The organism is Streptomyces sp. LE64, assembly GCF_052606915.1.
On sequence record NZ_CP199708.1, the window covers coordinates 851,533 to 905,879 of the forward strand.

Genomic DNA, 54,347 nt, shown 5'->3' on the forward strand with positions numbered 1-54,347 from the left:
GCCCGGGCGCGCCCCCGCGGTACCGGACCGGGCAGGTCCCGCCCCGTGCCGGTGGAAGCACTGCGGAAACGGTTCGTGCAGCCGGTGTGCCGGTTCGCCGTGCCGGGTGTCACGGGGCGTTGACCGGGGCAGTGTCCGTTCACTCCCCCGTGCAAGGGCCCTGCGGTGGGGTGCTCCGATGGCCGTAAGGTTGGGGCGTACGCAAGGGCTTGTCGGAAGGAGGCGCTGGGTGATCGAGCTCGACGGGGTACCCGAGCTGATCGACCCGGTCATGGTGGCCGCGTTCGAGGGCTGGAACGATGCCGGTGACGCCGCCTCCACCGCGGTGGCGCACCTGGACAAGGAGTGGAAGGGCGAGGTCTTCGCCGCGCTCGACGCGGAGGACTACTACGACTTCCAGGTCAATCGTCCCACGGTGTGGTTGGACGGCGGCGTACGGAAGATCACCTGGCCGACGACCCGGCTCTCCGTGGTGCGGATCGGCGGGGACAAGCCGCGGGACCTGGTCCTGGTCCGGGGGATCGAACCCTCGATGCGGTGGCGGTCCTTCTGCAACGAACTGCTGGGATTCGCGCATGAGTTGGGCGTGGAGCTGGTGGTGATCCTGGGCGCCCTGCTCGGTGACACCCCGCACACCCGGCCGGTGCCGGTCAGCGGGGTCACCTCCGATCCGGACCTGGCCCGCACCATGGACCTGGAGGAGACCAAGTACGAGGGCCCGACCGGGATCGTCGGCATCCTCCAGGAGGCGTGCACCCACGCGGGGGTCCCCGCGGTGTCCCTGTGGGCGGCCGTCCCACACTACGTCTCGCAGCCCCCGAACCCGAAGGCGACCCTGGCCCTGCTGAACCGGCTGGAGGACCTGATCGACCTGCGCATCCCGCTCGGGGAGCTGCCGGAGGACGCCCGGGCCTGGCAGCTCGGGGTGGACCAGCTCGCCGCCGAGGACTCCGAGGTGGCGGAGTACGTCCAGACCCTGGAGGAGGCCAAGGACACCGCGGAACTGCCGGAGGCGTCCGGCGAGGCCATCGCCCGCGAGTTCGAGCGCTATCTGCGGCGCCGGGACGGCGGCGGCGGTTCCGCGGCCACCGCACCGGGTCTCGCGACCGAGGGCGAAGCCGGCGCGTACCTGCGGGAGACGCCTGGCGAGCGCACCCGTCCGCCCCGACCGCAACGGGCGGCCGAGGGGAGCGAGCCCGCGGAGCCGGTGGAGCCCGGCAACGAGGAGCAGCCCCCGGCCCAGGACCAGCCGAAGGACGGCGGCGGGGACGCCCCGTCCGGCTCGGAGGACGGCCCGGACGGCCCGGACCCGACGCCGGAGGACTGAGCCCGGCCCGGTCGTCCTCCGGGTCCGGAAGAATTTCCCGGCGGGGTTGTCGATCCGGTGGGGTCCCGTTCGTCGTAAGGGTGTACGGCGGGTCGGCCGCCGGACACCATGACGACGGGAGACCGACCGTGAAGTACATGCTGCTGATCCAGGCGGGCGCCGAGGGAACGACGGACGGTGCCGCCGCCGACCCCGGATGCGAGGTCGCGGAGTGGATCGCCTACACCGAGGCCGTCCGGGACGCGGGGATCTACGTGTCGGGCGAGGCCCTCGCGGACCTCGTCACCGCCACCACCGTGCGGGTCGACGCCGCGGGCGGGCGGAGCGTGACCGACGGGCCGTTCGCGGAGAGCCGCGAGGTCCTCGGTGGCTTCTACGTCATCGACGTGCCCGACCTGGACACCGCGCTGGACTGGGCCGCCCGCTGTCCCGGGGCCCGCGGCGACGGTGCCGTCGTGGTCCGGCCGGTGGCCGGCGACGGCGACTTCGGTGACTGAGGGGACGACGACCGCGGCGGGCACGGACCGGAGCGCCGCCGACCGGGCGGTGGAGAAGGTGTTCCGCGAGGAGCACGGACGGCTGTTGGCCTCCCTCGTCAGCCGGTTCGGGGACCTCGACCTGGCCGAAGAGGTCGCCGCCGAGGCCGTCGAAGCGGCCCTGCGGCACTGGCCCGTGGACGGGGTCCCCCGCCGGCCGGGCGCCTGGCTGCTGACCACGGCCCGGCGCCGTGCCGTGGACCGGCTGCGGCGGGACCGGACGTACGCGGCCCGGCTCGCGGTCCTGGGGGTCGACGCCGACCGGTCCGCCCCGGCCCCGCCGGCCGACGCGGACCGGGACCTGCCCGACGAGCGGTTGCAGCTGTTCTTCACCTGCACCCATCCGGCGCTGCCCGCGGACGCCCGGGGCGCCCTGGTCCTGCGCTGCCTCGCCGGGTTGACCACCCCGGAGGTGGCCCGGGCCCAGCTCGCGTCGGAGACGACGACGGCCCAGCGGATCGTCCGGGCCAAGAAGAAGATCCGCGAGGCCCGCATCCCGTTCCGGGTGCCGGGCCCCGACGAACTGCCGCAACGGCTGCCCGGAGTGCTCCAGGTGCTCTACTCCCTCTTCACCGAGGGGTACGCGGCCAGCGGCGGGCCACGGTTGCAGAGGTCGGACCTCGCCGAGGAGGCGATCAGGCTGACCCGGCTGCTGCGCGGACTGCTCCCCGGGGAACGGGAGGTCACGGGGTTGCTGGCGCTGATGTTGCTGGTGCACGCACGGCGGGCGGCGCGCACCGGCCCGGACGGCGCCCTGGTTCTGATGGCGGACCAGGACCGTGGGCGCTGGGACCGGCCGATGATCGAGGAAGGGCTCGCCCTGGTGCCCCCGGCGCTCGTCCCGGGCCCGCCCGGACCCTACGCCGTGCAGGCCGCGATCGCCGCACTGCACGACGAGGCGCCCGACGTGCCGGGCACCGACTGGCCGCAGATCGTGGCCCTGTACGACGTGCTGTCGGCGCTCGCCCCGTCCCCGGTCGTCGCGCTGAACCGGGCGGTGGCGGTGGCCATGCGGGACGGCCCCGGAGCCGGGCTCGAACTGTTGGACGCCCTCGCCGAGGAACCCCGGTTGCGCCGCCACCACCCCTACCCCGCAGCCCGTGCGGAACTGCTGGCACGGCTCGGCCGACGCGCCGAGGCCGCCGCGGCCTACCGCGCGGCCCTCGCCCTCGCCGGCACCGAGCCGGAACGGGACCACCTGCGGCGACGGCTGCGGGAGGTGGGGGGCTGAGCCCGGCCGGGCCCGCTCCATGGAGCGGGCCCGGCCGGTCGGGTGCCACGCCGGACGGTTACAGGGCGACGCCCAGCAGGGCGTCGACGGCGCGGGAGACCACCCCGGGCGCGCCCTCGTCGGTGCCGCCGTGCTCGGCCTGCACCGCGGCCCAGCGGTCGACGGCGACCAGGGCGGCGGGGGCGTCCAGGTCCTCGGACAGGGCCGCCCTGACCTCCTCGACCAGGGCCTCGGCCGGCGGCCCGTCGGGACGGGACACCGCGGCGCGCCAGCGTCCGAGGCGGGCCACCGCCTCCCGGAGGACCTCGTCGGTCCACTCCCAGTCGGCCCGGTAGTGGTGGGCGAGCAGGGCGAGCCGGATCGCGGCCGGGTCGACGCCCTCGCGGCGCAGGGTGGAGACGAAGACCAGGTTGCCCCGGGACTTCGACATCTTCTCGCCGTCCAGGGCGACCATCCCGGCGTGCACGTACGCCCGGGCGAAGGGGTGCTCGCCGGTGAGCGCCTGGGCGTGCGAGGCGCCCATCTCGTGGTGCGGGAAGACCAGGTCGGAGCCGCCGCCCTGGACGTCGAAGCCCATGCCGAGGTGGTCCAGGGCGATGGCCACGCACTCGATGTGCCAGCCGGGCCGTCCGGGGCCGAGGGAACCGCCGTCCCAGTGGGGTTCGCCCTTGCGGGCGGCCATCCACAGCATCGGGTCGAGCGGGTTCTTCTTGCCGGAGCGGTCGGGGTCGCCGCCGCGTTCGGCGGAGAGCAGGCGCATGGCGGCGGCATCGAGGTGCGACACCTCGCCGAAGTGCGGGTCGGACTCGACGGAGAAGTAGACGTCGCCGTCGAGTTCGTAGGCGGCGCCGGCGTCCCGGAGGCGTTCCACCAGGGGGACGATGCCCGGTATGGCCTCGACGGCGCCTATGTAGTGCTGCGGGGGGAGCATCCGCAGGGCGGTCATGTCCTCGCGGAAGAGGGTGGTCTCGCGGTCGGCGAGCGCCTCCCAGTCGACGCCGTCGCGTTCGGCCCGCTCCAGCAGCGGGTCGTCGATGTCGGTGACGTTCTGGACGTAGTGGACCTGGCGCTTGGTGTCGAGCCACACGCGCTGGACGAGGTCGAACGCGTTGTAGGTCGCCGCGTGACCCAGGTGGGTCGCGTCGTACGGGGTGATCCCGCAGACGTAGATGCGGGCGACGGGACCGGGGGCGACGGTGACGAGGCCGCCGGTCGCGGTGTCGTGTATCCGGAGGTCGCGGCCCCGACCGGGCAGGGCGGGGACCTCTGAAGCGGGCCAGGCATGCATGACATGAGCGTAACCGGACGGTGCGTCCGCTACACCGGGCGGCCGGGGGTTTACACCGGCGGCCACGGGATCGCGGGCCACTGGCCGCCGGGCACGGGGTGGGTGCCGGACGCCAGCAGGGCGGCCACCCTGGCCCGGGTGGCCTCGATCTCCGGCCCCGCGAGCAGCGCCCCCAGCCGTGTGGCCAGGGGCTCGCCGGGCTCCAGTGCGGCGGCGAGGGCGGTGAGCGCCGCCACGGCCTCCCCGGTCAGCGGCTCCCCCGCCCAGCCCCACAGCAGGGTGCGCAGCTTGTCGTCCGTGTGGAAGGTCACTCCGTGGTCGATGCCGTAGAGGTGCCCGTCCGCAGCGGGCAGCAGGTGGCCGCCCTTGCGGTCGGAGTTGTTGATCACGGCGTCCAGGACGGCGAGCCGGCGCAGCCGGGCGTCGTCGGCGTGCACCAGCAGCGCGGTGCGGCCACCGCCGACGTCGGCACGGCCGATCGCCTTCCAGCCGGGCTCCGGCTCGTCCGCGTCGACGAGGGCCAGCAGCTCCTCCCCCGTCGCCCCGGGGGCGCCGTCGACCCACAACTGGCACATGCCCTCGCCGTACGGGCCCCCGCGCAGCACGGTGGGCGGCACCAGGTCCCAGCCGAGGGCCTCGGACACCGCGTAGGAGGCCACCTCCCGCTGGGCGAGGGTGCCCTCGGGGAAGTCCCAGAGCGGGCGCTCCCCCGCGACGGGCTTGTAGATGCAGGCGGCCCGCTCTCCGTCGTGTTCGACCGTGCAGTACAGGGCGGCGTTGGACGCCTCCTGGATGCGTCCGCGGACCGTCAGCTCGCCCCGGGCGAGCAGCTCGGTGACGGTCATGCCCGGCGACGGTATCCGTTCTGGCGGGGGCACACGTGTCCCTCGGGGTCGAGCGGCAGGCTGCACAGCGGGCAGGGCGGACGGCCCGCGTTGACGACCTCCAGGGCCCGCTTGGCGAAGGCCCGGGCCTGGGCGCCGGAGAGCCGGACGCGGAGCATCGGGGGCCCGTTCTCCTCGTCCTGGAGGAGGCGTTCCTCGGCCTCCGCGAGGTCCTCCTCGGACTCCGCGTCGAGTTCGACCAGCGCCTGCGCCTCGACCACCATCCGCTGTTCCTCGCCGTCCCAGGCCAGGGCCATGGTGCCGACCCGGAACTCCTCCTCGACGGGGGCGTCGAGGGGGGCGGTGTCGGAGACCTCGGCGGGCGCCACGGCGGGCACCGGCGCGCTGCCGCCGCTGCGCCGCACGACCTCGTCCAGCAGTTCGTCCATGCGTTCCGCGAGGGCGGCGACCTGGGTCTTCTCCAGGGCGACGCTGGTGACCCGGGAGCCGGACGACGCCTGGAGGAAGAAGGTGCGGCGCCCTGGCAGACCGACCGTGCCGGCCACGAAGCGCTCCGGCGGGTCGTAGAGGAACACCTGACGGGACACGTCCTGTCTCCCTTGGGGTCTCGACGGGCCGATCAGGGGATCGACCGGGGGTGGCTGCGTTGCTCCGACCGCTTCACCCTACTGCGGCCGGCGATCACGGCGCGCCCGCGCCTCCCCCCACCTCCGCGGTGCTGTCGGTGCCGGCGGCCGGGGGGTGCGGGTGGTCGCGGGGTTTGAGCGAGGCGAAGTCCCCGGTGTCCCCGAGCCGGACCAGGAAGGGGCGCAGGGGGGTGTAGCGGATCACGGTCACGGAGCAGGGCTCCACGGACACCCGCTGGAAGAGGTCGAGGTGGAGGCCGAGGGCGTCGGCGACCAGCGCCTTGATGATGTCGCCGTGCGAGCACACCAGGTAGGTGGCGTCGGCGCCGTGCTCCTCGACGATCCGCACGTTCCACTCCCGGACGGCCTCGGCGGCCCGGGTGGCCATGGCCCGCATCGACTCGCCGCCGGGGAAGGCGACGGAAGAGGGGTGCTGCTGGACGGCGGCCATCAGCGGCTCGTCGTTGAGCTCGGCCAGCTTGCGGCCGGTCCAGTCGCCGTAGTGGGCCTCGCCGAGGCGGTCGTCGACGTGCTCGACCAGGCCGGGGCGGGCGGCGAGGAGCGGTGCCGCGGTCTGCCGGCAGCGTTCGAGGGGGCTGCTGACGACGGCGGCGAGGGGGACGCCGTCGAGCCGCTCGGGCAGGCCGGCGGCCTGGGCGGTGCCGTGTTCGTCGAGGGTCACACCGGGGGTCCAGCCCGCGAGCAGGGCCGCGGCGTTGGCGGTGGAGCGTCCGTGCCGGACGAGGATCAGCGTGGGCATGCCGACAGCCTAGGTCGACGGGGCCCGGTGGGGTCAGGCGAACTCGGTGGCGGGGCCGCCGAGGGCGTCGCGGCGTTCCGGCATGCTGAGGGAGACCATCCGTCGCCAACCCACCGCGCGCTCGTAGGCGTACACGGCGTGGATGCCGGCGGCGAGGGCCGCGGCCTTGGCCCGGGACCAGCCGAGGATGCGTCCCATGTGGGCCATGACGGCGAGGCTGACGTCGCGGTAGACGAGGATCTCGGCCCGGGCGCACTCCCGCAGGGTCCGCTGGATGTTCCGGCCGTGTCCGGCGCGGGCGAAGCGGAGCAGTTCCTCGTGGCAGTAGGCGAGGTGGTTGTCCTCGTCGTGGGAGATCATCCGGACCGCGCGGCCGAGGTCGGGGTGGTCGCCGAAGAGCCGCAGCAGCAGTTCCATCTGTTCGGAGGCGCGCTGCTCGGTGACGCGGCTGTGGGAGAGGTAGGTGACGACGTCCTGGACTGTCAGGGGTTCGTCCCGGTGGAGCTTGTCGTGGGCGAGGCCGATGCCGCGGCCCTCCAGCAGCATCGTGTAGTCGGTCTCCCGGGGCACGTCGACGGGGGTGAGGCCGCGCTTCTTCAGCAGGGCGTTGAAGATGCGCCCGTGCTTGTCCTCGTCGGCGCCGTGCCGCACCACCTTGGGGGCGAGGTCGCGTTCGGCGGCGGGGATGAGGGCGGCGATGCGGGCGTTCTCCCAACCGCCCTGGGATTCGCCGCTGGCCGCGATGGAACAGAACAGCCGGAACGACTCGTCGTTGTCGAGGATCTCCTGGAACAGGCTTCTGGCCGAGAGCATGACTGCCACCTCCGTGCAGGGTTCCGCGCAGAACGAGTCAAATGCGGGCGGCCTCGGACGGCAACAGGTGTGGGTGCGCACTCGGCCGAACGGGGGACGGGTGCGGGCGGCGCGGTGAGTAACCGTGCGGGTGGTGGCGCGTTGTGCTGGGTGACGGCCGTGGCGGGGAAGACCCCCGAGCCCCCACCACGGCCGCGGGACCTCCTCGCACGCCCCGCCCTTGCCGGTCCGCGCGGACCGGCAAGGGCGGGGCGCTGCCACGGGCGGGTTCAGCCGAGTCCGGCCCGCTCCAGCGCCCGCGCCCCGGTGCGCAGGGCGGTCAGCCGCTCGTCGAGGGTGCGTCCGGCGGGGGCCAGGGTGAGGGTGGTGACCCCGGCGGCGGCGTAGGCGTGCATCCGGTCGGCGATGCGGTCCGTCGAACCCAGCAGGGTGGTGGAGTCGATCAGTTCGTGCGGTACGGCCGCGGCCGCCCCGTCCTTGTCGCCGGACAGATAGCGGTCCTGGATCTCGGTGGCCTCCCGCTCGTAGCCCATGCGCCGGGCGAGCCGGTTGTAGAAGTTCTGCCGGCGACTGCCCATGCCGCCGACGTAGAGCGCGGTGTGGGGGCGGAAGGCGTCGGCGAGCGCGGTGAGTTCGCGGTCCCCGCCGACCGCGAGGGGCAGCGTGGGGCAGACGTCGAAGCCGTCCAGGGTCAGTCCGGCCTTCTCGCGCCCGGCCCGCACGTGTCGGATCACGGTCTCCTCCAGGTGCTCGGCGGAGGCGAGGACCAGGAGGGCGCCGTCGGCGATCTCACCGGTCTGTTCCAGGTTCTTCGGGCCGATCGCGGCGATGTAGAGCGGGATGTGCGGCCGCTCGGGGTGCACGGTCAGCTTGAGCGGCTTGCCGGGGCCGTCGGGCAGCGGCAGCGTCCAGTGCCGGCCCCGGTGGGTCAGGCGTTCGCGGCTCATCGCCCGGCGGACGATGTCGACGTACTCGCGGGTGCGCGCCAGCGGCTCGTCGAACTTCACCCCGTACCAGCCCTCGGAGACCTGGGGGCCCGACACCCCGAGGCCGAGCCGGAACCGACCGCCGGACAGCGCGTCGAGGGTGGCGGCGGTCATCGCGGTCATCGTCGGCTGACGGGCCGGGATCTGGAGGATCGCCGAGCCGACGTCGATCCGCTCGGTGTGGGCGGCGACCCAGGACAGCACGGTCGGCGCGTCCGAGCCGTACGCCTCGGCGGCCCAGCACACGGCGTAGCCGAGTCGGTCCGCCTCCCGGGCCACCGCGAGGTTGTCCCCGTCCGCTCCCGCGCCCCAGTAGCCGAGGTTGATGCCGAGTTGCATGACCGATGCTCCTTACTGGCGAGTAACGTCGTGTCCGGGGAACCCTAGCGCGCCCCGCCCCGCCCGTCAGGACGGTGGCGACGACGGGCGCCGGAGGGAGCGCGGCACCGCTCGGTCCCGTTGTCATCGGTTATCCACAGGTCTGGGCGACCGTGGATGTCCGGCGAGTAATGTCCACGCCCATGGAGCAGAGGTATCTCGGCCGTACCGGCCTGCGCGTGTCCCGCATCGGGCTCGGCACCCTGACCTGGGGCCGCGACACCGACGAGGGAGATGCCGCCGACCTGTTGAAGACCTTCTGGGAGGCGGGCGGCACCCTGGTCGACACCGCGGACGTGTACGGCGGCGGGGAGGCCGAGTACCTGCTCGGACGGCTGATAGACCACCTGGTGCCGCGCCGGGACCTGGTGATCGCGACCAAGGCGGGCAGCGTCCTCGACCCGGACCGGCGCTTCGACGGCTCCCGCGGGCACCTGCTGAGCGCGCTGGACGCCTCGCTGGCCCGCCTCGGCACCGACCACGTGGACCTGTGGCAACTGCACGCCTTCGACCCCACCACCCCGTTGGAGGAGACGCTCCAGGCCGTCGACATCGCCGTGAGCAGCGGTCGCGCCCGCTACGCGGGGGTGTCCAACTTCTGCGGCTGGCAACTCGCCAAGGCCGCCACCTGGCAGCTCGCCGCACCCGGCGCCCGGGCCCGACTGGCCAGCACGCAGATGGAGTACTCCCTGCTCCAACGCGGGGTCGAGCGCGAGGTGCTGCCCGCCGCCGTGGACCTCGGGCTGGGGCTGCTGCCCTCCTCCCCCCTCGGCCGCGGCGTCCTGACCGGCAAGTACCGGCGGGCGACTCCCCCGGACTCACGGGGCGCCTCCGCCCATCTGTTGCCGTTCGTGGAGCCCTACCTGGACGAGGAGGCCGGCCGGATCGTCGACGCGCTGGTGACCGCGGCGGACGGCCTCGCCGTCACCCCGCTCCAGGTCGCCCTGGCCTGGGTGCGGGACCGCCCCGGAGTGACCGCCCCGGTCATCGGCCCGCGCAACGCGCAGCAGCTCGACGCCGCCCTGTCAGTGGAGACGCTTAGTCTTCCTGACGAGATCTGCCGGGCCCTCGACGACGTGTCGGCGCCCGTCCACCGCTACCCCGACCAGGACTGGAGCACGTTGTGAGCACGCACGCCGAGGCCGAGGGCTCCAGCGCGCAGGACGCCCCGACGCCCGCCGACGACGACGCTCCGACCGCACCCGACCGCACCGCGGAGGAGGACGCCCCCGCGGACCGGACGACGGACGGCGGGGAGGCCGCGGAGTCAGCGACCGCCGAGGGGTCGGAGGCCGCGGCCGAGATCGCGGCCCAGCGGGAGGTGCGGGAACGCATCGAGCGGCGCAAGGCCGAGAAGGACGGCCCCGTCGACAGCGGCGCCAAGCTCAGCGGTACCGCTGCCGAGTTGCTCGCCGCCGTCCGGGCGGTGGAGAGCGGCGAACGCCCGGCCAGGAGCTTCACCGCGCCCACCCCGCCCCCGCCGGCCCCCGGACCCACCGCCCCGCCCCGCACGGGCCCGGCGGCAGCGCCCGCCGAGACAGCCCCGCCGCCCGCGGCGGTGGACGCGGTGCGCGCCGTGCTGGCAGCGGGCGGCGCTCCGCAGTCCCTGGCCGCACCGGTCGCCGCGGACCTGGGCGAGAACGCCGCGGACCGGCTGCGCGAGGACCCGTGGCACCTGCTCCGGGTGCCGGGGGTGCTCCCCGAACAGGCGGACGGATTCGCGCGGGCCCTGCTGGGCCCCGACTGCCGCCCGGACGACGCCCGTCGGGGTCGCGCCCTCACGGTCTGGCTGCTGGAGCGGGCGGCCCTCGCGGGACACACCGCGCTGGAGGTCCCCGCCCTGCGGACGGCCCTCGCCGGACGGTCCGTGCCGGAGCCCGACGAGGCCCTCCAGAGCGCCGTCGCCGAAGGCGAGGTCCTGGTGTTCCAGGACGCCCTGGAGCCCGCCGGCACGAACGGCTCCGGGGGGACCGGACCCGGCGCCGCCGACGACGGAGCCGAAGCGGAGCGACCGGTGCGGGTGCTGGTCGGGCTGGAGCGGCTCGCCCTGGCCGAGGAGAGCCTCGCGGACGGCCTCGCCCGACTGCTGAACGCCCCGGCGGAGAGCGGCTCGCCCGCGCAGCCGACGGGTGGGCCGGCGGCCGAACTGCTCGCGGCCACCGCCGCCAGCGCCCTGGTACTGCACACCGGCGGCGAGGCCGCCCGCACCGAACTCGCCGCCCTCGTCACCGCGGCGCTGGCGACGGGCCGGCGGGTGGTGGCCGCCGCGCACACGGCGGACGGCCGGGACCGGTTCGCCGCCCTGCTGGCCGCGTCGGACGGCACGGTTCCCGAGGGCGTGGCGGTGACGGTCCCGGGACTCCTGTCGGCAGCCGAGGGACCGGGGCGGGACGCCGAAGGGGCGCTCGCCGCCGACCTGCTCGTGGTGCTCGACACGCCCCACCTCGACGTGGAGGGCGCGGCGCTGCTGGTCGAGCTCCTGGCCGACGGGGCCCGACTGGTGCTCGGCGGCGACCCGGCGACCCTGTGGTCGGTCGGCCCCGGCCGGGTCTTCGCGGACCTGCTCGCCTCCCGCACGTGCCCGCACGTCGCCTCGCGCACCCCGGACCCGGGCCCGCTCGGCGAGTTGACCAGCGGCATCGCCTTCGGCGAGCTCACCCGGGTGGAGGCCCCGGGCAAGGAGGTCGTGATCGTTCCGGTGCAGGACCCGGCGGAAGCGGTCCACCGCGCCGTCCAACTGGTCGTCGACTCGGTGCCGCGGGCCCTCGGCATCCCGTCCGAGCAGACCCGGGTGATCACCCCCGGCCACGGAGGAGGAGCGGGCACCCGGGCGCTGAACGCCGCCCTCAAGGAACGGCTCAACCCCGGCCCCGGCCGCTTCGGCGGCTTCGATCCGGGCGATTGCGTCGTGTGGTCTCCCGCCCCGGGACGGACGGTGCCGGGCCTGGTGGCCGGGGCCGACGCCGAGGGCCTGCGCTTGACGAGCGCCGAAGGCCCGGTGCTCGTCCCCCGGGAGCACGTCGAGCGGACCGTGCGGCACGGGTGGGCGCTGACCGCGCACCAGACCGTCGGACACCGCTGGCCGGCCGTGGTGGTGGTCCTGCCCCCGGACGCCGCCGGGGCCCTGGACCGCGCCTGGGTGTACACCGCGTTCAGCCGCGGGGAACGGCACCTCTCCGTGGTTCACGGCGTGGAACAGGCGCTGCCGCAGGCGGTGGCGGCGGGCGCGCCGCGTCCGCGCACCACACGGCTGCCGCTGCTGCTCCGCGGCCAGGGTCCGGCCGCCTCCGCCGAGGCGGGGTGACGGGGTCGGTTCGACGGTGCGGCCCGCTCCCCCCGCGGGGCGGGCGGGCCGCGCTGCGCGGTCAGCGGTGCCCGGCACCGCCTTCGTCGGCGTCCTCGACGAGTCCTTCGTCGTCCTCGTCCCCGCCGGTGAGGTACTCGTCGTCGTCGAAGACGGAGCTGACGTCGAAGCGGCAGACCACCCGCTGGGGGTCGGTCTGGTCGAAGGGCGCCTCCAGCCACTCCCCCGGGTCTGCGGGTTCCTCCGCGGCGGTCACCCAGAGGGTGGAGTCGCCTTCCTCCAGCCCGAACTCCTTGTGCCGGGAGGCGATCTCGTCCGGTTCGAACTCGCCGAAGAGGACGCCGAGCGCGCCGTGCACCGTACGGCCCGGCGAGTCGGCGAGGGGCGTGCCGTCCGCCTCGGCCGCCTCGACCCGTTGGGCCTGGGCCATCAGGCGCTGCGGTTCCACCACCGCGTAGTCACGGCGGATCAGCACGCTGAGCGCGTTCGGCTCCTCGGGCCCCACGTACGGCGGAAGGGCGTCCTCCGCACCGGGGATCTCGAAGGGGGTGACCTCGTCGTAGCGGTCGTAGAGGAGTTCGTCGTACTCCTCGGCCGCCACCGCCAGCTCGTTGAACGCTTCGTAGACGGCCGGGTCGTCCTCCCCCGACCTGCTCTCGACCGCCGCAAGGTGACGGTCCAGAGCGGCCTTCACCGCCTCGGCGGCGGCGCGTACCTCGGCAACCGTGGGCTGCGCAGCATCAGACATAGTGCAGACGCTATCCGTACCGGGCCGGTGCCCGCACAATAGATGGCGATGCCGGAATACGAATTCGTCGACGTGTACGTGCCGCGCGGGGTGACCCGCAAGGACACCACCCGCCTCCTGACCGACCACGCAGAGTACGGACACTGGGAGTTGGAACGGCTCCGCCTCAATCCCGACGGCAGTCGCCGCGTGCGGCTGCGGCGGCGCATCATCCGCCAGTTGCGCGCCACCTGGTGACGTCCCGTAGCCCGGGTGACCGGGCCCACGGGAGTCCGTCCCGGTGACGCTCGGTCGCGTTCCCAGGGCCCCGACCCAGCGCCGGGCCCCGTCCGCCCGTTTCCCCCGCGGCCGTGCGGAACGACCGTTTGTGGCGGTCCGGTGGCCGAAAGGCGTGGTGGCGGTCCGGGTTGCGCCGGGCGGGTGGGCGGAAGCGGAAGGAAGCAGGACCGACGACGGCCCCGGAGCGCGGGCGTCGCGCTCCGGGGCCGGTACCTCAGCGCCTGGGAAGGGCGTGGCGTCAGCCGTTGATGCAGGTGTTGCCGAACGCGGGGTTCAGCAGCCCGATCACGTTCACGGTGTTGCCGCAGACGTTGATCGGCACGTGGACGGGCACCTGGACGACGTTGCCGGACAGCACGCCGGGCGACCCCACGGCAGCGCCCTGGGCACCGGCGTCGGCGGTGGCCAGACCGGCTCCGGCCAGCACCAGGCCACCGGTGGCGGCCGCAACGGCGACGACCTTCTTGATCATGGTTCCTCCTCGGTTGGGCAGTGCGGCCCCGACTTCGGGTCGCATGACCAGTAACGAGGGGGAGGCAATCGAGCTACGAGCGTATCTTCGCATTCACCCGTTCTCAGTCGCCCTCGTACGTCGCGTTCGAATCCGGCGACCGGGACGGGCGTTCAGGACGCGTCGATGAACCGGTCGAGCACCCGCACGCCGAAGCGGAGGCCGTCCACCGGAACCCGCTCGTCCACCCCGTGGAACATGCCCGCGAAGTCCAGCTCCGGGGGGAGCTTCAGCGGGGCGAAGCCGAAGCAGCGGATGCCCAGGTCGTCGAAGGACTTGGCGTCGGTGCCCCCGGAGAGCATGTACGGGACGGCCCGGGCGATGGGGTCCTCGGCGCGCAGCGCGGTCTGCATGGCGTCCACCAGGTCGCCGTCGAAGCTGGTCTCCAGCGCCTTGTCCCCGTGCACGTCCTCCCTGCGCACCCGCGGGCCCAGGATGCGGTCCAGGTCGGCCAGGAACTCCTCCTCGTACCCCGGCAGGAACCGTCCGTCGACGTGCGCGGTCGCCTCGCCGGGGATGACGTTCACCTTGTACCCGGCGCCGAGCATGGTGGGCGCGGCCGAGTTGCGCAGGGTCGCGCCGACCATCTTGGCGATGCCGCCGAGCTTGGCGAGGGTGGCGTCCATGTCCTCGGGGTCCAACGGGGTGCCGAGCGCGTCGGACAGTTCGTCGAGGAAGGAGCGCACCGTCTTGGTGACCCGGACCGGCCACTGGTGGCGGCCGAGCCGGCCGACCGCCTCGCACAGTTCCGTGATGGCGTTGTCGTCGTTGGTCATGGAGCCGTGGCCCGCCGTGCCCTCGACGGTGAGCCGCATCCAGTGCATGCCCTTCTGGGCGGTCTCCACCAGGTACAGCCGGAGCTTCTCGTTGACCGTGAAGGAGAATCCGCCGACCTCGCCGATGGCCTCGGTGACCCCTTCGAAGAGTTCGGGGTGCCGGTCGACCAGGTACCGGGCGCCGTACGTGCCTCCCGCCTCCTCGTCCGCCAGGAAGGCCAGCACGATGTCCCGGGGCGGCTTGCGCCCGCTGCGCAGTCGGTCGCGGACCACCGCCAGGGTCATCGCGTCCATGTCCTTCATGTCGACGGCGCCCCGGCCCCACACGCACCCGTCGGCGATCTCGCCGGAGAAGGGGTCGTGCGTCCAGTCGGCCGCGTTCGCCGGCACCACGTCGGTGTGCCCGTGGATCAGCAACGCGGGACGGGACGGGTCCTCGCCCTCGATGCGGGCGACGGTGGACGCCCGCCCCGGATGGGACTCGAAGATCCGGGGTTCCAGCCCCACCTCGGCGAGCTTCTCGGCGACGTACTCGGCGGCCCTGCGCTCGCCGGGGCCCGAGTGGTCGCCGTAGTTGCTCGTGTCGATCCGGATGAGGTCGCGACAGAGGTCGACGACCTCGTCCTCCCCGGTCAGGGCTCGGGGTCCGGCGGTCCCGTTCGGCTCGCTCACGACGTTCCTCCCACGGTCGCTGCCTGCGGTTGCGTCCCCCATCCTCCCCCGGCACCCGGGCGCCGCCCAAGGGCGGCCCCCGCCCGACACGCGCCGTTCACGCGCGCTCCCCACGAGCCCGCACGGGGTGGGCGACGGGCGTGATCGACGGTGCCGAATCTTTGCTATGGTTTCCCACGTCGCCGCGGGAAACCGCGACAGACCACCGGTCCGGGTGGCGGAATGGCAGACGCGCTAGCTTGAGGTGCTAGTGCCCTTTATCGGGCGTGGGGGTTCAAGTCCCCCCTCGGACACCAGCAGAGACCCCAGTTGATCTGGGGTCTTCTTCGTTGTGCGGGTTGCCTCCCGACCCGCACCGGCGACGTACGGACGGCGCCGGGCGCCGCGCTGAGCGTGCGGAAGCAGCCGGGCTCAAGGTGACCCACGACAAGAACCGACACCGGTGGGGCTGGGTGGTGTGCTGCCCCTGCAACGATGCCCCCTGTCTCTCCAGGAGAAGCTGACGCCGGAGCAAGCGGACACGGTCGACGGACTCGACGGCTTCTGCGACGGCCGCATCAGACGGGTGGAGAGTCCGGGGCGCACCCGGTTCGGTTGTCTCTTCGAGGTCGAGACCCTGACCGCAGCCGTCGCGGACGCGCTCAGCCGTTTCGAGGACTTCCCCGGTGTGCTCGTCCGCAGCGTGGAACTTGACGCGATCGCCCTGGACGAGAACGGGATGGCGACCCCGGCCGTGGTTCCCGCGCCGCCGCCGCTCACCGGCGCCCCCGGAGGCGGCGCCGCAGCCGCCCGGCACAATGGCGGTCATGGCCCGACGCACGCACCGCACCGCCCGCCCGTCCCGTTCCCCTCAGACGCGCCGGACGGCCGCCGTCCCGGTGGGTTGCCCGTGCGGGTCGGGGGCGGGGTACGGCGGGTGCTGCGGGCGGTTCCACCGGGGGGAGGCGTCCGCGCCGACCGCCGAGGCGTTGATGCGGTCGCGGTACGCGGCGTACGCGGTGGGGGACGCCGGCCATCTGCTGCGGACCTGGGACCCGGCGACCCGGCCGGCGGTGCTGGACCTCGACGACGGGCCGCGCTGGACGGGTCTGGAAATCCTCGACACCACGGAGGGCTCGGCGTTCCACCAGCGGGGGACCGTGACCTTCCGGGCCTCGTACGCGGAGGCGGGACGACCCGGGGCGCTGGTCGAGCGCAGCACCTTCCGGCGGGTGGACGGCGCCTGGGTGTACGTGGACGGGACCTTCCCCGAGGACGCCGGCGACGGGGGTCGGTGACGGGGCGGTCAGGGCACCAGGACGTCGAGTTCCTTGAGCGCCCCGACGGCGATCTGCCGGGTCAGCTCCTCCGCCCGGACCGCGTCGGAGGTGCGGACGGCCTCGGCGACCTGGACGTGCAGGGTGACCGCCGCGGGGTCCGGGTCCTCGAACATGACCTGGTGGTGGGTGCGGCCGGTGAGGACTTCGGCGACCACGTCGCCGAGGCGGGCGAACATCTCGTTGCCGGACGCGTTGAGGATCACGCGGTGGAAGGCGATGTCGTGGACGAGGTACGCCTCCAGTTGCCGGCCCCGGGAGGTGGCGACCATGCCGAGGGCGCAGTCGGTCAGCTCCGCGCACTGCTCGGGGGTCGCGTGGAGCGCGGCGAGCCCCGCGGCGACCGGCTCCACGGCGGACCTCAGGACGGTGAGGGAACGGAGCTGGCGGGGCCGGTCGGCGCCGGCGAGCCGCCAGCGGATGACCTGCGGGTCGTAGACGTTCCACTCCGCGAGGGGCCGGACGGTCACCCCGACCCGGCGCCGTGACTCCACCAGGCGCATCGACTCCAGGACCCGCACCGCCTCCCGCATCACCGAGCGGGACACTTCGAAGCGCCCGGCCAGTTCCTCGGTGCGCAGCACGCTGCCCGGCGGGTACTCGCCCGCAGTGATCGCCGGGCCGAGGGTGTCGAGGACGTGCGCGTGCAGGCCGCGGCCCGATGAGGTCATGGCCCTCAGCCTACGAGTTGCCGGACCCCGCCTCGAACTCGAAAAGTCAGACTTTTACATCACAGAGACTTGAATTCATCTGACCTAATGGGTTTCAGTGGCGTCCGGTGTCGTGACGTCCGAGGTCTCGGCACCGCCCTGACGGCGTCCCGCATCCCGGGGCGCCGAGCCGACGGGACGCCCCCCGCAGCGGGACGCGCCCCCGGACCCGAGGACTCCAGAACGTGACGAACACACCTCCGACGCCCCATGTCATCGTGGTCATGGGTGTGGCGGGGACCGGCAAGACGACGATCGGTCCGCTGCTCGCGGACCGGCTCGGTGTTCCCTACGCCGAGGGCGACGACTTCCACCCGGCAGCCAACATCGCCAAGATGACCGCAGGCACCCCGCTCACCGACGAGGACCGTTGGCCCTGGCTGGACGCCATCGGCGCCTGGGCGCACGAACGCGGCGGGCTCGGCGGTGTGGTCAGCAGTTCCGCATTGAAGCGGAGCTATCGCGACCGGTTGCGGTCCGCCGCGCCGGGGCTGGTGTTCCTGCACCTGACGGGGGACCGGGCCCTCATCGAGGAGCGGATGTCCCACCGTCAGGGGCACTTCATGCCGACCGCCCTGTTGGACTCCCAGTTCGCGACCCTGCAACCGCTCCAGCCGGACGAGGCGGGCGTGTCCGTCGACGTGGCGGGCGGCCCGGAGGACATCGCCGACCGGGCCGCCCGGGCGCTCGCCGCACCGGACGGCGTCCGCTCCGCGGACCCGGCGCCCACCGGCTGAACCGACCCCGCCACAACCCCCCACGACCCGTCCCCCGTCGCACCCCGTACGTCCCGTACGACCTAGTCCCCCAAGGAAACCGACCGTGACCAGACTCAGCGTCGAGATGCTGGCAGCGGGTACCGCCGAGCCGATCACCTCCGCGGGCCACGCCCAGCTCGGGATCGCCGTGCTCGCCGGCATCGCCGTCATCGTCCTGCTCATCACCAAGTTCAAGGTCCATGCGTTCCTCTCGCTGACCATCGGCTCGCTCGCCCTCGGCGCCTTCGCCGGGGCGCCGTTGGACAAGGTGATCCCGAGCTTCACCACCGGTCTGGGCAGCACGGTCGCTGGCGTGGGCGTCCTGATCGCGCTGGGCGCGATCCTCGGCAAGCTGCTCGCGGACTCCGGCGGCGCCGACCAGATCGTGGACACGATCCTGGCCAGGGCCGGTGGCCGGGCCATGCCCTGGGCCATGGTGCTGATCGCCTCGGTGATCGGTCTGCCGCTGTTCTTCGAGGTCGGCATCGTGCTGTTGATACCCGTGGTGCTGATGGTCGCCAAGCGCGGCAACTACTCCCTGATGCGGATCGGCATCCCCGCACTGGCCGGTCTCTCCGTCATGCACGGGCTGATCCCACCGCATCCCGGCCCGCTGGTCGCCATCGACGCCGTCCAGGCCAACCTGGGGTTGACCCTGGCGCTCGGCGTCCTGGTCTCCATCCCCACCGTGATCATCGCGGGTCCGGTGTTCGCCCGGTACGCCGCCCGTTGGGTGGACGTCCCGGTACCCGAGGACATGATCCCGGCGCGGCCCTCGGAGGAGTTGGAGAAGCGTCCCGGCTTCGGGGCCACCGTGTTCACCGTGCTGCTGCCGGTGGTGCTGATGCTCGGCAGCGCACTGGTCGAGATCGTCGTGGACGACCCCACCAACACGGTGCAGCGGGTGTTCGACGTGATCGGCTCGCCGCTGATGGCGCTGCTCGCGGCGGTCATCGTCGGCATGTTCACGCTGGGCCGGGCCGCCGGCTTCACCAAGGGCCGGCTGTCGACGACCGTCGAGAAGTCCCTGGGCCCGATCGCCGGCGTGCTGCTGATCGTCGGAGCCGGTGGCGGTTTCAAGCAGACGCTGATCGACTCCGGGGTGGGCCAGATGGTCCTGGAGATCTCCGAGGACTGGTCGATCCCGGCGCTGCTGCTCGCCTGGCTGATCGCGGTGGTGATCCGGCTCGCCACCGGTTCGGCCACGGTGGCGACGGTGTCCGCCGCGGGTCTGGTCGCCCCGCTGGCCGCGGACATGTCCAGCACCCACCTGGCACTGCTGGTGCTGGCGATCGGGGCCGGCTCCCTCTTCTTCAGCCATGTGAACGACGCCGGGTTCTGGCTGGTGAAGGAGTACTTCGGGATGAACGTGGGCCAGACGATCAAGACCTGGTCGTTGATGGAGACGGTGATCTCGGTGGTCGCGGGGGCCGTGGTCCTGCTGTTGTCCCTGGTGATCTAGCTCCTCCCCCTCACCGCGCGGGGCGGTCCGTCGGAGGACGGACCGCCCCGTCGGCGCGCCTACCGCGGGTCGGGCGCGCCCTCGGCGGCCTTCTCCAGCTGGAACGCCTCGTTGCCGAGGCCGATGCGCGCGTGCGCCTCGGGGTTGCGGGCCTTGAGCACCGCGCCCACGGCCAGCCCCACCGCACCGGCGAGGACGATGATCCCGGGCAGGGCCCAGCGCAGCAGCGATTCCGAGTCGGCCCCGACCAGGACGTGGAAGTCCTTGACCGTGTAGACCGCGATCACCAGCAGGGCGACGCCCGCGATCCCGGAGGCGATCAGCCGCCACAGCTGGGCGCGGACCGCACCCCTGCGGGCGAAGAAGACGATCACCGCGAGGGAGGCGGTGGTCATCAGCAGCGTGACGCCGAAGGCGCCGATGTTGCCCATCCAGGTGAACAGCCGCAGGATCGGCGCTGTGGGGTCGCCGATCGGCTTGTCGTCGGTCACCGCGAAGAGCAGCAGCACGACCAGGGTGACGCCGCTCTGGAGGAGGGCGCCGGTGCCCGGGGCGCCGCTGGCGCGGTTGGTGCGGCCGAAGGCGGCGGGCAGCAGCCCTTCGCGTCCCATGGCGAAGGCGTAGCGGGACACCACGTTGTGGAAGCTGAGCGTCGCGGCGAACACGCCGGTCACCAGCAGCACGTGCATGAGGTCCGCGAAGGTCTCCCCCAGTCGGCTCTCGGTCAGGTGGAACAGCAGCCCCGCGGAGTGCTCCTGCGCGGCCGGGACGATGCCGTCGGGGCCGGCGGCGACGGTCAGCGCCCAGGAGCTGAAGGCGAAGAACAGGGCGACGAAGCTGACCGCGAGGAGCATCACCCGGGCGACGACGACCTGGGGACGGCTGGTCTCCTCGGCGTAGACGGGCGCCTGCTCGAAGCCGGTGAAGGCCGCGATGCAGAAGCACAGGGCGGTGCCGATGCCCGCTCCGGTCAGGATGTCGGGGTTGAATGCCTCCAGGGACACCCCCTGCTTGGAGGGCTCGCTGAGGGCGGCCACGTTGAAGATGACGACGAGGGCCACCTCGATGAGCAGCAGGACGCCCAGGACCCTGGCGTTGACGTCGATCTTCATCAGGGCGAGGAAGCCGACGAGCAGCGCACAGGCCAGGGACGGGATCCACCAGGCCAGGTCGACGTCGAAGTGCTCGTTGACGAGCAGGGAGACCTCGAAGCCGAAGAGGCCGTAGAGGCCGACCTGGAGGGCGCTGTAGGCGACCAGGGCCACCAGGGCGGCGCCCGCGCCGGCGGTCCCGCCCAGTCCTCGGGAGATGTACGCGTAGAAGGCGCCCGCGTTGTGCACGTGACGGCTCATCTCGGCGTACCCGAACGAGAAGAGGATCAGGACGACGCCCAACAGGACGAAGAGCAGGGGCTGTCCGACGATGCCCATGACGCCGAAGGTGGTCGGCATGACGCCGGCGACGACCATGAGCGGCCCGGTCGCCGCCAGCACGGACAGCAGGAGTCCGGCCGTGCCCAGTCGGTCGGCGCGCAGCGCCCGGTCGTGGCCCTTGAAGGTGTTGATCCCCCCGGACGTGCCGTGGGTGCTGCCGGCCGGTCCGGCGGATCTGGATTCACTCGGATGCGAACTGCCCGTCGTCATCGCGGGGTCGGTCCTTTCACGTCAAACTTCGAAACCTGGTGCGGGCCTTGCTGGTGCGGCTCGGGCGCAGACCGTGTTCCGCCGTTCCGCCGTGACGTGCGGGCGAACCCGGCAGGGTGCGCGTCCCGAGCCAAGGACACCGTACGCGTGTACGGTGCACTGATGTTCGGCCCGGGGGTGCGGTGGTGCCGTCGTGCGGGTGGTGCGGTGGTGCGACGACACCTCGGTGGTGCCGGTGGTGCGGATGGTGCCTCCGCGCCGACCGCCGTCGGAGCGCGGGAGTGTGACGGTTCGTCAGGTCGTCCCGAGGGCCGCGCCGCGCGCTTCCCGGAACGCCTCGAACGGATCCCGGTCCGGGTAGGACCAGGGGTCGGGGGTGACGTGGTTGCCGATGCGGTGGAAGAGGGCGGCCGCCTCGGCCCCCCGACCTCCGCAATACTTGGCGTGCGCCAGGAAGTTGAGGTCGACGCGGTTGCGGGGGTGGTCCTCCCGCTCCCACTCCAACCACCAGTCGAAGGCGGCCTTCATCACCTGGCGCGCACGGCGCCCGACCCAGTGCCCGGAGGAGAGCGGGTCGACGGGCTCGGTCCCGGCCGCGGCGAGGACGCGGTAGCGCTCGGCGTGCGCGACGACCGGTAGGATCGCCAACGGGGAGTCGGACGGGGCCTGTTCGGCGGCCCAGGACGCGAAGTCGTAGACCTCGTGCATGGGATCCTGACCGGCGTTCGCACGACGCTCGGCGAGCCGGGCGATCATCAGGTGATGGGCGTGGTGGTGCTCCGGATGGCGGTGCCGGACCTCGTCGAAGAGCCGGACCACGTCGTCCTCGGTGCCCAGCGCCCGCTCCAGCATCAGCAGCCCCAGCCAGGGCGTGGGGTCGTCGGGGAGGAGCCCGGCGGCGGCATGACAGGCGGCCCGCGCGGCATCGGGCCGCGCCTTGCCCCGCAGGGCCCGCTGCACGGTGGCGAGCCCGGCCAGCACGACCGCGTCGACGGACTCCGGTTCGGCGATCCGCCAGTCCTGGGCCCAGGCGAGCGTGGTGCTCTCCTGGGCGAGGACCGCGATGCGGTGCCCTCGGCGGTCCCAGTCGTCGCCGGTGTCGACCAACAGGCCACGGGCGACGGACCAACGTCCCTGTGCGAGCGCGGTGCGCGCGGCGGCGAGGGGGGCGTCGTCCAGCGCCGCGTCGAAGGCGTGCGCGGTGCGTTTGCGTGAACGGCCCAGAGGCGGTGGGGGTGGCGTCACCGCGGGACTTCCTCCCCGACACGGTCTGTTGAGCGAATGATCACGGACAGCAAACCGGTATCGAGTGCTCCACGTCAAGAGCCCGCAGGTCACTTACCCGTGCCAAGTGACGTTCCCGCAGGATGAGTTGTCCGCACTCCTCCCCTTCCGCCCGACTCGTCGAGGACGGGGCACGGTCCCGGGAACCGTCCCCCGGTCGGTCCCGGGCGGGCCCGCGCGCGAGGTCGAGCTGGGGCGACGCGCGAGGGGAGCGGTACCGAGGGCCGGCGCGGATGCCGGTTTCCGGACCCGGTGCCCGTTCCCGTCCCCGGCGCCCCGCCGGACGCACGGCCCTTCCGGTGCGGATGGGACAGGGGGGAATCGCGGGGCCCGTGGGACGGTGATTGGATGACGGCATGGAAGACGATGACCGCCGGGCCGCGGACGAGGTGCTCGACGTCGTGGACGAGCAGGACCGGGTGGTGGGACGGGCCACCCGGGGTGAGGTGTACGCCCGCGGGCTGACGCACCGGTGCGTGTTCGTCTTCGTCCGGGATGCGCAGGACCGGGTGTTCGTCCACCGCCGCACCGCCACCAAGCTGACGTTCCCCTCGCTCCACGACATGTTCGTGGGCGGGGTGGTGGGTGCCGGGGAGAGCTATGCGCAGGCCGCGCTGCGGGAGGCCGAGGAGGAGTTGGGGGTGAGCGCGCTCCCCGACCCCGTGCCCCTCTTCACCTTCCTCTACCGGGACGGCGCCGGAGGCGGCGCTTGGTGGTCCGCGGTGTACGAGGTGCGCTGGGCCGGGCCCGTGCGGCCCCAGGCGTCGGAGGTCGCCTGGCACGCCTTCCTGTCCGAGTCGGAGGTGGCGGCCCGCCTGGACAGCTGGGAGTGGGTGCCGGACGGAGTGGAGGCGTACCGACGGCTCCTGGCCCACCGGGAGACGACGAGATGAGCGACGGGCGGGCCACCGGTGTCGGCGGAGCCGTGCGCCTCTGGTTCGCGCCCCGACGGATCGCCGAGGACGGCGAGACCCCCGACTACCGGTTCTCGCTCGCCAACGAGCGGACCTTCCTGGCCTGGCTGCGGACCGCCCTGGCCCTGATCGGCGGGGGCTTCGCCGTCGACCAGTTCCTGCCCGACCTGAACACGGGCTGGCGGATCGGGCTCGCCCTCGCACTGCTCGTGGCGGGGGTGCTGTGCGCCCTGCGGGCGGTGAACCACTGGGTGCGCTGCGAACGCGCCATGCGGCGGGGCGAGGACCTGCCGGTGTCCCGGTTCCCGGCGCTGCTGAGCCTGGCCGTGGCGGTCGTGGCCCTGGTCATGGTGGTGATCGTGCTCGGGGGCTGGGCCCGGTGACCGGGGCCGTCCGCGACCCGGGGCTGCAACCCGAGCGCACCCGGCTGGCCTGGCGCCGCACCACCCTGACCGCGACGGTGGTGGTCGTCCTGGCGATGCGGTCCCTGGCCGAGGGCCGGGCGCCCGGGTTCCGGGCCGCGGCGGCCGGGCTGTGCGTGCTGGCGTGGCTGGGGTTCCTCGCCGTGGCCCACCGCCGGCTGCGGCAACTGACCGCGGGTGCGCCGCCGCCCCCGCTCCCGCCCCGGTGGGCGACCGCCACGGCGTGGTGCGCGATCGTGCTCGCCGGGTGCGCGGGCGTGGTGGTCGGCTAGGCCGTCCGATCAGGGCCGCAGGGCGCGCAGCAGCAGGTCGGCGAGGTGGTCGGCGACCTGCCGCGGGGTCAACGGGTGGTCGGCCCGGTACCAGCTGGGCAGGTGGTGCACGGAGCCGAAGTGGTGGTCGACGACGAGGTCGGCCGGCGTCTCCCGGGTGAACGCCCCGCTGTGCTGCCCCTCCTCGACCAGGGCGCGGAACCGCTCCCTGAGGTGGCGCCGTTCGGCATCGATCCGGCCGGACTTCTGCGGGCCGAGCTGGTGCAGGGAGCGCTGGACGATGGCGGCGCCGTCCAGGTGCTCGATGGTGGTGAGGGCGATGCCGGCGGCGACGGCGCGCAACCGGTGGTCGACGGGCGCGTCCGTCGCCGCGGCGGCGTCGAGGTGGGCCTGCTGGAGTGCGAGCGTCCGGGAGTGGATCTCCTGGAGCAGGTCCTCCTTGGAGCCGAAGTAGTGGTAGAGCGCGCCCTTGGTGACCCCCGCGGCGGCCACGATCTCCTGGACGGAGGTGCGGTCGTAGCCCTGGTCGGCGAAGAGGCGGGTGGCCGCCGCCATGAGCCGGCTGGGGACGGGCGCCCCGTCGCCGTCCGTCGTCCTGGGCACCTGCGCACCCGCCTTCCTGTGTCGTGGGCCGGGCCCCGGTGGTCGCCGTGCGACGGTGGGACGGCTTGGACCCTACCCCCGCGGGGGACGCACCGGCACCGGCAGCGGCCGGCGACTGGCGCGTATCCCCCGTGTCGGCGGCGTTCCGCGGTGACCGGTGTCCCGCTAGCGTGCGCGATCACGACTGCTTCCTCTTGACGAAAGGTCGGAAGATGACGGTTTCCGTTCGGCCGGGGCGCATGAGCACGAGGACGGAGGTCGGCCCGTGAGATGGTCCCGGCGCGGCCTGTTGACCGCCACCGGTGGTGCCGCCGTGGCCGCGGGCGCCGGGAGCGTTCCGCCGGCCGCCGCGGCCGGGGCACGCCGGCGGACGGCGACCGGGTTCGCCCGGCTGGCGGCCGAGGGGTACGCGCGGTTGGCGGGCGAACGCGTCGGCGTGGTCACCAACCCGACCGGGGTCACCCACGACCTGCGGCACGTCGTGGACGTGATGCACGCCGACGACCGGGTGGACCTGGTGGCGGTCTTCGGGCCGGAGCACGGGTTCCGGGGCACGGCGCAGGCGGGCGGTTCGGAGGGCCGCCACGACGACCCGGCGACCGGTCTGCCCGTCTACGACACCTACCGGCTGCGCGGCGAGGCGTTGGGCCGGGTGTTCCGGACCGCCGGGGTGGACACCGTGGTCTTCGACATCCAGGACGTGGGCGCACGCTTCTACACCTACGTCTGGACCTTGTACGACTGCATGGAGGCCGCCGAACTCGCCGGCAAACGGGTGGTGGTGCTCGACCGGCCGAACCCGATCTCGGGTCGGGGCGCCTACGGACCGGTGCTGCACGAGGAGTTCGCGACCTTCGTGGGCCGCAAGCCCCTCGCCCAGGCGCACGGGATGACGGTCGCCGAGTTGGCCCGGCTGTTCAACCGGGAGTACCTCGAACGGCCGGTGGAGTTGGACACCGTCCTGATGTCCGGTTGGCGGCGGGCCGACTTCCACGGGGCGACGGGGCTGCCGTGGGTGCCCCCGAGCCCCAACATGCCGACCCCGGACACCGCGCTCGTCTACGCGGGCACCTGCCTGTTCGAGGGGACCAACCTCTCCGAGGGGCGCGGCACCACCCGCCCGTTCGAACTGCTGGGCGCCCAGGGCCTGGACGGCCGCTGGGCCGCCGCCGCCAACGGAACGGGCCTGCCCGGGCTGCGTTTGCGCGAGGCGTACTTCGTCCCGGCGTTCGGCAAGTTCGCGAACACGACCGTGGGCGGGGTCCAGTTGCACGTCCACGATCGGACGGCGTTCGACCCGGTCCGTACCGGGATCGGCTTGCTGATCACCGCCAAGCAGACCTGGCGCGACTTCCGTTGGCGCTTCGACCCGGGGCCCGGCACCTTCTGGATCGACCACCTCACGGGGTCGCCGCTGGTCCGCACGGCGATCGACGGGGGCGCGGAGCTGGACGAGGTCGTCACGGCCTGGCGTGCGGAACTGTCCGGGTTCCGGGCGGTGCGCCGGCGGTACCTCTCCTACGACTGACGGCACCCCCCGCACGCGCTCCCGGACGGCCCGGGCCGGTCGCTCCGGCGGTGGACATCCGTCAAGTTCGTCCGGTGTTCAGGGACGCGACCGGCCCCGATGCGCGAAAAACCAGTGGTTTTCAGCCAGGTACGCGTCTCCCGGCGAAGAGTGAGGGAGCCAATCCGGTTCCTCATTCGTCTACTCGACAACGCTCGAACGACGTCCGACGAGCGTGTTCGCACACGTGATGGAGGTGCACGACAATGGCCGGATTTCGAAGCCTCGCGAGACAGGTGCGGGATCCCCGCAACGATCTGGCGCTTCGGAGGTACTCCCTGCGCAAGTGCCTGGAGCGGTTCGCCCCCTACGGGCACCGGGCGACCTGGGACCACCTGTCCTCGCGGGCCGGCTTCGGCCCCGAGGACCGGTCCCCGGACCCGGCCCGGCTGGTGGCGGCGCTCGACGAGTTGGAGGACGCGCGCGCGGTGTGGCTCGCGTACGAGGAGGAGTTCGCGGAGCGCCGGCGCCGGGAGAAGCAGGACGGCCTGCGGCGGCCCGGACGCGTCGACGACTGGCACCGGCTGACCTGGGGCGGTTTCGGGGTGGCGTGGTGCGATGATCCCGAGGTGCACCCTCGGGCTCCGCTGGGGGACGTGCTGCGGCGGTTGATCGCCGCGCTGGAGCGGGAGGCGGGGGACGGGTGCCCCGTCTGCGGGAACGAAGAGTTGCTGTGGCAGCACGACCTGGCGCACGCCCCGTCGTCCGGTGCGGTGTGCCAGCGGTGCGGGATCGTCGTACCGGGACCCGTGCTGACGGCGCGCGCCGTGACCCGGGCCCGGCGGGCCCGGGCGCTGGTGGGCGTGTAGGTCGCCCCGGGGCCGGGACGGGGGGCACGGGGGCGGCCCCGGTGGTCGGGCACCGTCAGCGGGGGATCACGCCGCGGGACCCTCGGCCGGACCGCACGCCGGATCGCACACGACGGTGTCGGCGGTGTCCTGGGACTCGGGACCGCGGGCGGCCGAGCCGCCGGACCGGGCCGGAGCGGACGGTCGGGTCCGGGACGGCAGCAGCCGCGAACCCGCGTGCTCCTGGCCGAAGGCGTCGTCCGGGTTGGACAGGACGCAGGTCTCCAACGACAGGCAGCCGCAGCCGATGCAGTCGGTCAAGTGGTCCCGCAACCGGCTGAGTTGTTTGATGCGCTCGTCCAACTCCGACCGCCACGCGCGGGAGAGCCGGGCCCAGTCCTCCCGGGTGGGGGTGCGTTCCTCGGGGAGCTCGGCCAGGGCGTCCCGGATGGTGGCGAGCGGGATGCCCACCCGTTGGGCGGCCCGGACGAAGGCCACCCGGCGCAGCGCGTCCCGGTGGTAGCGGCGTTGGTTGCCCGAGGTGCGCCGACTGCTGATGAGCCCCTTGGCCTCGTAGAAGTGCAGGGCGGACACGGACACTCCGCTACGGGCGGCGAGTTGGCCGACCGAGAGTTCATTGACCTTCACCGGGATCTGGGGCACCCTTCGCAGCCTACCCATCCCGTGCCGTGCGCGGAGGGGTCGTCCACCGGCCCGGTCGGCGGCGGCTGCGCTAACCGGTGCGGTGTCCGACCATGCGCAGCACGAGGTCCGCGTAGAGCGCACCGACCTCGTCGGGGGTGCGGCGGCCGGCCGCGTTGAACCAACGGGCCACGTCGGTGCAGAGCGAGAGCACGGCGACGGTGGTGCCCGGGACGTCGTCCACCCGGAACTCGCCCGCGCGCACGCCCTCCTCGATCAGCGTGCGGACCACCGCGTCGGTGCGTCGACGCAGTGCGACGACCTCGGCCCGCGCCGTCTCGCCGAGGGCGTCGAGTTCGTACTGGACGACCCGGGCCGTGGTGTGCTGGGCCGCGTGCCAACGGACGAAGGAGCGCACGGCGCCGGCGAGCCGGTGGGTGGCGGTGCCGGGCCCGGCAGCGGCCCGTTCCAGGATCTCCAGGGCCCTGAGGTGCCCGATCCGGCTGATCCGGAGCAGGAGTTCCTCCTTGGTCCGGTAGTGGATGTAGAGCGCGGCGGGGCTCATCCCGGCCCGACCCGCGATGTCCCGGGTGGTGGTGGCGTGGTAGCCACGGTCGGCGAACGCATCCACGGCGGCCACCAGCAGCCGGCGGGCCGCGTCCGGTGTGACCTCGCCCCAGGGCGTGGTGCCGTCGCCGGTGTCGTCCACCGCGGTCATGGCGCGCTCCTCGTTCCGTCCTCACCGGTGGGGTCACGATACCCGGGCGGATGAGCGAGCGCTTAGGGCCTGTCCTGCCAGCCCGCGGTGTCGGGGTCGATGCCGTGGGCCCGTGCACTGGCGTCGACGACGCGGCGGAACCACGCCGCGAGGCCGGGGCGGACGGCGTCGTAGTGGGCGGCGAAGGCCGGCTCCGCCTCGTACCTGCGGGCGAGGCAGACCTGCATCTGCCGGGTGAGGGGGAAGTACGAGGCGAAGACCTCCCGGTGCCGTTCGACGAGCCGGTTCGCCTCCGGCCCGCCCGGGGTGACGCCGGCGTCCATCGCCTCCCCCAGGGCCCGGTCGAGGGCGGCGACCGCATCGGTGACGGCCTGCCACTCCTCGGGGCCGCGGGCGGCCGAGCGTTCGGCGTACTGCGACCACTGCGCCGTGTCCCCGTAGCGTTCGCGGGCCTGCGCGGACCAGTCCGGATTCCACCCGGGGCCGAGGATCGCGGCCTGCTCCTCGACGGTCAGCAGCAGGCCGCGCTCGTGGGCGTCGATCATCCGGTCCAGTCCTGCGCCGAGCTCTCGGAGGCGGTCGATCCGTTCCTCCACCTGGGCGCGCTGCACGCGCAGGGTGCCGGGCACGTCCGTGGTCGTGTCGTCCAGGACGGCCCGGATCCCCTCCAGGCCGAGGCCGAGCTCGCGGTAGACGACGATGCGCTGGAGGCGCTCCAGATCGCCGACGGTGTAGAGCCGGTACCCGGCGGCCGTGCGCAGCGAGGGGCGCGCCAGACCGATCCCGTCCCAGTGGTGCAGCGTCCGGACCGTCACGCCCAGCCGGGCGGCGACCCGGCCGACGGACAGGCCGTCGCCGTCGGCGGCATCAGACACGGGTCCCCGCGTCGACGCCGGGCGCGGTGATCCCGATGGCCGCGAGGTTCCTGGCCTCCCGGCTCGCCGGGTCGAAGGGCTTCGCCGCGGTGAGGACGACGGTGGCGTTCTCGGGGGTGGTCACGGTCACGTCCCGGGTGTTCCAGGGGGTGTCCCGCGGGCCGTCGACCGAGCCCGGACGCGCCGCCCGGCAGTACTCGACCAGGGAGTCGACCTGGCTCAGCACGCAGGCGAAGCTGACGCTCATCGCCGACGACCGCTCCGGAAGGTCTTCGGCGGCGACCAGGAGCACGTCCTGGAAGGCCCACCGCCGCAGGTGCACCAGCCGGCCGGGAATGCCGAACAGCGCGAAGAACCCGAGCCCCTGGGTCCAGAAGTCGACCGATGCCGTCAGGTCGTTCGTGGGGATCGTCACGAACGCGGGCATTCCGTAGATGCCGCGGAACGGCTCCGGGGGCACGGCGTCGGGACCGGGCGCGGGCACGGGACTCATCTCGAACGCGGGGTAGTGATCGCTCATGCCGTCCACTCTCGCCCCTCACGCGACGTGAGGGTCAAGCCGGGGCGTTCGATCCTTCCTCCCGGCCCGGCGCACCGGGTGTCTAGAGCTTCTCGAAGGGGTCGTGCGCGGCGAGCAGCTTGTCCACCCGCGCCTGGTCGACCCGGCTGGTGATGCGCTCCGCCTCCTGACGGTCCCGGATGACCTTGGCGAGGGTGAAGCTCGACGTCACGAGGTACAGGACCGCGATGGCCAGGAACCCCCGCACCCAGGAGTCCGCCTCCAGCCGGGCGATGCCCACGCCGATGGCTCCCAGGGCGATCACGAAGGAGGCCAGGGCCTGACCGTAGAACGCCGCCGTCGACCGTTGCTTGACCGGTGAATCACTCATGGCCGCCATGATGGGCGGCCCCGTCGGACGCCGGATCCGTACGGGTACTCAGGTCGCTACTCAGGGCGTGCGGAAGGGTCCCGGGCCCCGTGCGCACCAAGGGTCCCGGCCTCCCCACGGACGGAGCTGCGGGCCCCGGCCCGGCCCTACGATGTGGCGCATGCCCAGAGCCCGCAGACCGCTGCTCAGCAAGGAACGCATCGTCGAGACGGCCCTCGGCCTGGTGGACGCGGAGGGGCTGGCGGCGCTGTCGACCCGGCGCCTCGCCGCGGAGTTGGGAGTGAGCGGGCCCTCCCTCTACTACCACTTCCGGACCAAGGACGAGATCCTCGACGCGGTCGCGGACGCGGTCAGCGCCCAGGTGGACCTGTCGATGCTCCGGGGCGGGCGGGACTGGCGCGGGGCGCTGCACGACTGGGCGGTGTCCTACCGGCGGGCGCTCGGCGCCCACCCCCACGTCGTCCCGCTGCTGGCCCGGCGGCCCGGGCGCCGGCCGGCGGCGCTCCGGCTCGCCGAGGCGGTGTTCCGGGCGCTGGTCGACGCGGGCTGGCCCCCCGCGCAGGCCGGGTCCGTGGCGGCGTCGATGCGGTACTTCGTGATGGGGGCCGCCCTGGGCTCCCTCGCGGGCGTGCCCGCGGACCGGCCGGACGGCCCCGCACCGCACGGCCCGGCCGCCCGGCCCCGGCCGGCGGGCCGGCCCGCCTCCCTCGTGGAACGCGCGGGAGCGGTGGACGACCGGGCGTTCGCCTCGGGGCTGGCCGCCCTGCTCGACGGGCTCGCCCTCCAGTACCCGCCGGCCGGGGCGCACGGGCGGGACCCCCTCCCCCGGACGGGCCGTCAGCGGGGCGGCCCGGGTGGACCGCCGACGGCGCCCTCGGCGAACGCGGCCTCGTAGGAGGCGTCGCCCAGGGCCTCGCGCGCCTCCCCCGCCACCCGGTCCACGTCGCCCCGCTCGGCCCGGGGCAGCGGGGCGCTCACCTTCACGGTGCAGAGCCTGTCGCCGTTGAGCGCCGGGAGTTCGAGGAGCAAGGCAGCCGGGCGACCCCGCTGCGGCGCAACGGCACGGTGGCGGAGGTCGCGGCGGCGGCGCTGTTCCTGGCCGCGGACGCGACGTTCAGCACCCATGTCGAGCTGCCGGTGGACGGTGGGTTCGCCCAGGGGCTCGGCAGTGGCCACTGAAGTGGGCCCCACCGCCCGCAGGAACGTTTCCTCTGGGTCAGAGGTCGCGGTCCCGTAGCGCCAGGCCGGCGGCGCCCAGCAGCAGGCCGCCCAGCAGCACGAACGGCGCCGCCGTCCCCACCGCGCCGGCCAACAGGCCGGCGCCGGCCGGGGCGGCGACCTGGCCGAGGCGATTGCCGGTGAGGCGCAGGGCCAGGGCGGTGGAGCGGGCCTCGGCCGGGGCGGCCCGGACGACCGTGGTCATCGACAGGGGCTGGCCGGCCCCGAGGCAGAAGCCGAGCAGGGCGAGCATCACGGCCAGTCCCCACACCGGAACCGGGAGGGCCACGGCCGCGCACAGCAGACCGCCCAGCAGACAGCTCCCCACCAGCAGGGCGGTGCGGCCGATGGCCTGGATCATCGGCCCCATGAACAGGCGGCAGGCGATGGTCGTGGCGGCCCGCAGGCTGAGCAGCAGACCGACCACGAGGGGGCTGATGCCCCGGTCCTCGCCGAGCACCGGCAGGTAGGCGGTGAGGACGTCGGTGGCGGAGAGGATGGCCAGGCTGATGAAGATGCCGCCGGGCACCCCCCTGGTGCGCAGGATGCGGTGCACGGGGACGCGGTCGGCGCGGTCGGGCGGCGGAACGGCGGCGGAACGGCGTTCGATGCGCCACAGCGAGCCCAGCCCGAGCAGTCCGGTGCCGGCGGCGATCACCAGGGCCAGGGCGCTGGTCCGGGCGAGTTCGCCGCCCTCGCCGGCGACGACCAGACCGGCCCCCACCGGGCCGAACAACTGGCCGAAGGAGACGCCGACGGTGAGGTACCCGAAGTTGCGGTCCTGGTCGGCGGGGGCCGACTGGCGGGCCACCAGGGACTGGGCGCCGATCACGAAGCAGAGGTGGCCGAGGCCCATCAGGCCGCCCCAGGCGGCCATGGCGGTCAGGGAGTCGGCGGTAGCGCTGAGGACGGTGCCGCCGGATATCAGGATCACCCCGGCGGGCAGCAGCGGGGCGCAGCGGCCGTGGTCGGTGCGGCGCCCGAGGGGGACGGCCACGAAGAGCGGGAGGAGGGCGTACACGCCGGCGATGATGCCGATGGCGCGTTCGTCGGCGCCGAGCGCGAGGGCGCGATAGGACACCGCGGGCCGGGCCATGGCCACCGCCGCCTGCGCGAAGCTGAAGGCGATGACGAGGCGGAGCAACCAGAACCGGTGGTTACTACAGTCCCCGTCTGCGGGGTCTGGGGGTCTGGACACGGGCCCTCCCGGGGTGGAACAGGGGACGGCGGTCGGACGCCGGGGTGGCAGGGTTCCCCGGTGTTCGACCGCCGTCGGCTTCAGTGATGCCGATCAGGAATCAGATGATGCCAAACAGGAATCCGGCGGCGAGCACCACCAGGGAGGTGAGCGCCGCCCACTTCACGGTGAACCGGGTGTGGTCGCCGAATTCGACCTTCGCCATGCCGACCAGCACGTACACCGCAGGCACCAGCGGGCTGGACATGTGCAGCGGCTGACCGACCAGGGAGGCGCGGGCGATCTCCAGCGGGGCCACGCCGTGGGCGGCGCCGGCTTCGGCGAGGACCGGGAGGATGCCGAAGTAGAACCCGTCGTTGGACATGAAGTACGTGAACGGGAGCGAGAGCAGGCCGGTGACCACGGCCATGTGCGGGCCCATCCAGTCGGGGATGGCGGAGACCACGGCCTTGGCCATGTCGTCGACCATGCCGGTGCCCTGGAGGACGCCGGTGAAGACGGCGGCGGCGAACACCATGCCGGCGACGTTGAGCACGTTGTCGGCGTGGGCGGCGATGCGGGCCTTCTGGTCGGGCATGTGCGGGAAGTTCACCGTCAGGGCGAGGGCGGCACCCAGCATGAAGAGCACCGGGATCGGCAGCAGCTCCATGATCATCGCGGTGAGCAGGGTGATCGTCAGGCCGGCGTTGAACCAGTACAGCTTGGGGCGCAGGGTGGCACGGTTCGGGTCGAGGACGTGGAAGCCCTCGTGCTCGTCGTCATCGTCGTCCGCGCCGGTGCCGGCGCCGGAGCCGCCGGTGGTGGTGCCAGCACCGCCGGTGCGGGCGGCGGAGCCGTCCTTGCCGGAACCGCCGGCACCCACCAGGACCTTCTCGTCGACGGTGTCGGTCTCGACGGCCTCGTCGAGGGAGAGGTAGCCGAGGCGCTTGCGCTCGCGGCGGCCCAGCACGTAGGCGAGGGCGAAGACGCCGAGCAGACCGACGGCCAGGGCCGGGATCATCGGGACGAAGATCTCGCTGGCGTCGAGTTTCAGGGCGGTCGCGGCGCGGGCGGTGGGGCCGCCCCAGGGCAGGGTGTTCATGACGCCGTTGGCGGTCGCGGCGATGCCGGTCAGCACGACCAGGCTCATCTTCAGCCGCTTGTACAGCGGGTACATCGCCGAGACGGTGATCATGAAGGTGGTGGAGCCGTCGCCGTCCAGGGAGACGATCGCGGCGAGCGCGGCGGTGCCGACGACGATCCGCATCGGGTCGGCCTTGGCGAACCGCAGGATCAGGCGGACGATCGGGTCGAAGAGGCCGACGTCGATCATCACGCCGAAGTAGACGATGGCGAACATCAGCATCGCCGCGGTGGGCGCGAGGTCGCCGATGCCTTCCAGGACGTAGTCGCCGAGGTTGGCGCCCTGGCCGACGAGCACGCAGAAGAGCGCGGGGATGAGGACCAGCGCCGCGATCGGCGAGACCTTCTTCATCATGATCAGAACCAAGAAGGTCGCGATCATGGCAAACCCGAGGATGGTCAGCATGAGTGTTTACCTAACGTTCGCCCTTGAACCGTGTGGCTCTCACACCAGGGCCTGCGGTCAGCGAGACGTTAGGTCGCGCGGGATTGAGTTAACAAGATGTTGACATGCGAGCAATAAGCGCGAAAGTCCAGGTCACAGGCGGATGACAGCGAGCCGCACCGGGACGGCGTCCAGCACGGCGGTCCCGGACAACGGGTCGAGCAGGCTTCCGTCGAGCAGACGGTTGACGCTGACCTCGGAGTTTGCGGCGGCGATCCGCAACGGGGTGCCGGTCCCGCCGCGCGGCAGGCTGACCACTCCGGGGCGCACCGCGTCGGTGATCTCCACGGGGGCGGTGACCTCGCCCCCGGAGCCGGTGATCCGCACCCGGTCGCGCGCGGTCAGGCCCAGGGTGCGCGCGTCCTCGGGGTGGACGTGCAGGGCGCCGCCCCCGGACCGCGGCGGGCGTCGACCGACCAGGACGAAACCGCCGGGGCGGTCGTGGCGGGCCAGGGCGAGCCGGGTGAGGTCGGCCGCGATCGGGGCGGGGAGCAGCTCGATGCGTCCGCTGCGGGTGGCCAGCGGCTGCGGGAGCCTGGGACGCAGCGGGCCCAGGTCGATGCCGTGCGGGGCGTCGAGGAGCCGGCGCAGGGTGAGGCCGCCGGCGCGGGCGCCGAAGCCGTCCCCGTAGGGGCCGAGGCGGAGCATCAGGTCCAGGCGGCGCTCGGCGCCGCACAGGCCGTCCAGTTCCTCGGCGAGCGCCTGCGGATCGCGGCCGTGCACGGGGCCGGCGGGGTCGGACACGGCCTGTCCGAGGGCGTGCCGGACGACGAGCGCGTCCAGTTCGGCCGGGTCGGTGCCGTGGCGTCCGGTGGCGGCGAGCACCAGTCGGGCGTGGATCTCCGTCTCGGCCATCGCGCCCTCGTCCAGGGGGACGGCGGGCCGGCTGTAGCGTGCCTGGTTGCGCACGGCCAGCATGTTGAAGGCGAAGTCGTAGTGCGGCGAGCGGGAGGGCCGGGGCGGGGGCAGCACCACATGGGCGTGGCGGGTGGTCTCGTTGAGGTAGGGGTCCACGCTGACCATGAAGTCCAGCCGGGCGAGCGCCCGGTCCAGCCGGTCGCCGTCGGGTGCGGACGGCACGGGGTTGGCGGCGCTGGTGATCAGGGCCCGCAGCGGACCGCCGCCGAGCCCGCCGGGCACCCCCTCGCCCGGGGTGTCGATCTCCTCGGCCAGGGCGGCGAGCGGCAGCTCGCCCTTGACCTCCGGGTGACCGCTGACCCGGCTGCGCCAGCGGCCGAGGGGGAAGCCGCGGCCGGGTCCGACGGGGCGCGGCGGCCGGTCGGTGGCGGACCGCGGGAAGAGCACCCCGCCGGGACGGTCGAGGTTGCCGGTGAGCACGTTGAGGACGTCGCTGAGCCAACCGGCGAGCGTACCGAAGAGGACGGTGCCGGAGCCGGTGCGGCCGTATACGGCGGCGGTGGGGGCGGCGACCAGTTCCCGGGCGAGGGTGCGGATGGTGTCGGCGGGCACGTCGCAGGCGGGGCTGACGGCCTCCGGGGTGAACTCCACCAGCGCGTGGCCGAGGGCGGGCACCTGGGTGACGTGCGGCGCGAGGTGGCGCAGCCGGACGAGGTCCTGGGCGAACAGGACGTTCGCCATCGCAGCCAGCAGCAGGGCGTCGGTGCCGGGGCGGATGGGGACGTGCCGGTCGGCGAGGCGGGCGGTGCGGGTGCGGCGCGGATCGACGACGGTGAGGGTGCCGCCGCGGGCCCGCAGGGCCTCCAGCCGGCCGGGGAAGTCCGGGGCGGTGCAGAGGCTGCCGTGGGACTCGACCGGGTCGGCACCCAGCAGCAGCAGGTGGTCGGTGCGGTCCAGGTCGGGCACGGGGATGGCGTGGGGGTCGCCGAAGAGCAGCCCGCTGGAGACGTGCCTGGGCATCTGGTCGAGGGTGGCGGTGGTGAACAGGCTGCGGGTGCCGATGCCGTTGACCAGGAGCGGCGGATAGAGGACACCGGCGACGGTGTGCACGCCGGCGTTGCCGAGGACCACGCCCACGGCATCGGGTCCGTACTCCTCGACCACGGGTCCCAGCCCGGCGGCGACCGCGTCGAACGCCTCCGCCCAGCCGGTCTCGACGAGCCGGCCGCCCTTGCGCACCAGCGGTCGGGCGAGTCGGTCGGGGTCGCCGTCGACGTCGCCGAACAGGGCGCCCTCGGGGCAGATGAAGCCGTGGCTGAACACGTCCTCGCGGTCGCCGCAGGCCCGGACGACGGCGGTGCCCTCGATGGTGAGGGCCAGCCCGCAGGTGGCCTCGCACAGCGGGCAGACCCGCAGTGCGGTCCGTCTGTCCCCGGGCACCGGGGAGGCGGCGGACGCTAAGGGCGCTGACGGCATGGGGACTCCATGGTGCGTGACGGCATTCGGCACGGAAGCGCTCGGGGTGAGCATACCGACTGGTATGGACCAGTGGGAGTCCCTTCTCCCCCTTCACCCGGGTCCCGCTCCCGGCGGGCAAGTCCCCCGCGCCCCCTCCTCGTTGGCGGGCCGCTCCGGAGCGGTCCGCCCGGCGGCCTCCGCGCGGACGGCTCCCCCCGGCGCGCCCCTTGCGCCGGGGGGAGCCGAATCCTACGGTGATACAGAGGAATAGTTGACGAGGGAGCCCCGATGAGCGGTGACGCCGCCCGGAAGACCGCCGAGAGCCTGACCTATGCGACCGGTTTCGGCAACGAGCACAGCACCGAGGCCGTCCCGGGCGCCCTGCCGCTCGGGCGCAACTCGCCCCAGCGCGCCCCGCTCGGCCTGTACGCGGAACAGCTGAGCGGAAGCGCCTTCACCGAGCCCCGCGCCGACAACCGGCGCAGCTGGCTCTACCGGGTGCGCCCGTCCGCCGCGCACCCCGCCTTCACCCGGACCGACTCGGGGTCCCTGCGCACGGCACCGTTCACCGAGACGGTCCCCGACCCGAACCGGCTGCGCTGGGACCCGCTGCCCGAGCCCGCTCCCGGCACCGACTTCCTGGCCGGCCTGTGGACCCTCGGCGGCAACGGCGACGCGACCGCCCGGACCGGCATGGCCGTGCACCTGTACCACGCCAACGCTCCGATGGCCAACCGGGTGTTCGGCAACTCGGACGGCGAGCTGCTCATCGTCCCCGAGCGCGGCGGGCTGCTGCTGCGCACCGAACTGGGCCTGCTCGCCGCCCGCCCCGGCGAGGTCGTGCTGATCCCCCGGGGCGTCCGCTTCCGGGTGGAGCCGCTGGACCCCGGACCCGGGGGCGGGACCCCCACCGCGCGGGGGTACGTGTGCGAGAACTACGGCCGCCCCTTCCAGCTCCCCGAGCGCGGTCCCATCGGGGCGAACGGCCTCGCCAACGCGCGGGACTTCCGGGCGCCGGTCGCGGCGTTCGAGGAGATCGAGGGGCCGGTGGAGGTGGTGAACAAGTTCTGCGGACACCTGTGGACCGCGACCTACGACCACTCCCCGCTGGACGTGGTGGCCTGGCACGGCACGCACGCCCCGTACGTCTACGACCTGCGCGCCTTCAACGTGATGGGCTCGATCAGCTACGACCACCCGGACCCGTCGATCTTCACCGTGCTCACCTCCCCGTCCGACACCCCGGGACTGGCCGCGGTGGACTTCGTGGTGTTCGCACCGCGTTGGCTGGTGGGCGAGGACACCTTCCGGCCGCCGTACTTCCACCGGAACGTGATGAGCGAGTACATGGGGCTGATCGAGGGGGCGTACGACGCCAAGACCGGGGGCGAGGGCGGGTTCGTCGCCGGCGGGGGCTCCCTGCACAACATGATGTCGGCGCACGGCCCCGACCGGGAGACCTTCGACCGGGCGAGCGCCGCCGACCTGGTGCCGCAGCGCGTCGACGACGGCCTGGCCTTCATGTTCGAGACCCGCTGGCCCGTCCTCACCACCGCCCAGGCCGCCGGGGCGGGCCACCTCCAGCGCGGCTACGACGATGTGTGGCAAGGTCTGGAGCGCCATTTCCGGCGCCCCTGACGGGGCCGCTGACAGACCGCGGGCGGAAGGTCCCGAGCACCGCACGCAGGCTCGGGGCCCCGCACCGAACGATTCGGAGAAGTCGTGACCGCTTTCGCCCCGGACTCGATCGTCCTGAATCGCAAACTGCCGCTGTGGTACCAGGTGTCGCAGTCGTTGCGCGCCTCAATACTCGGACGGGCGCCCGAGGCACCACTGCGGCTGCCCACCGAGGAACAGCTGGCCGGACACTACGGCGTGAGCGTGCTCACCATGCGGCAGGCCCTCAAGGAGTTGGAGGACGAGGGCCTGATCAGCCGCCACAGACGGCGGGGCACCTTCATCGAACCGGCCGCCCGGCGGGGTGCTCCGGTGCGACTGCTCGGCTCGGTGGACGCGATCGTGGCCCAGCAGTCGGGCATGACCACCCGTCTCCTCGACCACGGACGGGTACCGGTCCCGCACCCGTACGCGGAGCTGTTCCCGGACCTCACGGAGGTGGCGACCTACCACCGGCTGCGCGCCGACGAGACGACCGGTGAACCCACCAACCACGCGCGCAACTACGTGCGCCCGGAGCTGGCCGAGCGGATGGACCCCGCGGACCTGGAACGCTGGCCCATGACCAAGGTGCTGCGGGACGTGGCGGGGGCGCACATCGGGCGGATCACCGACACGGTCGAGGCCCGGCTCGCCGACCCGGACACCGCCCGGCTCCTGGACGTACCGCTACTGAGCCCGATCCTGCACTACACGGGCGTGATCCACGACGAGGACGGCCGGGTCCTGGACCTCGCCGTCATCCACTACCGGGGCGACCGGTTCTCGTTCACCGTCAGCCTGGACGCGCACCCGCCCGCGTGAGCGCCCGCCGGGACGGCGGGTCGGCTGGGGAGGGCCGACACGACGCCGTGCGGAACGGACGGAGCGGCGCTCCGCCCGGGAACGGGCAGTGGACGCGGACGGCGGCACCGGCCGCCGTCCGCCGTCAGTGACTGCCGAAGAGCGAACGGCGGAGCCGGCGCAGCGGAGCGAAGAGCGACACCCGTCGCATCCGGGCCTCGCGGCCGCCGGTCTCGCGGGCGGTGCCGCGCGTCGTCAGCTCCCGCATCAGCGAGGTGGCCTCGGCCGCCTCGCGCTGCGGCACCGCTGGGCCGCCGAGCACCGCGAGGTGACGGTCGAGGCGCGAACTGGTCGCGCTGCTTCCGCAGGTGATCGCAGGGACGCGCGCCCTGCTGCGGACTGTCATCTGTTCCATTTCTCTCCCCACCCGTACGAGGGCACCCGGCCCGGGCAGGTTAACCCTATCCCCCCAGGACGACACCCCGGTATCCCACCCGGACGATTCGCCCATGGGGCGTAGGCGTTGACACGTGACCCGGAGGTCACGCGTACGCCGCGCGTCCCCTCCGGCGCACGACCGCGGCCGTGCCCCCGACCCGCCGGACCGTCGGGGCTCCGCGAGGGTCACGGGCACCCCCACCGGGTATCTGGTGGGCATCGGACGCGGCGAAGGGGGACGCGGATGACCGGGGAACCGAGCGGTGCACACGGCGGGGACGGAGGACCGGACCGCGCGGACCGCGGCGGGCCGGAGGGGCCGCCGCCCCTGCTCAGCGGGCGCTACCGGCTGTCCTCCCGGATCGGCGAGGGCAGTACCGCCACGGTGTGGTCGGCCCGGGACGAGGCGCTGCGCCGGGACGTGGCCGTCAAGGAGGTGCGGGCGCCCGCCGGTTCGAGCGCGACGGACGCGGCCCGGCTGTACGCCCAGGTGGAGCGGGGGGCCTGGGCGGCGGCCCGCATCTCCCATCCCCGGGTGGTCGCGGTCCACGACGTGGTGGTCCAGGGGCGTCGTCCGTGGATCGTGATGGAGCTGGTCCGGGGGCTCGCCCTGTCGGAGGTGCTGGCCGCCGAGGGGCGGCTGCCGGTGCGGCGGGTGGCCGCCATCGGCGTCGAGGTGCTGGCCGCGCTGCGCGCCGCCCACGAGGTGGGGGTGCTGCACCGGGACGTGAAGCCGGCCAACGTGCTGCTCGCCAACGACGGCCGGGTGATGCTCTCCGACGTGGGCATCGCGACCGCGGAGGGCGTGTCGGCGCTGACCCGGGCGAGCGAGATCACCGGTTCGCCCGGGTTCCTGGCGCCCGAGCGGGCGCTGGGCAGGGTGTCGAGCCCGGAATCGGACCTGTGGTCGCTCGGGGTGCTGTTGTACGAGGCGGTGGAGGGCCGCTCCCCGTTCCGCCGGGAGACCGTCGCGGACACGCTGCGGGCGGTGGTGGACGAGGAACCGCCCCCGATGCGGTGCGCCGACGCGCTGGAACCGGTCGTCACCGGGTTGTTGCGCAAGGACCCGGCGGCACGGCTGTCGGCGGCCGGGGCGCTGCGGGAGCTGCGCACCGTCGCCGCCGGAGGACGACGCGAGCCGTCCGGGAACACCGCGGCCGGGATGCCGGCGGAGGCCGGGGACGCGTCGGGCGAGCAGGCGGCGGGCTGCTCCCCCGTCACGGCTAAGGTGCCCGTCACGCCGGACGCGGTCCCGGCGGGCCGGGACGGTCGTGCCCTCGCGGCGGCGGGGGCTGCGATGCTCGTCCTCCTGGTGGCCGCACTGGTGCTGGTGCTGGTGCTCCGCTGACCGGCGGGTCCGGGGACCCGCCGGGGCGTCGGCCGGTCAGGCGACCGCGTCCAGGGCCGGCAGATAGCCGCGTGACTGGCCGCTGGCCTTGGGGTGGTACGACTCGCTGACGTTCAGCAGCTTGACGCTGTGCAGCCAGGAGTCGCCGGAACAGATCTCGTGCCCGGCGAACCGTCCGGCGACACCGGCGAAGGTGAAGCCGTGGTCGGCCGCGCGCTTGGCGAGGGCGCGGTTGAGGTGGTCGGCCGCGGAGTTGATGCCGGAGCGCTCCCGTTCCGAGAGGCCCGCGACGCACCGCCCGTCGAGCTTGTAGAAGCGGGGGTAGCCGAGGACGACCACCTCGGCGGCGGGCGCCCGGTCGGCGATCGCGCGGTAGAGCTCGTCGAGCCGACCGGGAAGGGTCGAGTCGACGTAGGCGCGGGCGGTGGCGATCCGGGACAGACAGGCGCTCTCGGAGCGGGTGACGCAGGTGCTCATGACGTCGGCGAAACCCGCGTCGTTGCCGCCGACCGTGAGGCTGACCAGTCCGGTGGAACGTCCGAGCGGGGCGAGCTGCCCGTCCAGGACGTCACCGGTGCGGGCGTTGGCGCAGGCGGTGAAGTGGAAGGACGAGGGGGAGTTGGCGGCCGCCCACAGCGCCGGGTAGGCCCGCGGGGTGCGCTTGCAGGAGCCGCTGGCCCCCTCGTACGCACCGGCGCCCAGACCGGAGGAGTAGGAGTCGCCGAGGGCCACGTAGCCGGAGGCTGCGGCCCGGGGCGCCCCCTGGACGGGCGCGGCGCCGCCCAGGGTCAGGCCGACGGCGACCAGGAGCGAGGTGAGAACGGCCCGGTGGGGGGCGAGTCGGGGATCTCGCACGGAACCTCCCTTGAACGGGGTCTCCATGACGGTGCGACCGGACCGGCGGACCGAGCGGACGGACGGGGCCGCACCGTTGGAAATGTTCATGACATACGTGCCGGTGTCATTCCCTGGACGACGGCCAGCGACTCTCCGGGCACTTTATTTTCTTCCGCCTTTTTCCCGACAACGCACCATCAGGAAGGTGGTGTGGAAGCGTGTTACGGCGCATGTGTCGCGTGACGCCTCCGTGCACGCGCCCGCGCTCTCCGGCACCACCCCGCACCACGCCCCGTCCCGCCACCCGCACCCCGGCCGCCGCCGAGGACCACAGGCCTCAACGGGGTCGGCGGCCCCCGAAAACCCGGATGCGCCGCCCACCGGCGGTGCCGGATCATGACGGCCATGTCTGTCACGCCCGTGATGCCGGAGGCCACCCCGACGCACCCGTCCCCCGAGGACCGCCCGGCCCTCGCCGCCCCGGATCCGCTCGCGACCGCCGTACCGATCCGGCTCTCCCTCAACGACGAGGACGGCCCGCCGGACGTCCTGGACGCACTCTTCCTGGGGCGGTTCACCACCGGCGAGGAGCCGTTCGCCCGGCGCACCGCCATCGAACGGGTGCGCGCCGAGGCCACGCTGCTCCCGCCCGGGGCCACCGTGGTGCGCTCCGCGCGCGACGACAACCGGCGCAACACCCTCGCGGTGGGCGAGGGGTGGACCCTGCTCACCTCCCGCTGGCGACAGGGCGCCGACGTGTCGGTGACCGCCACCAGCGCCGAGTTGGCGGACCGGGTGCTGGGCCTGGCGACCGAAGGCGCGGCCGACGAACCCGAGCCGCAGCCGGAGACGGTGCCGATGGGCTTCTGGTACGTGTCGCCGCGCCGCGGGCCGCACCGCACCACCCGTCAGATCTCCGCCCTGACCTGGGAGGAGGCCCGGGCCAACTACACGGCGCCGGTGGCCCTGGCCATGGACGGGCTGATGAAGATGACCGCCGAGGACGTCACCGGCCGGCTGCTGCTCCTGCACGGACCCCCGGGCACCGGCAAGACCTCGGCGCTGCGGACCCTGGCCCGTGCCTGGCGCCGGTGGTGCCAGGTGGACTGCGTGCTCGACCCGGAGCGGCTGTTCTCCGACGTCGGCTACCTCATGGACATCGCCATCGGCGAGGACGAGGGGACGGAGAAGGGGCGCTGGCGGCTGCTGCTCCTGGAGGACTGCGACGAGTTGATCCGCGGCGGGGCCAAACACTCGGCGGGGCAGGCGCTGTCGCGCCTGCTGAACCTGACCGACGGACTACTCGGCCAGGGCCGCAACGTGCTCGTGGGGATCACCACCAACGAGGACCTGGAGCGACTGCACCCGGCGGTGGTCCGCCCCGGTCGCTGCCTCGCCCGGATCGAGGTGGGTCCGTTGACCCGGCCGGAGGCGGTGGAGTGGCTCGGCACCGGCGAGGGCGTCGGCCGGGACGGGGCCACCCTGGCCGAGCTGTTCGCGCTGCGCCGGGGCGGCGGGCCGGCCGAGGTGCCGGCCCCGCGCGGCGGCGCGGACGCCGGCCTGTACCTGTAGTCCGGGTGTCCGGTTACGGACCGCTCGGCGGGGTGCTGGCGGCCCTGGCGGTCTCGCTCACCGGGACGAGGATCTCCGCGATCGCCCTGCCGTGGTTCACCCTCGCCACCACCGGCAGCGCCACCCGAGCCGGGCTGGTGGCCTTCGCCGAGATGGCCCCGTACGTGGTGGTGAAGGCGTTCAGCGGGCCGCTGGTGGACCGGGCCGGTACGCGCACCGTGTCCTGGACCACGGACCTGGTGAGCGCCGCCGCCGCGGCGGCGGTCCCGCTGCTGCACGCGGCCGGGCATCGGCGGGCTGCTCGCGGGAGCGGCGGTCGGCGCCGTGGGACTGGCGCCCGCCCTGGTGGCCGGCGGCGCGCTGTATTTCCTGACCACCACGCTCACCGGGCTGCGGCCCGAGTGGCGGGCGATGGACGGACCACGGGGGTCCGGGGCGGCGCGCGGGCCCCGGACCGGACGCCGGCTCAGGCCGCCTTCCTGATCACCTCCAGCAGGCTGGTGAAGCCGTCGGCGCCGTGCCCCGCCGCGAGTCCCCGGGCGAAGACCTGGTGCACGGCGGCCGGGAGGGTGGTGTCGACGCCCGCGTCGCGCACCGTGTGGAGCACGTGCTCGACGCTGGCCACGCCCATGGCGAGCCGGTCGACGTCGCCGGGGTGTTCGCCCCGGTGGATCCGCGGGGTGTAGAAGTCCACGAACTGCCCGATGTCGGCGGTCTCCTTGGCGAGGGGCAGCACCTCCTCGGCGGTGATGCCGTGGGCATCGGCCAGCGCCACCGCCTGGAGCCAGCTCAGCATGGTGGTCCAGAAGACGGTCATCTGGAGTTGGTAGAGGAGTGCCGCCCGGCCGGGGTCCTCACCGCGGTAGTCCGTGCCGGTCAGCACCTCCAGGGTGGACCGGTGCCGCTCGAAGGCGTCGCGGGGGCCGCTGTAGAAGGTGGCGGAAGCGGGGTCGCCCACCCCGGACGGCGGGGTGCGGACCCCTCCGGTCAGATGGGTTCCACCCCGTTCGGCGACCCGGGCGGCGGCCTCGCGGGCGCGTTCGGGGGTGTCGGAGCTGAGGTTGACGACCACCCGGCCCGCGAGCGCCGCCCCGGCCTGCCCGAGCACCGCGTGGACGGCCTCGTAGTCCGTGAGGCTCAGCACGACCAGTTCGTTGGCCGCGAAGGCCGCCTCGACGTCGGGGGCGAGCACGGCACCCGCCGCGACGAGCTCGTCGGCCCGGTCCGGGCTGCGGTTCCACACCGTCAGCGGATGTCCCTGCGCCAGGAACGCCCGGCCCATGGCCTGCCCCATCGGGCCGAGTCCGATCAGGGTGACTGCCTGCTTGCCCATGCCAAGTCCTCTCGGGGGGTGGGTGCCGTACCCGCACGGCGGAGCCGATGGAGCGCTCTAGAACGAGCGCTCTATCTAGAGAGGACCCTAGCAGGCTCTAAAACGAACGTTCTACTCGATACACTCGGGGCGTGAAGACCAGCGACGACCGGACGGAGGCGGCGCGCGCCGACAGGGGCGCGACCGCGGCGGAACTCGGCACCCGGGAACGGATCGTCCGGGCGGCCTCCCACCTGATGCAGCGCCAGGGCTACGACGGCACCGGCATCAAGCAGATCTCACAGGAGGCGACGGCCACCCTCGGCTCCGTCTACCACTTCTTCCCCGGCGGCAAGCAGGAGGTGGCGGTCGCCGCGATCCGGTACGGCGAGCAGGAGTTCGCCGATGAACTGGCCCGCTGGCTCGACGCCTCGACGGACCCCGCCGAGGCCCTCGTGCACTGTGCGAACGGCCTGGCCGCCGGGTTGCGGAACTCCGACTGGGTGGAGGGGTGCCCGGTGACCTCCACGGCGCTGGGCACCGCGGGGCGGGCACCCGACATCCAGGAGGCGGCGGCCCGCGCCTTCGCCCGCTGGCGCGCACTGGTCGCCGCACGGCTGCGCGCGGCCGGGTTCGCCGAGGAGGTCGCCGAAGAGCTGGCGCACACGGTGATCAGCACCCTGGAGGGGGCGGAACTGGCGGCCCAGGTCTCCCGAAGCAGCACCCCGCTGGAGATCGCCGGGCGTCATCTCGCCCGCCTCGTCGACCTGTACCGCTGACCGCTCCCCCGCGGCCCGGTCACCGCCCGTAGGCCGCCCGCAGCGCCTCGCGGACCGCGCGCAACGCCTCCGACTCGGGTACGCCCAGCCGCTGCGCCCGCTCCGCGTACGCCCGGGCGGCCGCGGCGGTCTCCCGACTGGCGGCGTCGCCCGCCGCGGCGACGTACGAACCGTGCCGGCCCCGGGTCTCGATGACCCCGTCGCCCTCCAACGCCCGGTACGCCTTCGCCACGGTGTTCGCCGCGAGCCCCAGCTCCTGGGCGAGGCCCCGGACGGTGGGCAGCTTGTAGCCGGTCGGCAGCGCCCCGGAGCGCGCCTGGTCCGCGATCTGCGCACGGAGCTGTTCGAAGGGGGCGCTCCCCCCGGCCGGGTCGATCACGATCGTCAACGTCACCCCCCGATTCTGACCCACCGGCGAGGTGCCGACCCGGCGGCGGAGCGGCGGGACCGCGATCCGGGTCCGGGCGCCCGGAAAACCGGAGGCGGTGCCGGGGCGCGGCGACCTAGCGTGCCGCCATGAGCATCGTCGTACGTCCCTTCGGGCCCGCGGACGCCGAGGGCTACGCCCTGGTCCGCCGCGCCGCCCTCCCGTTCCTGCTCGTCACGGCCGAGTCGGTGGCCTTCCACTTCGCCGAGGCCCATCCCGACATGCACTACCGCCCGCTGGTGGCCGTACGGAACGGGGAGGTCATCGGCACCGCCCAGGTGGGCGTCGCCCACGAGGCGTCCCGGCCGGGCCAGGGCTTCGCGAACGTCCACGTCCACCCCGACCACCGCGGTCTGGGCGCCGGCACCCTGCTCTCCCGGGCCGCCGAGGAGCACCTCGTCGAGGTCGGTGCCGAGGCGGCGTACGCCTGGGTGGTGGACGAGCCGGGGCACCGGGCCTTCGCCGAGCGCCGCGGCTACCGGCCCGGTCGGAGCGCGCGCTTCCTGCGGTTGGACCTCGCCGCGCTGCCGGCGCCGCTCCCGCTGCCGGACGGGGTGGAGCTGCGCACCGCCGAGGACTTCGCCGACGACCCGCGCCCGGTGTTCGACCTGGACGCCGGGTGCGCCGCGGACGAACCCGGTGATGTGGACGCCGGCTTCGCCGACTACGCGCAGTGGCTCAGGGAGACCTGGAACCACCCCCTGCTGAACCGCGAGTTGACCACGATCGCGGTGGTCGACGGCGAGCCGGTGGCGTTCACCGCCGCCCGCACCGACGGGACCGCCCGCTATCTGACCGGTATGACGGGCACCGCCCGCGCGCACCGGGGCCGCGGACTGGCCTCGCTGGTCAAGAGCGACTCCCTGCACCGCGCCCGGGCGGCGGGGCTGACCGAGGCGTTCACCGGCAACGACGCCGGCAACGCCCCGATGCTCGCGGTCAACGCCCGGTTGGGGTACGCGGACTGCGGAGGCGAGGTGCGCTGTGTCCGGGAGCTCGGCTGAGGGGGTGGAGGTCGTCCTGGTGAAGGCGGACCGCACCAAGATCCGCTATCCGGCCGAGGTGCTCGCCGACGACGGGGACCGGGTGAGCGTCCGGGCGCCGTGGGCGGCTCCGGGGGTGCGGGACTTCGGTTTCGTGCGCTTCGAGCCCGGTGACGTGTTCACCGAGCACTACTGGCGCACCCGGTGGTACGCCGTGAAGGAGGTGCGCACCGGCGCGGGGGTGCTCAAGGGCTGGTACTGCGACGTGACCCGCCCCGCCGTCGTCCGGGCCGGGGATGTCGTGGTGACGGACCTGGACCTGGACCTGTGGGTGTCGGCGGACCGCACGGTCGTCCTGCGGCTGGACGAGGACGAGTTCGCGGCCAGCGGGCTCGCGGAGTCCGACCCGGTGGCGGCGCGGCGGGCGGCGGCGGCCCTGGACCTCCTCGACCACCTCGCCCGGGGCACCGACCCCACCGACCCGTTCCCGCCGCGCTGATCGCGCCGGAGCGTTGCGGTGACCTCGGCCACTGACAACGGACCGGTGGGTCGGTCACCCTCCCGTCATGGGTCTAGACCCACCCGATCGCGGGAAGGGGTAGTCCCCGAGGAGGCAGTCATGCGCCGAGTGACCGTGCAGAAGACGCCGAGCAGGACCGACACCCGCCGCGGGCGGCGGGAGGACAGCGACGACCCCGCACTCGTACCGGTCCGGGAGCGCCCGGAGATCCGCAAGGACGTCCGTCGCGCCTGGTGGCCCGAGGGCTGAGCACCGCGGCGCACGACGGAAGGGCCCGACACCGCAGTGGGCGGTGGCGGGCCCTTCCCTTTCAGTCGAACCGTTTGCGGTAGTGGTAGCGGTCGTAGGCGCCGTCCATCATGCGGCCCATGAACGCATACCCGTAGCGCGGGTAGATCTTCTGGTTCTCCCACATCAGCGCGTGGGTGTGGAGACGTATCTCGGGGAGCCCGAGACGACGGGCGTGGGCGTCGACGAAGTGGAGCAGTCGGCGTCCCGTGCCCCCGCCCTGCGCGTCCGGGTGGACGGCGACGCTGTCGAGGGACAGGTGGTCCTCATGGGGGACGAGGACCACCAGTCCGCGTACCGGCTCTCCGGTCACGAAGACCCGTCCCGCGGCGACCAGCGCCGCGTGGTCGGCCTCCATCGGAGCGGGGCGCCGGCCGATGCGTTCGACGTAGGGCGCGTAGGCGGCGTCCGTCACGGACCGCACCGCGGCCGTGTCGGCCGGGGTCGCCCGGCGGATGTCCGGGTGCACGGGGTGCCCCGTACCCGTCACGCCGTCACGCGCTTCCCTTCCCGCCGGGTCCGTCCGGCTCGCCGGGGGCCTCGGAGCGGCCCTCGGGTCCGTCCGTGCCGTCCGCCGCGGGGGCGTCGGTCGCGGTCTCCTCGTCCTGCGGACGCTCGGCCTTGGCACCGACGCCGGCCGGCACCTTCTGCGCCGCGGGGGCGGCGGCGACGGGGGCGGCCCTGCGGCGCAGGACCAGCATGCTGATCAGCGGCCAGACCAGGATCAGCAGGATGATCGCGTAGACCGTCACCGAGAACGGCGTGTTGACCAGTCCGCTGACGCTGCCGTCGCTGATCTGGAGGGCGCGGCGCAGCTGCTGCTCGGCGTTCGGGCCGAGGATGACGCCGATGACCGCCGGCAGCACCGGCAGGCCGTAGCGGCGCATGCCGAACCCGAGGAGACCGACGATCAGCAGGATCACCAGGTCCAGCGACTCGCCGCCCACCGCGTAGGCGCCCAGCGCGGCGAAGAACAGGATGCCGGAGTAGAGGTAGGGCCGGGGGATGCGCAGCAGCTTGGCCCACACCGGGGCGAGCGGCAGGTTGAGGGCGAGCAGCAGCACCATGCCGACGAAGAGGGAGGCGATGAGGCCCCACACCAGGTCGGGCTCGCGCTCGAACAGGAGCGGGCCGGGCTGGATGCCGTACTGCTGGAAGGCGGCGAGCATCACCGCGGCGACGGCGGTGGTGGGCAGGCCGAGGGTGAGCATGGAGCCGAGCGTTCCGGCGGCGGAGGCCGAGGCGGCCGACTCCGGACCGGCGACGCCCTCGATGGCGCCCTTGCCCCACTCCTTCGGGTGCTTGGACAGCTTCTTCTCGGTGACGTACGACAGGAAGGTCGGGATCTCGGCGCCGCCGGCGGGGATCGCGCCGAACGGGAAGCCGATGAACGGACCGCGCAGCCAGGGCTTCCAGGTGCGCTTGACGTCCTCGCGAGCGAGCCAGGGGCGGCCGACCGGGACCGCCTCGCTGCCGCCGCGGCGCAGGTGGGCGGCGACCCAGAGGGCCTCGCCGATCGCGAAGAGCCCGACCGCGACGATCACGACGTCGATGCCGTCGGCGAGGTGCAGGTTGTCGAAGGTGAGGCGCTGCTGGCCGGTCATGCCGTCGAGGCCGACGAGGCCGATGGTGAGACCGATGAGCAGGGAGGCCAGGCCGCGGATGCGGGAGGAACCGAGGACAGAGGTCACGGCGATGAAGGCCAGGACCATGATGGCGAAGTAGTCCGGGGCGCCGATGTCGACGGCGAGGTCGGCGACCACGGGGGCGAGGGCGACCAGCAGCAGGGTGCCGATCAGGCCACCGGTGAAGTGGCCGATGGCCGCGGCGGCGAGGGCCTGTGCGCCCCGCCCCGACTTGGCCATCGGGTTGCCCTCCATGGCCGCCACGACGGCCGCGCTCTCACCGGGGGTGTTGAGCAGGATGGAGGTGGTGGAACCGCCGAACATCGCACCGTAGTAGATGCCGGCGAACATGATGAACGCGCCCGTGGGGTCGAGTCCGTAGGTGACGGGCAGGAGCAGGGCGACGGCCATGGCGGGGCCGATGCCGGGCAGCACGCCGATGGCGGTGCCCAGGAGCACGCCGATGACGGCCCAGAGCAGGTTGATCGGGGTCAGCGCGGTGCCGAACCCGTCGATCAGGGAGTTGAAGGCATCCATGTCACAGCACTCCCATCAGGGGGCCGCCGGGCAGCGGAACTCCGAGCAGGCGGTCGAAGATGATGAAGGCGGTGACGGACAGCACCGCGGCGATCGCGGGATCGCGGTGGAAGTGCCGGCTGCCGAGGGCGTACGCCGACCCCCAGAAGAGCAGGGCGCCGGCGATGGGGAACCCGAGGGGTTCGATGAGCACCGCGGTGGCGAGGAAGACCCCGCCGAGCAGCAGGACCGTGCGCCAGTCCGCCGGTTCGCTGAGGTCGATGTCCTCGCCGCCCTCCGCCTCGCCGTGACCGCCGCGCAGGACGTCGACGGCGAGCAGGACGGCGATCACCAGCAGCCCGATGCCGACGGCGATCGGCACGGTCTTGGGCCCGACGGGGCCGCGCTGGGTGATGTCGACGTCCATGGTGAGGGCGTCGGTGAGGACGAGGACGCCGAGTGCCAGCAGCAGCACGCTGACGCCGAGTTCCGAGTACTCGCGCAGCCAGGAGCGGCGGCCCGGCTCCTGCCCGGCGACGGCCTCCTCGGCGGGGGTCGGACGCCCGGTCTCGTTGGTCGTCACAGTCCCAGCTCCTTCAGTACGGACCCGACGCGCTCGTCCTGGGCTTCGAGGAAGTCGCCGAACTTGTCCCCGGTGAGGAAGGCGTCGTCCCAGCCGTTCTTCTTGAGGGACTCCTTCCACTCCTTGGAGGCGTGCAGCTTCTCGATCAGACCGATGAGCTTGTCGCGCTCGGTGTCGGACAGCCCGGGCGGGGCCACGATGCCGCGCCAGTTGGTGAAGTCCATGTCGTAGCCGGCTTCGCGCAGGGTGGGCGCGTCGAGGCCGGGGACCCGCTTGGGGCCGGTGACCGCGAGCAGGCGCAGTTCGCCGGACTTGATCTGGTCGAGGTACTCGCCGACGCCGGAGACGCCGAAGGCGACCTTGTTGCCGAGGATGGAGGCGAGGAGTTCGCCGCCGCCGTCGAAGGGGATGTAGTTGACGGTCTTGGGGGCGATGCCGGCGGCACGGGCCATCAGCATCGGCGCCAGGTGGTCGGGGCCGCCGGGCGAGGAGCCGCCGCCGACGGGGAGCTTGCCGGGCTTCTCCTTCCAGGCGTCGACCAGTTCGTTGATGGTCTTGTAGGGGGAGTCCTTCGAGACGACCACCACGTCCTGCTCTTCGGTGAGCCGCGCGATGGGGGTGGTCTCCTGGAGCGTCTTCGGCGCGTTGTTGGAGCGGACGGCACCGACCACACCGAGCCCCATCGACATGGCGAGCTTCCCGTTGCCGTGCTCGCTGACCAGTCGGGCGAGGCCGACGGTACCGCCCGCACCGGGCAGGTTGAAGACCTCGATGCCGTGGGTGAGCCCGGCGTCCTCGGCGTTCTTGGCCATGGTCCGCGCGGTGATGTCGTAACCGCCACCGGGGGTGTTGGGGACCATGAACTGCAGACCGGGGATGTTGGTGCCGGTGTCGGATTCGTCTCCCGACGTGATCAGCGGCGGCACTGCTATGACCAGGACCGCCGCACCGAGTAGGGCTAGAGGGGTGCGTAGGCGCACGCGAGCCACCACCTGTTCGTCAAGATTGGCTTTTTGTAGGTTCCTCACGCGACTTTTATCTGTGAGGTGGCCCACATGTTGCCTGCGCGTTAAGAGCCTGTCTCCCTTCCGCAACCAACGGACGTTGTGGTCCTTGTGTTCACGCGTTTAGCCTGCGGCGGTGACGAAAGTACTGGTGGTGGACGACGACTTCATGGTCGCGAAACTGCACAGCCGGTACGTGTCCGAAATGATGGGATTTACGGTAGTTGGGGTTGCACACAACGGTACGCAGGCGTTGCGCTCCGTGGAGGCTCTCCGGCCGGATCTCGTCCTTCTCGACGTGTACCTGCCGGACATGGACGGCATCGGCGTGCTACGGGGCATCAGGACGGCCGAGGAACGCGACCCGGACCGGATTCCGGTGGACGTTCTGTTCGTGACGGCCGCCCGGGACGCCGGAACGGTCCGCGCGGCGCTGCGGGCGGGCGCCCTGCACTACCTGATCAAGCCGTTCGAACGGACCGCGCTCCAGGAGCAGCTGCGACACGTCACCGCCGTGCGGGCCCGGCTCGCCGGCCTCGACGAGGCGCGCCAGGAGGACGTGGACGAACTCTTCGGCAGTCGCCCTCCCGGCACGCGCGAGCAACTGCCCAAGGGGCTCGCCGCCCCCACGGCGGACCTGGTGGAACGGACCCTGCGGGAGCATCCGGGGGGCCTGTCGGCCTCGGAGTGCGCGCGGGCGGGTTCCCTGTCCCGGGTGAGCGCCCGGCGCTACCTGGAGTACTTCACCGAAACCGGTCGGGTGGAGGTGACCCTGCGCTACGGCGGCGCGGGCCGGCCCGAACGCCGCTACCAGTGGATCGAGCGCCCCCGACGCACCCGTCCGTGACCCGTCGAGGCCGTGTGCCGCGACCCGCCGCCGCGGGTCGGCGCCTTCCCCCCACCGGCCGCGCCCCACTGACGAGTCGACCCTGAGCTGCGAAGAAGACCGCGGCGGCCGGTGGAAGCGACCCCGTCGCCCGGCTCCCCCACTCCCCCCGCGCGGCACCGACGGGCGCCCCCGCCGTGAGGATTCGGGCGTATCGGGGCGCGATCTCAGCGCAGCCCGATGGTGTCCTTAAGAGGGCCATAAAGATCACCGGGAGTGGTCTTCGGCAGCGATTTCGAGGCGGTGGAGCGACTAGCTTTCCTCTTGCCCGGGGGCCGTGCACCGCCCGCACGACTCCCGGGTTCCCCCCCGCTCAGCAAGACTTGAGGAGACCGTCCCATGACCGCTCGCCGTACGGCCGCCGCGATCGCCGCCCTCGGTGTCGCGCCGCTCGCTCTCACCGTGCTGTCCGCCGCTCCGGTCGCGGCCCACGGTTCCATGAGCGACCCGGTCAGCCGGATCTCCGCGTGCTTCGCCGAGGGCCCCGAGTCCCCCGACTCCGCGGCCTGCAAGGCGCTCGTCGCCGCCGGCGGCACCCAGCCGCTGTACGACTGGAACGAGGTGAACATCGCCAACGCGGCCGGTGCGCACCGCCAGATCATCCCGGACGGGAAGCTGTGCAGCGCCAACCGCTCGAAGTACGCCGGGCTGGACGCCCCGCGCGCCGACTGGCCGGCCGCCCCGTTCAAGAGCGGCAACAACACCTTCAAGTACCGGGTGACCGCCCCCCACAAGGGCACCATCGACCTGTACATCACCAAGGTCGGCTACGACCCGACCAAGGCCCTCAAGTGGTCCGACCTGGAGGCCCAGCCCTTCGCCACGGTGACCAACCCGCGCCTGGAGAGCGGCTCGTTCGTCTTCGACGGCAACGTTCCCGAGCGCTCCGGCCGCCACCTGGTCTACTCGGTGTACCAGCGCTCCGACTCCCCCGAGGCGTTCTACACCTGCTCCGACGTCGTCTTCGGCAAGGACAGTGCCGCCGGGCCGGCCCCCGCCCCGGTCGCCTCCGCGCCCACCGACAAGCAGATCGAGCAGGAGCGCGACCAGTCGACGGTCGAGCAGGGCGGCAAGGGCGACATGTCGCCCGAGGGCCACGGCGGTCACGGCGCCAAGGACGGTGCCGTCGGCAACGCCTCCGCCAACGACGGCCCCGGCTCCGTGACGGCCGTGGAGAGCGGCGGCGCCCAGGGCACCGCGCCCAAGGACGACGCCGGCGCCAAGGCCCAGGGCGGCTCCGCCGAGAACCTGGCCGAGACCGGCGGCAGCAGCTCCACGACCTACATCGCGATCGGGGGCGCGGCCGTCCTCGGCCTCGGTGCCGCCGGTCTCTTCGCCTCCGCCCGCCGCCGTGCGGCGACGGGCGGCGGTCGCAGCGGTCGCTGAGGGACGACCGTCGCGCCGGGTGGCCACCTCCGGGGTTGGGATGGCTACCGGATCGGGTGGCCGCTGAGCAAGCGGCCACCCGGTGCCAGGTGATCCGGAGCGAGGAGGGGCGACCCCCTCGCTCCGGACACTGACCGCAGACCACTGTGCACACCGTCGGGGTGGCGCGCGCCAGTCGCAGGCGCACGCCGCCCCGACGGCGTCGTGCGCGCACCCCACCGCTTCCGCGGTCCGCCATTCGGCCGTGCCCCGCCTGCGCCGGGGCCGGCCCGGCCGGACCGTGGAAGCATGCGTTTCGTCGACGAGTTGAAGAGCGCGGTGTCCCCGCGGGCCGCCCTGCTGGTGATCGGCGTGGTCGCGCTGCAACTGCTCTTCATCACCTCCTACGTCGGAGCCCTGCACGACCCGAAGCCCACGGACGTCCCCTTCGGGGTGGCCGGGCCCGGACCGGCCGCCGATCGCGTGGCGGACCGACTGGCCGCGCTCCCCGGCGGACCGCTGGACCCGCGGACGGTGGCGGACGCCGACGAGGCCCGGCACCAGGTGCTGGACCGGGAGGTCGACGGCGCCCTGGTGGTCGCCCCGGACGGGCGCACGGACACCCTGCTGGTCGCCTCCGGCGGGGGCGCCGCGCTCTCCGCGACCCTGGTCGGGCTGATCACCGAAGCGGTCGCCGCCGAGGGGCGCACGGTGCGCACCGTGGACGTGGCCCCCGCCTCCCCCGAGGACTTCGAGGGCTTGTCGTCGTTCTACCTGGTGGTCGGCTGGTGCGTCGGGGGCTACCTGTGCGCGTCGATCCTCGCGATCAGTGCGGGGGCTCGTCCCGCCAACCCGCAGCGCGCCGTGATCCGGTTGGGTGCGCTGGCGCTGGCCTCCGTGGCCGGCGGGCTCGGCGGCGCGGTGATCATCGGCCCGATCCTGGGCGCCCTGCCGGGCAGCGTCCTCGCCCTGTGGGGCCTGGGCGCCCTGGTGACCTTCGCGGTGGGCGCGGCGACGCTGGCGCTCCAGGGGCTGACCGGGATCGTCGGCATCGGCATCGCGATCCTCCTCGTCGTGATCGCGGGCAACCCCAGCGCGGGCGGCGCCTTCCCCGCTCCGATGCTGCCCCCGTTCTGGAAGGCCATCGGTCCCGCCCTGCCC

Annotated in this window: 56 protein-coding genes, 1 tRNA gene and 2 pseudogenes (1 of these 59 running past the window's edge); 29 read left to right on the forward strand and 30 right to left on the reverse strand. The window is 73.5% G+C overall.

The features are described 5' to 3' along the window. Positions 1–229: 229 nt before the first annotated feature. The 3 genes from ACSMX9_RS03715 (at position 230) to ACSMX9_RS03725 (ending at position 3,094) form a co-directional block, all read left to right on the forward strand. Entirely contained in the window at positions 230–1,327 is a 1,098-nt protein-coding gene (locus tag ACSMX9_RS03715) for a PAC2 family protein (RefSeq protein ID WP_445399939.1), read from the forward strand. Between the two features lie 128 nt (positions 1,328–1,455). Further along, entirely contained in the window at positions 1,456–1,824 is a 369-nt protein-coding gene (locus ACSMX9_RS03720) for a YciI family protein (RefSeq protein WP_351242662.1), read from the forward strand. Beyond that, positions 1,817–3,094: an RNA polymerase sigma factor gene (locus ACSMX9_RS03725; protein ID WP_445399941.1), complete on the forward strand. Its 1,278-nt coding sequence runs from the start codon at positions 1,817–1,819 to the stop codon at positions 3,092–3,094. Before ACSMX9_RS03720 ends, ACSMX9_RS03725 begins: the two co-directional genes overlap by 8 nt. Before the next feature lie 58 nt (positions 3,095–3,152). Here ACSMX9_RS03725 and mshC read toward each other — a convergent pair whose 3' ends face one another. The 6 genes from mshC to ACSMX9_RS03755 all read right to left on the reverse strand — a co-directional run bounded on the left by mshC (position 3,153) and on the right by ACSMX9_RS03755 (position 8,751). Then, positions 3,153–4,382, reverse strand: a complete 1,230-nt coding sequence (gene mshC / locus ACSMX9_RS03730) for a cysteine--1-D-myo-inosityl 2-amino-2-deoxy-alpha-D-glucopyranoside ligase (RefSeq protein WP_445399943.1) — start codon at positions 4,380–4,382, stop codon at positions 3,153–3,155. Between the two features lie 50 nt (positions 4,383–4,432). Further along, positions 4,433–5,227 (reverse strand): SCO1664 family protein, encoded by a 795-nt coding sequence (locus ACSMX9_RS03735; RefSeq protein WP_445399945.1) that lies wholly within the window; start codon positions 5,225–5,227, stop codon positions 4,433–4,435. Beyond that, positions 5,224–5,814, reverse strand: coding sequence for a DUF3090 domain-containing protein (locus tag ACSMX9_RS03740; protein ID WP_351242670.1), 591 nt, complete (start codon positions 5,812–5,814; stop codon positions 5,224–5,226). Before ACSMX9_RS03740 ends, ACSMX9_RS03735 begins: the two co-directional genes overlap by 4 nt. Positions 5,815–5,908: 94 nt before the next feature. Further along, the gene (locus ACSMX9_RS03745; RefSeq protein WP_445399947.1) at positions 5,909–6,613 is read right to left on the reverse strand and encodes a histidine phosphatase family protein; all 705 of its coding nucleotides are present in this window, start codon (positions 6,611–6,613) and stop codon (positions 5,909–5,911) included. Between the two features lie 33 nt (positions 6,614–6,646). Further along, a complete protein-coding gene (locus tag ACSMX9_RS03750; RefSeq protein ID WP_351242674.1) occupies positions 6,647–7,426 on the reverse strand; it encodes a ferritin-like domain-containing protein in 780 nt (259 codons plus the stop codon). Positions 7,427–7,695: 269 nt separating this feature from the next. Further along, entirely contained in the window at positions 7,696–8,751 is a 1,056-nt protein-coding gene (locus ACSMX9_RS03755) for an LLM class F420-dependent oxidoreductase (protein ID WP_445399949.1), read from the reverse strand. Between the two features lie 182 nt (positions 8,752–8,933). On the opposite strand from ACSMX9_RS03755, the gene ACSMX9_RS03760 reads away from it, so the two are divergent. Continuing rightward, positions 8,934–9,917: an aldo/keto reductase gene (locus ACSMX9_RS03760; RefSeq protein WP_351242678.1), complete on the forward strand. Its 984-nt coding sequence runs from the start codon at positions 8,934–8,936 to the stop codon at positions 9,915–9,917. Continuing rightward, complete coding sequence (locus tag ACSMX9_RS03765) at positions 9,902–12,094, forward strand: helix-hairpin-helix domain-containing protein (protein WP_445402880.1); 2,193 nt, start codon at positions 9,902–9,904, stop codon at positions 12,092–12,094. The genes ACSMX9_RS03760 and ACSMX9_RS03765 overlap by 16 nt, the downstream gene beginning before the upstream one ends. A gap of 61 nt (positions 12,095–12,155) precedes the next feature. On the opposite strand, the gene ACSMX9_RS03770 is transcribed toward ACSMX9_RS03765, so the two are convergent. After that, entirely contained in the window at positions 12,156–12,842 is a 687-nt protein-coding gene (locus ACSMX9_RS03770; protein WP_445399951.1) for a hypothetical protein, read from the reverse strand. 48 nt (positions 12,843–12,890) lie between these two features. On the opposite strand from ACSMX9_RS03770, the gene ACSMX9_RS03775 reads away from it, so the two are divergent. Beyond that, positions 12,891–13,079 carry a DUF5703 family protein gene (locus tag ACSMX9_RS03775; RefSeq protein ID WP_351242684.1) on the forward strand — a complete coding sequence of 63 codons (189 nt, stop codon included), beginning with the start codon at positions 12,891–12,893 and terminating at the stop codon, positions 13,077–13,079. A 280-nt stretch (positions 13,080–13,359) separates the two neighbouring features. Here the strand turns inward: ACSMX9_RS03775 and chpH are convergent, their stop codons facing one another. Then, a complete protein-coding gene (gene chpH / locus ACSMX9_RS03780) occupies positions 13,360–13,593 on the reverse strand; it encodes a chaplin ChpH (protein ID WP_351242686.1) in 234 nt (77 codons plus the stop codon). A gap of 152 nt (positions 13,594–13,745) precedes the next feature. Further along, positions 13,746–15,080 (reverse strand): M20/M25/M40 family metallo-hydrolase, encoded by a 1,335-nt coding sequence (locus ACSMX9_RS03785; protein ID WP_366113653.1) that lies wholly within the window; start codon positions 15,078–15,080, stop codon positions 13,746–13,748. Positions 15,081–15,288: 208 nt separating this feature from the next. Here ACSMX9_RS03785 and ACSMX9_RS03790 point away from each other — a divergent pair. The 3 genes and pseudogenes from ACSMX9_RS03790 to ACSMX9_RS03800 all read left to right on the forward strand — a co-directional run bounded on the left by ACSMX9_RS03790 (position 15,289) and on the right by ACSMX9_RS03800 (position 16,357). Further along, positions 15,289–15,376: transfer RNA gene (locus ACSMX9_RS03790), tRNA-Leu, on the forward strand. 164 nt (positions 15,377–15,540) lie between these two features. Continuing rightward, a pseudogene (locus tag ACSMX9_RS03795) lies at positions 15,541–15,849 on the forward strand (hypothetical protein); the annotation flags it as partial. A 37-nt stretch (positions 15,850–15,886) separates the two neighbouring features. Then, positions 15,887–16,357 (forward strand): YchJ family protein, encoded by a 471-nt coding sequence (locus tag ACSMX9_RS03800; protein ID WP_445399953.1) that lies wholly within the window; start codon positions 15,887–15,889, stop codon positions 16,355–16,357. A gap of 8 nt (positions 16,358–16,365) precedes the next feature. Here ACSMX9_RS03800 and ACSMX9_RS03805 read toward each other — a convergent pair whose 3' ends face one another. Next, complete coding sequence (locus tag ACSMX9_RS03805) at positions 16,366–17,067, reverse strand: FadR/GntR family transcriptional regulator (RefSeq protein WP_351242694.1); 702 nt, start codon at positions 17,065–17,067, stop codon at positions 16,366–16,368. Positions 17,068–17,330: 263 nt separating this feature from the next. On the opposite strand from ACSMX9_RS03805, the gene ACSMX9_RS03810 reads away from it, so the two are divergent. Together ACSMX9_RS03810 and ACSMX9_RS03815 are read left to right on the forward strand one after the other, a co-directional pair. After that, positions 17,331–17,843 carry a gluconokinase gene (locus ACSMX9_RS03810; RefSeq protein ID WP_445402881.1) on the forward strand — a complete coding sequence of 171 codons (513 nt, stop codon included), beginning with the start codon at positions 17,331–17,333 and terminating at the stop codon, positions 17,841–17,843. A gap of 85 nt (positions 17,844–17,928) precedes the next feature. Continuing rightward, on the forward strand, positions 17,929–19,326 hold the full coding sequence (locus ACSMX9_RS03815) for a GntT/GntP/DsdX family permease (RefSeq protein ID WP_351242696.1): 1,398 nt from the start codon (positions 17,929–17,931) through the stop codon (positions 19,324–19,326). 59 nt (positions 19,327–19,385) lie between these two features. On the opposite strand, the gene ACSMX9_RS03820 is transcribed toward ACSMX9_RS03815, so the two are convergent. Together ACSMX9_RS03820 and ACSMX9_RS03825 are read right to left on the reverse strand one after the other, a co-directional pair. Continuing rightward, positions 19,386–20,969: an APC family permease gene (locus ACSMX9_RS03820; protein ID WP_445399955.1), complete on the reverse strand. Its 1,584-nt coding sequence runs from the start codon at positions 20,967–20,969 to the stop codon at positions 19,386–19,388. A 294-nt stretch (positions 20,970–21,263) separates the two neighbouring features. Then, a complete protein-coding gene (locus ACSMX9_RS03825) occupies positions 21,264–22,214 on the reverse strand; it encodes a hypothetical protein (RefSeq protein WP_445399957.1) in 951 nt (316 codons plus the stop codon). 395 nt (positions 22,215–22,609) lie between these two features. Here ACSMX9_RS03825 and ACSMX9_RS03830 point away from each other — a divergent pair, with 395 nt between their 5' ends. Genes ACSMX9_RS03830 through ACSMX9_RS03840 form a run of 3 tightly spaced genes read left to right on the forward strand, consistent with a single transcriptional unit; the run spans position 22,610 to position 23,861 of the window. After that, complete coding sequence (locus ACSMX9_RS03830) at positions 22,610–23,146, forward strand: NUDIX hydrolase (RefSeq protein WP_445399959.1); 537 nt, start codon at positions 22,610–22,612, stop codon at positions 23,144–23,146. Next, positions 23,143–23,550 carry a YidH family protein gene (locus tag ACSMX9_RS03835; RefSeq protein ID WP_445399961.1) on the forward strand — a complete coding sequence of 136 codons (408 nt, stop codon included), beginning with the start codon at positions 23,143–23,145 and terminating at the stop codon, positions 23,548–23,550. Before ACSMX9_RS03830 ends, ACSMX9_RS03835 begins: the two co-directional genes overlap by 4 nt. Continuing rightward, positions 23,547–23,861, forward strand: coding sequence for a DUF202 domain-containing protein (locus tag ACSMX9_RS03840; protein ID WP_445399963.1), 315 nt, complete (start codon positions 23,547–23,549; stop codon positions 23,859–23,861). The genes ACSMX9_RS03835 and ACSMX9_RS03840 overlap by 4 nt, the downstream gene beginning before the upstream one ends. A 9-nt stretch (positions 23,862–23,870) precedes the next feature. Here the strand turns inward: ACSMX9_RS03840 and ACSMX9_RS03845 are convergent, their stop codons facing one another. Next, entirely contained in the window at positions 23,871–24,464 is a 594-nt protein-coding gene (locus ACSMX9_RS03845; protein ID WP_445399965.1) for a TetR/AcrR family transcriptional regulator, read from the reverse strand. A gap of 265 nt (positions 24,465–24,729) precedes the next feature. Between ACSMX9_RS03845 and ACSMX9_RS03850 the strand changes: the two genes are divergently transcribed. Both ACSMX9_RS03850 and ACSMX9_RS03855 read left to right on the forward strand, forming a co-directional pair. Beyond that, positions 24,730–25,992, forward strand: coding sequence for an exo-beta-N-acetylmuramidase NamZ family protein (locus tag ACSMX9_RS03850; RefSeq protein WP_445399967.1), 1,263 nt, complete (start codon positions 24,730–24,732; stop codon positions 25,990–25,992). Between the two features lie 245 nt (positions 25,993–26,237). Beyond that, on the forward strand, positions 26,238–26,840 hold the full coding sequence (locus ACSMX9_RS03855; protein WP_351242712.1) for a hypothetical protein: 603 nt from the start codon (positions 26,238–26,240) through the stop codon (positions 26,838–26,840). Between the two features lie 66 nt (positions 26,841–26,906). On the opposite strand, the gene soxR is transcribed toward ACSMX9_RS03855, so the two are convergent. The 5 genes from soxR to ACSMX9_RS03880 form a co-directional block, all read right to left on the reverse strand. Beyond that, positions 26,907–27,482: a redox-sensitive transcriptional activator SoxR gene (gene soxR / locus ACSMX9_RS03860; RefSeq protein WP_445399969.1), complete on the reverse strand. Its 576-nt coding sequence runs from the start codon at positions 27,480–27,482 to the stop codon at positions 26,907–26,909. Between the two features lie 70 nt (positions 27,483–27,552). After that, positions 27,553–28,179, reverse strand: a complete 627-nt coding sequence (locus ACSMX9_RS03865) for a TetR/AcrR family transcriptional regulator (protein ID WP_445399971.1) — start codon at positions 28,177–28,179, stop codon at positions 27,553–27,555. Between the two features lie 62 nt (positions 28,180–28,241). Next, entirely contained in the window at positions 28,242–29,054 is an 813-nt protein-coding gene (locus ACSMX9_RS03870) for a MerR family transcriptional regulator (RefSeq protein WP_445399973.1), read from the reverse strand. After that, positions 29,047–29,574: a VOC family protein gene (locus tag ACSMX9_RS03875; RefSeq protein ID WP_445399975.1), complete on the reverse strand. Its 528-nt coding sequence runs from the start codon at positions 29,572–29,574 to the stop codon at positions 29,047–29,049. Before ACSMX9_RS03875 ends, ACSMX9_RS03870 begins: the two co-directional genes overlap by 8 nt. Before the next feature lie 82 nt (positions 29,575–29,656). Next, positions 29,657–29,944: a YiaA/YiaB family inner membrane protein gene (locus tag ACSMX9_RS03880; RefSeq protein WP_366117292.1), complete on the reverse strand. Its 288-nt coding sequence runs from the start codon at positions 29,942–29,944 to the stop codon at positions 29,657–29,659. A gap of 160 nt (positions 29,945–30,104) precedes the next feature. Here ACSMX9_RS03880 and ACSMX9_RS03885 point away from each other — a divergent pair, with 160 nt between their 5' ends. Next, positions 30,105–30,839, forward strand: a complete 735-nt coding sequence (locus ACSMX9_RS03885) for a TetR family transcriptional regulator (RefSeq protein ID WP_445399977.1) — start codon at positions 30,105–30,107, stop codon at positions 30,837–30,839. On the opposite strand, the gene ACSMX9_RS03890 is transcribed toward ACSMX9_RS03885, so the two are convergent. The 4 genes from ACSMX9_RS03890 to ACSMX9_RS03905 all read right to left on the reverse strand — a co-directional run bounded on the left by ACSMX9_RS03890 (position 30,782) and on the right by ACSMX9_RS03905 (position 36,261). Beyond that, positions 30,782–30,973, reverse strand: a complete 192-nt coding sequence (locus tag ACSMX9_RS03890; protein ID WP_445399979.1) for a hypothetical protein — start codon at positions 30,971–30,973, stop codon at positions 30,782–30,784. The genes ACSMX9_RS03885 and ACSMX9_RS03890 overlap by 58 nt on opposite strands. 187 nt (positions 30,974–31,160) lie before the next feature. Beyond that, positions 31,161–32,306: an MFS transporter gene (locus tag ACSMX9_RS03895; RefSeq protein WP_445399981.1), complete on the reverse strand. Its 1,146-nt coding sequence runs from the start codon at positions 32,304–32,306 to the stop codon at positions 31,161–31,163. A 154-nt stretch (positions 32,307–32,460) separates the two neighbouring features. After that, a complete protein-coding gene (locus tag ACSMX9_RS03900) occupies positions 32,461–33,888 on the reverse strand; it encodes a CitMHS family transporter (protein WP_445399983.1) in 1,428 nt (475 codons plus the stop codon). A gap of 132 nt (positions 33,889–34,020) precedes the next feature. Next, on the reverse strand, positions 34,021–36,261 hold the full coding sequence (locus tag ACSMX9_RS03905) for a molybdopterin-dependent oxidoreductase (RefSeq protein WP_445399985.1): 2,241 nt from the start codon (positions 36,259–36,261) through the stop codon (positions 34,021–34,023). 270 nt (positions 36,262–36,531) lie between these two features. Here ACSMX9_RS03905 and hmgA point away from each other — a divergent pair, with 270 nt between their 5' ends. Together hmgA and ACSMX9_RS03915 are read left to right on the forward strand one after the other, a co-directional pair. Further along, positions 36,532–37,881 carry a homogentisate 1,2-dioxygenase gene (hmgA, locus tag ACSMX9_RS03910; RefSeq protein WP_445399987.1) on the forward strand — a complete coding sequence of 450 codons (1,350 nt, stop codon included), beginning with the start codon at positions 36,532–36,534 and terminating at the stop codon, positions 37,879–37,881. A gap of 84 nt (positions 37,882–37,965) precedes the next feature. After that, a complete protein-coding gene (locus ACSMX9_RS03915; RefSeq protein ID WP_351242737.1) occupies positions 37,966–38,724 on the forward strand; it encodes a GntR family transcriptional regulator in 759 nt (252 codons plus the stop codon). 124 nt (positions 38,725–38,848) lie between these two features. Here the strand turns inward: ACSMX9_RS03915 and ACSMX9_RS03920 are convergent, their stop codons facing one another. Beyond that, positions 38,849–39,118, reverse strand: coding sequence for a hypothetical protein (locus ACSMX9_RS03920; protein ID WP_351242739.1), 270 nt, complete (start codon positions 39,116–39,118; stop codon positions 38,849–38,851). A gap of 267 nt (positions 39,119–39,385) precedes the next feature. Here ACSMX9_RS03920 and ACSMX9_RS03925 point away from each other — a divergent pair, with 267 nt between their 5' ends. Next, positions 39,386–40,489 (forward strand): serine/threonine-protein kinase, encoded by a 1,104-nt coding sequence (locus ACSMX9_RS03925; RefSeq protein WP_445399989.1) that lies wholly within the window; start codon positions 39,386–39,388, stop codon positions 40,487–40,489. Positions 40,490–40,525: 36 nt separating this feature from the next. Here the strand turns inward: ACSMX9_RS03925 and ACSMX9_RS03930 are convergent, their stop codons facing one another. Continuing rightward, positions 40,526–41,344 carry an SGNH/GDSL hydrolase family protein gene (locus tag ACSMX9_RS03930; RefSeq protein ID WP_445399990.1) on the reverse strand — a complete coding sequence of 273 codons (819 nt, stop codon included), beginning with the start codon at positions 41,342–41,344 and terminating at the stop codon, positions 40,526–40,528. A 405-nt stretch (positions 41,345–41,749) separates the two neighbouring features. Here ACSMX9_RS03930 and ACSMX9_RS03935 point away from each other — a divergent pair, with 405 nt between their 5' ends. Continuing rightward, the gene (locus ACSMX9_RS03935; RefSeq protein ID WP_445402882.1) at positions 41,750–42,898 is read left to right on the forward strand and encodes a DUF5925 domain-containing protein; all 1,149 of its coding nucleotides are present in this window, start codon (positions 41,750–41,752) and stop codon (positions 42,896–42,898) included. Between the two features lie 5 nt (positions 42,899–42,903). Continuing rightward, positions 42,904–43,179 (forward strand): annotated as a pseudogene (locus tag ACSMX9_RS03940) (MFS transporter); the annotation flags it as partial. Between the two features lie 185 nt (positions 43,180–43,364). Here the strand turns inward: ACSMX9_RS03940 and ACSMX9_RS03945 are convergent. Next, entirely contained in the window at positions 43,365–44,231 is an 867-nt protein-coding gene (locus ACSMX9_RS03945; protein ID WP_445399992.1) for an NAD(P)-dependent oxidoreductase, read from the reverse strand. Between the two features lie 131 nt (positions 44,232–44,362). Here ACSMX9_RS03945 and ACSMX9_RS03950 point away from each other — a divergent pair, with 131 nt between their 5' ends. Next, positions 44,363–44,989: a TetR/AcrR family transcriptional regulator gene (locus ACSMX9_RS03950; RefSeq protein ID WP_445399994.1), complete on the forward strand. Its 627-nt coding sequence runs from the start codon at positions 44,363–44,365 to the stop codon at positions 44,987–44,989. A gap of 19 nt (positions 44,990–45,008) precedes the next feature. Here ACSMX9_RS03950 and ACSMX9_RS03955 read toward each other — a convergent pair whose 3' ends face one another. Beyond that, positions 45,009–45,383: a GntR family transcriptional regulator gene (locus tag ACSMX9_RS03955; protein ID WP_351242747.1), complete on the reverse strand. Its 375-nt coding sequence runs from the start codon at positions 45,381–45,383 to the stop codon at positions 45,009–45,011. 122 nt (positions 45,384–45,505) lie between these two features. On the opposite strand from ACSMX9_RS03955, the gene ACSMX9_RS03960 reads away from it, so the two are divergent. From ACSMX9_RS03960 to ACSMX9_RS03970, 3 genes are all read left to right on the forward strand, one after another. After that, positions 45,506–46,420, forward strand: coding sequence for a GNAT family N-acetyltransferase (locus ACSMX9_RS03960; protein ID WP_445399996.1), 915 nt, complete (start codon positions 45,506–45,508; stop codon positions 46,418–46,420). Continuing rightward, on the forward strand, positions 46,401–46,898 hold the full coding sequence (locus ACSMX9_RS03965; RefSeq protein WP_445399998.1) for a DUF402 domain-containing protein: 498 nt from the start codon (positions 46,401–46,403) through the stop codon (positions 46,896–46,898). Before ACSMX9_RS03960 ends, ACSMX9_RS03965 begins: the two co-directional genes overlap by 20 nt. A gap of 120 nt (positions 46,899–47,018) precedes the next feature. Next, positions 47,019–47,168 (forward strand): hypothetical protein, encoded by a 150-nt coding sequence (locus ACSMX9_RS03970; RefSeq protein WP_366116376.1) that lies wholly within the window; start codon positions 47,019–47,021, stop codon positions 47,166–47,168. 61 nt (positions 47,169–47,229) lie between these two features. On the opposite strand, the gene ACSMX9_RS03975 is transcribed toward ACSMX9_RS03970, so the two are convergent. From ACSMX9_RS03975 to ACSMX9_RS03990, 4 genes are read right to left on the reverse strand one after another with little or no spacing between them, the layout of a single operon-like run. Next, the gene (locus ACSMX9_RS03975; RefSeq protein ID WP_445400000.1) at positions 47,230–47,697 is read right to left on the reverse strand and encodes a GNAT family N-acetyltransferase; all 468 of its coding nucleotides are present in this window, start codon (positions 47,695–47,697) and stop codon (positions 47,230–47,232) included. Between the two features lie 4 nt (positions 47,698–47,701). Beyond that, entirely contained in the window at positions 47,702–49,369 is a 1,668-nt protein-coding gene (locus ACSMX9_RS03980; protein WP_445400002.1) for a tripartite tricarboxylate transporter permease, read from the reverse strand. Position 49,370: 1 nt separating this feature from the next. Continuing rightward, a complete protein-coding gene (locus ACSMX9_RS03985; RefSeq protein WP_445400004.1) occupies positions 49,371–49,931 on the reverse strand; it encodes a tripartite tricarboxylate transporter TctB family protein in 561 nt (186 codons plus the stop codon). Beyond that, positions 49,928–50,911, reverse strand: a complete 984-nt coding sequence (locus ACSMX9_RS03990; protein ID WP_445400006.1) for a Bug family tripartite tricarboxylate transporter substrate binding protein — start codon at positions 50,909–50,911, stop codon at positions 49,928–49,930. Before ACSMX9_RS03990 ends, ACSMX9_RS03985 begins: the two co-directional genes overlap by 4 nt. Positions 50,912–51,071: 160 nt before the next feature. Between ACSMX9_RS03990 and ACSMX9_RS03995 the strand changes: the two genes are divergently transcribed. The 3 genes from ACSMX9_RS03995 to ACSMX9_RS04005 all read left to right on the forward strand — a co-directional run. Next, entirely contained in the window at positions 51,072–51,782 is a 711-nt protein-coding gene (locus tag ACSMX9_RS03995) for a response regulator (protein WP_351242757.1), read from the forward strand. A 378-nt stretch (positions 51,783–52,160) separates the two neighbouring features. Continuing rightward, positions 52,161–53,207, forward strand: coding sequence for a lytic polysaccharide monooxygenase (locus ACSMX9_RS04000; protein ID WP_351242759.1), 1,047 nt, complete (start codon positions 52,161–52,163; stop codon positions 53,205–53,207). A gap of 288 nt (positions 53,208–53,495) precedes the next feature. Next, on the forward strand, positions 53,496–54,347 hold the 5' portion of the coding sequence (locus ACSMX9_RS04005) for a DUF3533 domain-containing protein (RefSeq protein WP_445400008.1). The gene runs 153 nt beyond the window's last position; only the first 852 of its 1,005 coding nucleotides appear in the window; the start codon lies at positions 53,496–53,498; its stop codon lies beyond the right edge, outside the window.

What these genes read in the sequence shown, in the direction of transcription:
- ACSMX9_RS03760 (WP_351242678.1), top strand. Translation starts at nt 8,934, where the DNA reads ATGGAGCAGAGGTATCTCGGCCGTACCGGCCTGCGCGTGTCCCGCATC.
- ACSMX9_RS03970 (WP_366116376.1), top strand. Translation starts at nt 47,019, where the DNA reads ATGCGCCGAGTGACCGTGCAGAAGACGCCGAGCAGGACCGACACCCGC.
- mshC (WP_445399943.1), bottom strand. Translation starts at nt 4,382, where the DNA reads ATGCATGCCTGGCCCGCTTCAGAGGTCCCCGCCCTGCCCGGTCGGGGC.
- ACSMX9_RS03925 (WP_445399989.1), top strand. Translation starts at nt 39,386, where the DNA reads ATGACCGGGGAACCGAGCGGTGCACACGGCGGGGACGGAGGACCGGAC.
- ACSMX9_RS03770 (WP_445399951.1), bottom strand. Translation starts at nt 12,842, where the DNA reads ATGTCTGATGCTGCGCAGCCCACGGTTGCCGAGGTACGCGCCGCCGCC.
- ACSMX9_RS03800 (WP_445399953.1), top strand. Translation starts at nt 15,887, where the DNA reads ATGGCCCGACGCACGCACCGCACCGCCCGCCCGTCCCGTTCCCCTCAG.
- ACSMX9_RS03835 (WP_445399961.1), top strand. Translation starts at nt 23,143, where the DNA reads ATGAGCGACGGGCGGGCCACCGGTGTCGGCGGAGCCGTGCGCCTCTGG.
- ACSMX9_RS03875 (WP_445399975.1), bottom strand. Translation starts at nt 29,574, where the DNA reads ATGAGCGATCACTACCCCGCGTTCGAGATGAGTCCCGTGCCCGCGCCC.
- ACSMX9_RS03805 (WP_351242694.1), bottom strand. Translation starts at nt 17,067, where the DNA reads ATGACCTCATCGGGCCGCGGCCTGCACGCGCACGTCCTCGACACCCTC.
- ACSMX9_RS03745 (WP_445399947.1), bottom strand. Translation starts at nt 6,613, where the DNA reads ATGCCCACGCTGATCCTCGTCCGGCACGGACGCTCCACCGCCAACGCC.
- ACSMX9_RS03810 (WP_445402881.1), top strand. Translation starts at nt 17,331, where the DNA reads ATGGGTGTGGCGGGGACCGGCAAGACGACGATCGGTCCGCTGCTCGCG.
- ACSMX9_RS03755 (WP_445399949.1), bottom strand. Translation starts at nt 8,751, where the DNA reads ATGCAACTCGGCATCAACCTCGGCTACTGGGGCGCGGGAGCGGACGGG.
- ACSMX9_RS04000 (WP_351242759.1), top strand. Translation starts at nt 52,161, where the DNA reads ATGACCGCTCGCCGTACGGCCGCCGCGATCGCCGCCCTCGGTGTCGCG.
- ACSMX9_RS03935 (WP_445402882.1), top strand. Translation starts at nt 41,750, where the DNA reads ATGCCGGAGGCCACCCCGACGCACCCGTCCCCCGAGGACCGCCCGGCC.
- ACSMX9_RS03865 (WP_445399971.1), bottom strand. Translation starts at nt 28,179, where the DNA reads ATGACCGCGGTGGACGACACCGGCGACGGCACCACGCCCTGGGGCGAG.
- chpH (WP_351242686.1), bottom strand. Translation starts at nt 13,593, where the DNA reads ATGATCAAGAAGGTCGTCGCCGTTGCGGCCGCCACCGGTGGCCTGGTG.
- ACSMX9_RS03900 (WP_445399983.1), bottom strand. Translation starts at nt 33,888, where the DNA reads ATGCTGACCATCCTCGGGTTTGCCATGATCGCGACCTTCTTGGTTCTG.
- ACSMX9_RS03830 (WP_445399959.1), top strand. Translation starts at nt 22,610, where the DNA reads ATGGAAGACGATGACCGCCGGGCCGCGGACGAGGTGCTCGACGTCGTG.
- ACSMX9_RS03880 (WP_366117292.1), bottom strand. Translation starts at nt 29,944, where the DNA reads ATGAGTGATTCACCGGTCAAGCAACGGTCGACGGCGGCGTTCTACGGT.
- ACSMX9_RS03885 (WP_445399977.1), top strand. Translation starts at nt 30,105, where the DNA reads ATGCCCAGAGCCCGCAGACCGCTGCTCAGCAAGGAACGCATCGTCGAG.
- ACSMX9_RS03905 (WP_445399985.1), bottom strand. Translation starts at nt 36,261, where the DNA reads ATGCCGTCAGCGCCCTTAGCGTCCGCCGCCTCCCCGGTGCCCGGGGAC.
- ACSMX9_RS03775 (WP_351242684.1), top strand. Translation starts at nt 12,891, where the DNA reads ATGCCGGAATACGAATTCGTCGACGTGTACGTGCCGCGCGGGGTGACC.
- ACSMX9_RS03735 (WP_445399945.1), bottom strand. Translation starts at nt 5,227, where the DNA reads ATGACCGTCACCGAGCTGCTCGCCCGGGGCGAGCTGACGGTCCGCGGA.
- ACSMX9_RS03750 (WP_351242674.1), bottom strand. Translation starts at nt 7,426, where the DNA reads ATGCTCTCGGCCAGAAGCCTGTTCCAGGAGATCCTCGACAACGACGAG.
- ACSMX9_RS03945 (WP_445399992.1), bottom strand. Translation starts at nt 44,231, where the DNA reads ATGGGCAAGCAGGCAGTCACCCTGATCGGACTCGGCCCGATGGGGCAG.
- ACSMX9_RS03920 (WP_351242739.1), bottom strand. Translation starts at nt 39,118, where the DNA reads ATGGAACAGATGACAGTCCGCAGCAGGGCGCGCGTCCCTGCGATCACC.
- ACSMX9_RS03820 (WP_445399955.1), bottom strand. Translation starts at nt 20,969, where the DNA reads ATGACGACGGGCAGTTCGCATCCGAGTGAATCCAGATCCGCCGGACCG.
- ACSMX9_RS03960 (WP_445399996.1), top strand. Translation starts at nt 45,506, where the DNA reads ATGAGCATCGTCGTACGTCCCTTCGGGCCCGCGGACGCCGAGGGCTAC.
- hmgA (WP_445399987.1), top strand. Translation starts at nt 36,532, where the DNA reads ATGAGCGGTGACGCCGCCCGGAAGACCGCCGAGAGCCTGACCTATGCG.
- ACSMX9_RS03855 (WP_351242712.1), top strand. Translation starts at nt 26,238, where the DNA reads ATGGCCGGATTTCGAAGCCTCGCGAGACAGGTGCGGGATCCCCGCAAC.
- ACSMX9_RS03980 (WP_445400002.1), bottom strand. Translation starts at nt 49,369, where the DNA reads ATGGATGCCTTCAACTCCCTGATCGACGGGTTCGGCACCGCGCTGACC.